This is a genomic window from Pedobacter sp. 22163, from assembly GCF_052045595.1.
Lineage (GTDB): Bacteria > Bacteroidota > Bacteroidia > Sphingobacteriales > Sphingobacteriaceae > Pedobacter.
Genome location: NZ_JBQEPM010000002.1, coordinates 346,028 through 403,698, shown reverse-complemented (window position 1 = coordinate 403,698; position 57,671 = coordinate 346,028). Strand labels below are relative to the sequence as shown.

Annotated in this window: 47 protein-coding genes and 2 tRNA genes (2 of these 49 running past the window's edge); 16 read left to right on the top strand and 33 right to left on the bottom strand. The window is 37.1% G+C overall.

Going from position 1 to position 57,671, the window contains the following annotated elements:
* The 4 genes from ACTJKN_RS06175 to murA all read left to right on the top strand — a co-directional run.
* Positions 1–615 carry the 3' portion of a glycosyltransferase family 9 protein gene (locus ACTJKN_RS06175; protein WP_440823475.1) on the top strand. It extends 417 nt beyond the left edge of the window, so 615 of the gene's 1,032 nt are visible here — the last part of the coding sequence; its start codon lies beyond the left edge, outside the window; its stop codon occupies positions 613–615.
* Positions 608–1,105: a SixA phosphatase family protein gene (locus tag ACTJKN_RS06170; protein ID WP_440823474.1), complete on the top strand. Its 498-nt coding sequence runs from the start codon at positions 608–610 to the stop codon at positions 1,103–1,105. The genes ACTJKN_RS06175 and ACTJKN_RS06170 overlap by 8 nt, the downstream gene beginning before the upstream one ends.
* 482 nt (positions 1,106–1,587) lie before the next feature.
* Positions 1,588–2,277, top strand: coding sequence for a DUF4290 domain-containing protein (locus tag ACTJKN_RS06165; protein ID WP_230143972.1), 690 nt, complete (start codon positions 1,588–1,590; stop codon positions 2,275–2,277).
* Positions 2,278–2,355: 78 nt separating this feature from the next.
* A complete protein-coding gene (gene murA, locus ACTJKN_RS06160; protein WP_440823473.1) occupies positions 2,356–3,681 on the top strand; it encodes a UDP-N-acetylglucosamine 1-carboxyvinyltransferase in 1,326 nt (441 codons plus the stop codon).
* 231 nt (positions 3,682–3,912) lie between these two features.
* Here the strand turns inward: murA and ACTJKN_RS06155 are convergent, their stop codons facing one another.
* The 7 genes from ACTJKN_RS06155 to ACTJKN_RS06125 form a co-directional block, all read right to left on the bottom strand.
* Entirely contained in the window at positions 3,913–5,274 is a 1,362-nt protein-coding gene (locus ACTJKN_RS06155) for a pyridoxal-phosphate dependent enzyme (RefSeq protein WP_029277167.1), read from the bottom strand.
* Positions 5,275–5,488: 214 nt separating this feature from the next.
* Positions 5,489–6,583, bottom strand: a complete 1,095-nt coding sequence (gene dprA, locus ACTJKN_RS06150) for a DNA-processing protein DprA (protein ID WP_440823472.1) — start codon at positions 6,581–6,583, stop codon at positions 5,489–5,491.
* Positions 6,584–6,634: 51 nt separating this feature from the next.
* Positions 6,635–6,901 carry a hypothetical protein gene (locus ACTJKN_RS06145; protein ID WP_057932904.1) on the bottom strand — a complete coding sequence of 89 codons (267 nt, stop codon included), beginning with the start codon at positions 6,899–6,901 and terminating at the stop codon, positions 6,635–6,637.
* Between the two features lie 148 nt (positions 6,902–7,049).
* Positions 7,050–8,540 carry a S41 family peptidase gene (locus ACTJKN_RS06140; RefSeq protein ID WP_440823471.1) on the bottom strand — a complete coding sequence of 497 codons (1,491 nt, stop codon included), beginning with the start codon at positions 8,538–8,540 and terminating at the stop codon, positions 7,050–7,052.
* A gap of 2 nt (positions 8,541–8,542) precedes the next feature.
* Entirely contained in the window at positions 8,543–9,151 is a 609-nt protein-coding gene (locus ACTJKN_RS06135; RefSeq protein WP_440823470.1) for an HAD family hydrolase, read from the bottom strand.
* A gap of 1 nt (position 9,152) precedes the next feature.
* Positions 9,153–9,635 carry a hypothetical protein gene (locus tag ACTJKN_RS06130; protein WP_440823469.1) on the bottom strand — a complete coding sequence of 161 codons (483 nt, stop codon included), beginning with the start codon at positions 9,633–9,635 and terminating at the stop codon, positions 9,153–9,155.
* Positions 9,636–9,698: 63 nt separating this feature from the next.
* Positions 9,699–10,349 carry an ABC transporter ATP-binding protein gene (locus ACTJKN_RS06125; protein WP_440823468.1) on the bottom strand — a complete coding sequence of 217 codons (651 nt, stop codon included), beginning with the start codon at positions 10,347–10,349 and terminating at the stop codon, positions 9,699–9,701.
* 168 nt (positions 10,350–10,517) lie between these two features.
* On the opposite strand from ACTJKN_RS06125, the gene ACTJKN_RS06120 reads away from it, so the two are divergent.
* The 6 genes from ACTJKN_RS06120 to sucC all read left to right on the top strand — a co-directional run bounded on the left by ACTJKN_RS06120 (position 10,518) and on the right by sucC (position 15,967).
* Complete coding sequence (locus ACTJKN_RS06120) at positions 10,518–11,153, top strand: hypothetical protein (protein WP_057932899.1); 636 nt, start codon at positions 10,518–10,520, stop codon at positions 11,151–11,153.
* 2 nt (positions 11,154–11,155) lie between these two features.
* Positions 11,156–11,452, top strand: coding sequence for a winged helix-turn-helix domain-containing protein (locus tag ACTJKN_RS06115; RefSeq protein ID WP_057932898.1), 297 nt, complete (start codon positions 11,156–11,158; stop codon positions 11,450–11,452).
* Positions 11,453–11,827: 375 nt separating this feature from the next.
* Entirely contained in the window at positions 11,828–13,387 is a 1,560-nt protein-coding gene (locus ACTJKN_RS06110) for a DUF4153 domain-containing protein (protein ID WP_440823467.1), read from the top strand.
* A gap of 4 nt (positions 13,388–13,391) precedes the next feature.
* A complete protein-coding gene (locus ACTJKN_RS06105; RefSeq protein WP_440823466.1) occupies positions 13,392–13,985 on the top strand; it encodes a hypothetical protein in 594 nt (197 codons plus the stop codon).
* Between the two features lie 112 nt (positions 13,986–14,097).
* Entirely contained in the window at positions 14,098–14,406 is a 309-nt protein-coding gene (locus tag ACTJKN_RS06100; RefSeq protein WP_440823465.1) for a hypothetical protein, read from the top strand.
* A gap of 361 nt (positions 14,407–14,767) precedes the next feature.
* Positions 14,768–15,967, top strand: a complete 1,200-nt coding sequence (sucC, locus tag ACTJKN_RS06095; protein WP_025142947.1) for an ADP-forming succinate--CoA ligase subunit beta — start codon at positions 14,768–14,770, stop codon at positions 15,965–15,967.
* Between the two features lie 437 nt (positions 15,968–16,404).
* Here sucC and ACTJKN_RS06090 read toward each other — a convergent pair whose 3' ends face one another.
* The 3 genes from ACTJKN_RS06090 to ACTJKN_RS06080 are packed head-to-tail and all read right to left on the bottom strand — an operon-like array spanning position 16,405 to position 17,763.
* Positions 16,405–16,611: a helix-turn-helix domain-containing protein gene (locus ACTJKN_RS06090; protein WP_108200565.1), complete on the bottom strand. Its 207-nt coding sequence runs from the start codon at positions 16,609–16,611 to the stop codon at positions 16,405–16,407.
* Positions 16,612–16,615: 4 nt separating this feature from the next.
* On the bottom strand, positions 16,616–17,203 hold the full coding sequence (locus tag ACTJKN_RS06085) for a hypothetical protein (RefSeq protein ID WP_440823464.1): 588 nt from the start codon (positions 17,201–17,203) through the stop codon (positions 16,616–16,618).
* A 2-nt stretch (positions 17,204–17,205) separates the two neighbouring features.
* Entirely contained in the window at positions 17,206–17,763 is a 558-nt protein-coding gene (locus tag ACTJKN_RS06080) for a hypothetical protein (protein WP_440823463.1), read from the bottom strand.
* 451 nt (positions 17,764–18,214) lie between these two features.
* Here ACTJKN_RS06080 and ACTJKN_RS06075 point away from each other — a divergent pair, with 451 nt between their 5' ends.
* Positions 18,215–19,075 (top strand): sigma-70 family RNA polymerase sigma factor, encoded by an 861-nt coding sequence (locus ACTJKN_RS06075; protein WP_010601359.1) that lies wholly within the window; start codon positions 18,215–18,217, stop codon positions 19,073–19,075.
* A 405-nt stretch (positions 19,076–19,480) separates the two neighbouring features.
* Positions 19,481–20,140, top strand: a complete 660-nt coding sequence (locus ACTJKN_RS06070; RefSeq protein ID WP_440823462.1) for an ATP-binding cassette domain-containing protein — start codon at positions 19,481–19,483, stop codon at positions 20,138–20,140.
* A 92-nt stretch (positions 20,141–20,232) separates the two neighbouring features.
* Here ACTJKN_RS06070 and ACTJKN_RS06065 read toward each other — a convergent pair whose 3' ends face one another.
* The 19 genes from ACTJKN_RS06065 to ACTJKN_RS05975 all read right to left on the bottom strand — a co-directional run bounded on the left by ACTJKN_RS06065 (position 20,233) and on the right by ACTJKN_RS05975 (position 47,671).
* Positions 20,233–21,096 (bottom strand): AMP nucleosidase, encoded by an 864-nt coding sequence (locus ACTJKN_RS06065; protein ID WP_230143951.1) that lies wholly within the window; start codon positions 21,094–21,096, stop codon positions 20,233–20,235.
* Between the two features lie 94 nt (positions 21,097–21,190).
* On the bottom strand, positions 21,191–22,429 hold the full coding sequence (gene clpX, locus ACTJKN_RS06060) for an ATP-dependent Clp protease ATP-binding subunit ClpX (protein WP_440823461.1): 1,239 nt from the start codon (positions 22,427–22,429) through the stop codon (positions 21,191–21,193).
* Positions 22,413–23,120 (bottom strand): ATP-dependent Clp endopeptidase proteolytic subunit ClpP, encoded by a 708-nt coding sequence (gene clpP / locus ACTJKN_RS06055; RefSeq protein WP_029280325.1) that lies wholly within the window; start codon positions 23,118–23,120, stop codon positions 22,413–22,415. Before clpP ends, clpX begins: the two co-directional genes overlap by 17 nt.
* A 57-nt stretch (positions 23,121–23,177) precedes the next feature.
* Positions 23,178–23,537, bottom strand: coding sequence for a four helix bundle protein (locus ACTJKN_RS06050; protein WP_440823460.1), 360 nt, complete (start codon positions 23,535–23,537; stop codon positions 23,178–23,180).
* A gap of 52 nt (positions 23,538–23,589) precedes the next feature.
* Positions 23,590–24,939, bottom strand: a complete 1,350-nt coding sequence (gene tig, locus ACTJKN_RS06045) for a trigger factor (protein ID WP_440823459.1) — start codon at positions 24,937–24,939, stop codon at positions 23,590–23,592.
* A 160-nt stretch (positions 24,940–25,099) separates the two neighbouring features.
* A tRNA-Leu gene (locus tag ACTJKN_RS06040) sits at positions 25,100–25,181 on the bottom strand.
* Between the two features lie 474 nt (positions 25,182–25,655).
* Positions 25,656–25,737, bottom strand: a tRNA-Leu gene (locus ACTJKN_RS06035).
* Between the two features lie 248 nt (positions 25,738–25,985).
* On the bottom strand, positions 25,986–26,288 hold the full coding sequence (locus ACTJKN_RS06030) for a hypothetical protein (RefSeq protein WP_440823458.1): 303 nt from the start codon (positions 26,286–26,288) through the stop codon (positions 25,986–25,988).
* A gap of 77 nt (positions 26,289–26,365) precedes the next feature.
* Complete coding sequence (locus ACTJKN_RS06025; RefSeq protein WP_440823457.1) at positions 26,366–27,169, bottom strand: helical backbone metal receptor; 804 nt, start codon at positions 27,167–27,169, stop codon at positions 26,366–26,368.
* A 108-nt stretch (positions 27,170–27,277) separates the two neighbouring features.
* Positions 27,278–27,961 carry an ABC transporter ATP-binding protein gene (locus tag ACTJKN_RS06020; protein ID WP_131028980.1) on the bottom strand — a complete coding sequence of 228 codons (684 nt, stop codon included), beginning with the start codon at positions 27,959–27,961 and terminating at the stop codon, positions 27,278–27,280.
* 77 nt (positions 27,962–28,038) lie between these two features.
* A complete protein-coding gene (locus ACTJKN_RS06015; protein ID WP_440823456.1) occupies positions 28,039–30,462 on the bottom strand; it encodes an ABC transporter permease in 2,424 nt (807 codons plus the stop codon).
* A 76-nt stretch (positions 30,463–30,538) separates the two neighbouring features.
* Positions 30,539–32,935, bottom strand: coding sequence for an ABC transporter permease (locus ACTJKN_RS06010; protein WP_440823455.1), 2,397 nt, complete (start codon positions 32,933–32,935; stop codon positions 30,539–30,541).
* Between the two features lie 215 nt (positions 32,936–33,150).
* Positions 33,151–35,523, bottom strand: a complete 2,373-nt coding sequence (locus tag ACTJKN_RS06005) for an ABC transporter permease (protein WP_440823454.1) — start codon at positions 35,521–35,523, stop codon at positions 33,151–33,153.
* A gap of 76 nt (positions 35,524–35,599) precedes the next feature.
* Complete coding sequence (locus ACTJKN_RS06000; RefSeq protein WP_440823453.1) at positions 35,600–37,981, bottom strand: ABC transporter permease; 2,382 nt, start codon at positions 37,979–37,981, stop codon at positions 35,600–35,602.
* A 156-nt stretch (positions 37,982–38,137) separates the two neighbouring features.
* Positions 38,138–40,510 (bottom strand): ABC transporter permease, encoded by a 2,373-nt coding sequence (locus tag ACTJKN_RS05995; RefSeq protein ID WP_440823452.1) that lies wholly within the window; start codon positions 40,508–40,510, stop codon positions 38,138–38,140.
* A gap of 77 nt (positions 40,511–40,587) precedes the next feature.
* Positions 40,588–42,948 (bottom strand): ABC transporter permease, encoded by a 2,361-nt coding sequence (locus ACTJKN_RS05990; protein ID WP_440823451.1) that lies wholly within the window; start codon positions 42,946–42,948, stop codon positions 40,588–40,590.
* Positions 42,949–43,025: 77 nt separating this feature from the next.
* Positions 43,026–45,395: an ABC transporter permease gene (locus ACTJKN_RS05985; RefSeq protein WP_440823450.1), complete on the bottom strand. Its 2,370-nt coding sequence runs from the start codon at positions 45,393–45,395 to the stop codon at positions 43,026–43,028.
* A gap of 229 nt (positions 45,396–45,624) precedes the next feature.
* Positions 45,625–46,323 (bottom strand): ABC transporter ATP-binding protein, encoded by a 699-nt coding sequence (locus ACTJKN_RS05980; RefSeq protein ID WP_055903687.1) that lies wholly within the window; start codon positions 46,321–46,323, stop codon positions 45,625–45,627.
* Positions 46,324–46,426: 103 nt separating this feature from the next.
* On the bottom strand, positions 46,427–47,671 hold the full coding sequence (locus tag ACTJKN_RS05975) for an efflux RND transporter periplasmic adaptor subunit (RefSeq protein ID WP_440823449.1): 1,245 nt from the start codon (positions 47,669–47,671) through the stop codon (positions 46,427–46,429).
* A 319-nt stretch (positions 47,672–47,990) separates the two neighbouring features.
* Here ACTJKN_RS05975 and ACTJKN_RS05970 point away from each other — a divergent pair, with 319 nt between their 5' ends.
* The 4 genes from ACTJKN_RS05970 (at position 47,991) to ACTJKN_RS05955 (ending at position 53,594) form a co-directional block, all read left to right on the top strand.
* Entirely contained in the window at positions 47,991–48,368 is a 378-nt protein-coding gene (locus tag ACTJKN_RS05970; protein WP_440823448.1) for an endonuclease domain-containing protein, read from the top strand.
* A gap of 137 nt (positions 48,369–48,505) precedes the next feature.
* On the top strand, positions 48,506–49,876 hold the full coding sequence (locus ACTJKN_RS05965; protein ID WP_440823447.1) for a sigma-54-dependent transcriptional regulator: 1,371 nt from the start codon (positions 48,506–48,508) through the stop codon (positions 49,874–49,876).
* An 87-nt stretch (positions 49,877–49,963) separates the two neighbouring features.
* Positions 49,964–51,319, top strand: coding sequence for a sensor histidine kinase (locus ACTJKN_RS05960; protein ID WP_440823446.1), 1,356 nt, complete (start codon positions 49,964–49,966; stop codon positions 51,317–51,319).
* A gap of 85 nt (positions 51,320–51,404) precedes the next feature.
* On the top strand, positions 51,405–53,594 hold the full coding sequence (locus ACTJKN_RS05955; protein WP_440823445.1) for a bifunctional alpha,alpha-trehalose-phosphate synthase (UDP-forming)/trehalose-phosphatase: 2,190 nt from the start codon (positions 51,405–51,407) through the stop codon (positions 53,592–53,594).
* Here the strand turns inward: ACTJKN_RS05955 and ACTJKN_RS05950 are convergent.
* From ACTJKN_RS05950 to ACTJKN_RS05935, 4 genes are all read right to left on the bottom strand, one after another.
* Positions 53,591–53,755 carry a hypothetical protein gene (locus ACTJKN_RS05950; protein ID WP_440823444.1) on the bottom strand — a complete coding sequence of 55 codons (165 nt, stop codon included), beginning with the start codon at positions 53,753–53,755 and terminating at the stop codon, positions 53,591–53,593. The two genes, ACTJKN_RS05955 and ACTJKN_RS05950, sit on opposite strands and share 4 nt — an antisense overlap.
* Before the next feature lie 81 nt (positions 53,756–53,836).
* Positions 53,837–55,621 carry a glycoside hydrolase family 15 protein gene (locus tag ACTJKN_RS05945; RefSeq protein WP_440823443.1) on the bottom strand — a complete coding sequence of 595 codons (1,785 nt, stop codon included), beginning with the start codon at positions 55,619–55,621 and terminating at the stop codon, positions 53,837–53,839.
* A gap of 517 nt (positions 55,622–56,138) precedes the next feature.
* Positions 56,139–57,407 (bottom strand): glucose-1-phosphate adenylyltransferase, encoded by a 1,269-nt coding sequence (locus tag ACTJKN_RS05940; protein WP_440823442.1) that lies wholly within the window; start codon positions 57,405–57,407, stop codon positions 56,139–56,141.
* Positions 57,408–57,415: 8 nt separating this feature from the next.
* Positions 57,416–57,671, bottom strand: partial view of a glycogen synthase gene (locus tag ACTJKN_RS05935; RefSeq protein WP_440823441.1) — the final stretch only. The gene runs 1,157 nt beyond the window's last position; only the last 256 of its 1,413 coding nucleotides appear in the window; its start codon lies beyond the right edge, outside the window — the gene reads right to left on this strand; the stop codon is at positions 57,416–57,418.

Here is a 57,671-nt window from a genome sequence, read left to right as displayed (position 1 = left end):
CGTTATGCTGATGTTTTCCGCGAATTGGGATTTAGTATTAAGCTGAGTTATAAACTAGATAAATCTCAGCAGGAAATTCCAGTAAATGCACAAAACTTATTTATCAATAAAACCACAAAAAAAATAGGCATCTCCCCTTTTGCGCAACATGTTTATAAAGTATATGCTTTAGAAAAAATGGAAGCCGTAATTGCCTCGTTAAGCGGATTGGGTTACGAGCTTTTCATATTTGGTGGTGGTAAAACAGAACAGGCAACTGCCGAAAACTGGGCGAAAAGGTATAAAAACGCCTATAATTTAATTGGTAATTTTAATTTAACGGAAGAGCTTGCCATTATCTCAAACTTGGATTTAATGTTAAGTATGGATTCTTCTGGCATGCACATGGCATCGCTTGTTGGTGTGTCTGTTGTATCTATTTGGGGGCCAACACATCCATATGCTGGCTTTTTGGGTTACGGGCAATTGGAAAGCGACTGTATCCAGATTGATCACCCTAACCGGCCAAATTCTATTTATGGAAACAAACCCTGCCTTTGCGGTGTTGAAAACTGTATAGACTTAATTAGGCCTGAAACAATAGTAGATAAAATTAAAGAGAAATTAAATGGCTAAGCAATTACTTTTGGTCCGTCACGGTAAATCGGATTGGGGAAATTTAGATTTAAAAGATTTCGACCGACCGCTAAACAAACGTGGCAAAGAAAATGCGCCGGAAATGGCTGAAAGATTAATTAATAAAGGCTTCAAATTAGATCTGATTGTAAGTAGTCCGGCAAAAAGAGCCAAATCTACAGCTAAATACTTTGCAGAAGCTTACAATATAGACCATATCCAATTTGAAGAATCTATTTACGAAGCCAATACAACAGCCCTACTTAAAGTGGTTAACGGGTTAAATAATGGTGCAGACCATGTAGTGATGTTTGGTCATAACCCCGGTTTTACAGATTTTGCGAACGAGTTGTGCGGTGCCGATATTTACAACATTCCAACTGCAGGTATGGTGTTAATTTCTTTCCCTTTTGATTCGTGGCAAATGGTAAGCAAAGGAACAGGAGAATTGGTATTTTTTGATTACCCAAAGAATAGTGACGAGGTTTAAAGCTTTTTACCATTAAGGGATTAAGAACATTAAGGCAAGTCGTCAGTTAATTACTTGCCACGGAAACACAGATTACACGGAAATTATTGGGCGTGTGCATTAACCCATTACAGATTGACTTCAGTCAACTGCATAAATACTTAAAGCGGCTTTACTCATTGGCGCTGGAAAGGTTTTTCCCGATAAGCACAACCCACAGTTAAATAAACCCGATGGGAACGGATGCCGATTTTTTCTTCGGCAGTAGAGACAGCGGGACTGAATGGTCCAAGAACTACTGAACGAACATTTCCAAAAAATATCGCATCAATTTAAAATATCTCAAATCAGGTATGAATATCACAAATCAAATAATTTTATTACCTTTGAATATATAAAACGAAAATCTGGCAATAGACATTTCGGTGAATTCATAACCTAAACTCCTCTGGTTATTTCATAATTCGTATCGCCAGAAAATTTATCCATTAATTTATCTGTACATGAATTTTGACTATAATACTACGCGTAGCCATTTAATTTTATCGGAATATGGCCGTAACGTACAAAATATGGTGAAGTATATCTGCGAATTACCCACCATTGAAGAACGTAATAAATATGCCCAGGCGGTTATCGACCTGATGGGTTTTTTGCAACCACATTTACGTGATGTTGCCGATTTTAAGCATAAACTTTGGGATCACCTGCACATTATTTCTGGCTACCAGATTGATGTAGACAGTCCTTATCCTAAACCATTAATTGAGAATGCTTACATTAAACCAGAGCCTCTGGCCTATCCTCAACAAAGAATTACCTATAAACACTATGGTAAAACCGTTGAGAATTTGATTGAAAAAGCCATGCGTGAAGAAAATGCCGAAATTAAAAAGGCAATGGTTCAAAGCATCGCAAATTTCATGAAAATGGCTTATGTTACCTGGAATAAAGATAATGTGAGTGATGATACCATTATTAAGGACTTAAAATACCTTTCTGGCGGATTGTTATCTCTTGATGAAGGTGTTAACCTGGCCAAAGTAGAATTTAGAGCGCAAAACCCTCGCCAAAGCAATAACAACAATAATAACCGGGGCAGAAGCAACAATAATAACAACAACGGAAAAAACCGTCAAAATAACAACAATAATAACCGTCAACGCAACAACAACAATAAACCTAAATATTAAAGGTGAAGGGTAAAAGGCATAAGGTGGAAGGTTAAGGCCGACACTATTACTTGATACCTGATACTAAATACAAAAAATATGAACGCATTTGAAATAACAGGCGGAATTAAATTAAAAGGCGAAATTACCCCTCAGGGAGCCAAGAATGAGGCTTTACAGATTTTATCGGCTGTATTGCTTACCGAAGAGAAAGTAACCATCAGCAATATCCCCGACATTAAGGATGTTAACAAACTGATTGAATTGCTTGGCGATTTAGGTGTTACCGTTGAGCGCATCAATAAAGACACCTATACCTTTGAAGCTAAAAATATTGATTTGAATTTCTTTGAATCTGATACTTTTAAAGCTAAAGGTGGTGGTTTACGTGGTTCGATTATGATTGTTGGGCCATTGTTGGCACGTTTTGGTAAAGCAGCAATCCCAAAACCAGGTGGTGATAAAATCGGTCGTAGAAGACTGGACACACACTTTATAGGTTTCGAAAAATTAGGTGCAAAATTCGTTTACGACAGCAAAAAAGCTTTCTTTAATGTAGATGCAACCAATTTAAAGGGTGCATATATTTTATTAGACGAAGCATCGGTAACCGGAACGGCAAATATTGTAATGGCGGCTGTTTTAGCAAAAGGCACCACTACGATATACAATGCTGCCTGCGAACCTTATTTACAGCAACTCTGCAAAATGCTTAACCGCATGGGTGCAAAAATATCGGGCATTGGCTCTAACTTGTTAACCATTGAAGGGGTTAGCGTTTTAGGTGGAACTGAACACAGAATGTTGCCGGATATGATCGAAATTGGCTCTTTTATTGGTATGGCTGCAATGACAGAGTCGGAAATTACCATTAAAGATGTTTGTTATGATGAACTGGGTGTAATACCAGAGGTTTTCAGAAAACTGGGCATTAAATTAGAGCGCCGTGGCGATGATATTTATGTTCCTTCTCAAAAACATTACGAAATTGATACTTTTATTGATGGTTCGATTTTAACCATTGCGGATTCTCCATGGCCAGGTTTTACGCCTGATTTATTGAGCATTGTTCTGGTTGTGGCTACACAGGCAAAAGGAAATGTTTTAATCCACCAAAAAATGTTCGAAAGCCGTTTATTCTTCGTGGATAAATTGATTGATATGGGTGCTCAAATCATCTTATGCGACCCACACCGCGCAACCGTTAATGGTATTGATAAAAAATATAAACTTCGTGGAATCAGCATGACTTCTCCTGACATTAGAGCTGGAGTTTCATTATTAATTGCAGCTTTATCTGCGGAAGGCAAATCGACCATTTACAACATCGAACAGATTGAACGTGGCTATCAGGATATCGACACCCGTTTGCGTGCCCTGGGTGCGCAGATTAAGCGTGTAAATGCTGATGCGCCGAGTCATTAAGGTAGAAGGTTAAAGGTATAGGGTTTAAGGTAAAACCCAAAGCGAAAATAGCATAAACCAAAAACGCCCGAGTAAAAATTTTACTTGGGCGTTTTTTATAGTTTTTCGTTATCTCGACTGAAGCGCAGTCCCGAACTTTCGGGAGAGAGATCTTTAAGCTATATTTCGCGAATAGATTTCTCGACTACGCTCGAAATGACGATCTATTTACTCCATTTCATTTTTACATCATTACCCCGATATCGCATTAATGATATCGTATTGTGTGATAATTTCGATCTTTCCAGATTCATCTTCTACTAAAACGGCCGAATTTTCTTTATTGATCAATGAAGATATTTTATCAATTGAGGTATTCAAATCAACAAATGGGAAAGTAGCGGTCATAATTTCTGAAATCGGAGCCGATTTTAAGCCTGGATTTTCAAGTAATGCACTTAAAATATCACTCTCTGCGATTTTACCTACAATCATTCCTTGTTGCGTTACCGGAATTTGAGAGATATTCATCGATTTAATGGTATTGATGGCCTCAAGTACCGATTTTTGTGCATCAAGTGTTACAATTTCTGTGCTCTCTTTTTTAGCCAGGATAGATTTAGCAGTTAATTTTTCATCCTGTAAAAATCCGCGTTCGCGCAACCAATCTTCATTATACATTTTACCCATGTATCTGCTGCCATGATCGTGAAAAATAACGACTACAACATCTTCTGGCTTAAGCTTATCTTTAAGCTGAATTAATCCGCCAATAGCAGCACCGGCAGAGTTACCTACAAAAATACCTTCTTTACGTGCAATATCGCGGGTCATTAAAGCAGCATCTTTATCTGTAACTTTTTCGAATAGATCGATTACATCGAAATTTACGTTTGCCGGAAGAAAATCTTCGCCGATACCCTCTGTGATGTAAGGATATATTTCATCTTTATCAAATATGCCTGTTTCTTTATATTTCTTGAAAACTGAGCCGTAGGTATCGATTCCCCAGACTTTAATATTCGGATTCTTTTCTTTCAAATATTTTCCTGTTCCAGAAATGGTTCCACCGGTACCCACACCAACCACTAAGTGTGTAATTTTACCTTCTGTCTGCTCCCATATCTCAGGACCAGTTTGCTCATAATGCGCCTGTGAGTTGGCTAAGTTATCATACTGATTAGGTTTCCATGAATTTGGAACCTCGCGCTCTAAACGCGAAGAAACAGAATAATAAGAACGGGGGTCTTCAGGCTCAACATTTGTCGGACAAACGATTACTTCGGCACCAAAGGCACGTAAAGCATCAACTTTTTCTTTCGATTGCTTATCTGTAGTGGTGAAAATACATTTATAACCTTTAATAATGGCTGCCATAGCCAGGCCCATACCTGTATTTCCGGATGTTCCTTCTATAATTGTTCCACCTGGTTTTAGTTTACCGCTTTTCTCGGCATCTTCAATCATTTTAACCGCCATACGGTCTTTAATTGAATTGCCTGGATTAGTAGTCTCTATTTTCGCCAGAATTGTTCCCGGAACTCCTTTTGTTATCGTATTTAATTTTACCAATGGCGTGTTGCCAATGGTTTCTAAAATATTATTGTACCACATATTGCAAAATTAAGCAATGGCATTAAGTATTTTATAAACTATATTTTATTTGAAACATAATTTCGAAAACAACAAATTAAAAGAATTTAATTGCATAATCTATAATTATGATAGGCATTATAGATTGATTATTGGGCAAAACGCAATTTCGAAAGTAGGTTCGTCATTTCGACTGTGGTGAAACGGAATGGAGAAATCTAATATCCAGTTCTCATTACACCAACTTATATATCTTTCCTGGTAGCGAAACAATAATCCCCTGCATCTCTAATGTAAGGATTACGATTGCCAGCTTACTTTGCTGAATATTCAATTGAATGCAAAGCTCATCTATAGAAAGCTGGCCGTTTTGTAATGCATCGACAACCCGCTGTTCGTTAGGGGTAAGGCTAAGGCGTAGCGTAGTTTGCGCTTCCTTTTTCTTTTCGCTCACCTCATCATCCCAACCCAGGTAATAAATCAGGTCATGAGCATTATTTATTAATCCGGCTCTGTTGGTCTTAATCAGGAAATTACAGCCTTCCGAAAAAACATCATTTGTTCTACCGGGAAAAGCATATACATCTTTATTGTAAGAATTTGCGATTTCGGCGGTAATTAAGGCGCCTCCCTTTTTTGATGCTTCAACTACAATGGTAGCATCTGCAATGCCTGCAATTATCCGGTTTCTTTGTGGAAAATTAGGCCGATCCGGATTGGTTAAGATTGGGAATTCGGTGAGCAGGCTTCCATTCAAAACCATTTTTTGAGCAATCGTTTTATGAATTTTTGGATACATTCGATCTAAGCCATGACCAAGCACACCAACTGTAGGAATATTATTTACCAAGCATTCTTTATGGGCCGTTACATCAATACCATAAGCCAAGCCACTTACTATCAAAACATTGTACGGCGCTAAAACTTCGCACAATTCTTTACAGAGATTTTTTCCGTAGCTTGTTGCATTACGGGTTCCAACGATGCTGATGATTCGCTGATGGTTAAAATCAACTGTGCCTTTGGCATAAAGCAGTATGGGCGAATCGATGCAATTCTTTAACCTTTTAGGAAATTTTTCATCAGCGAAAAACAATACTTCTATTCCATGTTTTTCAATAAAATCCAATTCTTGCCTGGCCCTTACCAAAGCATCGGTACTACGAATGGCTTCAATTGTTTTCTCTCCAATACCCGGAATCTGCAAAAGCTGCTTTTTGTTTGCAGAAAATACATTTTCGGCGCTTCCACAATAGGCAAGAAGGTTTTTGGCCGTTACCGGGCCAATGGATTTAATAAATGTTAAGGCAATTTTATGCAGCATGCTCATGATCTGATAAGGTTAAATAAATGCGGGATGATTTATTTCCTTAAAGCAAGCTTAAAAATCAATATCGATTAAACTTTTTAACGGAATATGAATATTATTCTTTAGCTGTATATATTTTTCTGTAACAGCCCAAACTGTAGTATCAACACGTTTCGGACCAATGGTAGTATTAAAAGTAATAACGGCTTTTGCTTTAAACTCATTACCCAGCCGTTGTGCTTCATCAAGTTTTGTTTTTAATTCAGTAGTATGATCTTCTTTTGCATTGATGATGTTTAAATAACTGATATGTTCCTTTTCTACAATTTCTATTGGCATGGTATCTCTTTAACGATTAATGTTAAACAAGCTTATCAATTTTTTATAAAAAAAACAACACCTATTTTCTCAAATAATGCAATAATCACATAAAAAAGGCCAGATTTGAAATACAAAACCGGCCTTTTTAGTATAATGTTTAAGTTAATTATTTAAACCTCAGCTTTCTAGTTTCAATCATGCCCTTAAATTCATGATCCATCTTGCCTGAAAGATCTTCAACCTGTGTTTTAGATAGCGGTGAGGTACTGCTAATGGCATTATCTTTAAGGAAAGAAGAGAAACCTCCATTGGCTGAATAGTATAAAGCCTGTGCCAATAGCTTTTCCGTTGGATCTCCAAAATCTTTGGTTACGTCATCCAAAATATCTTTATCAACTGCCATTCCATCAAAGTAACCGCCTTGATTTAATTGATTTTTGGTTTCAAACTGGGGAATATATAAGTCGTTTTTATCTATACGGATGGAGAAAAAACCAACTGGTTTGCCATAAGTTTTCTTGCCAATTAGTTTAACATCGATTACAGGTTTTAAGTTGTTAATTAACAACTCGCTTGCCGATGCTGTACTACCTGTTACAATAAAGTAAACCCTGGTTAGACTATTTAATATGCCACGTTTGGCAAAAACCTCCTGGTTTCCTGCTGCAACTGTAGGTTTATAAGAATAATCAAAATAAGAGTACATCCGCGTTACACCATCATTACCTTTAGCGTAAAACTTCTGATTTTGAAGAATAGTGGCTTGATTATCCTGCATCGTCTGTGTCCAGTAAGTGGTATACATCACTTTACCATTTTGAGCGGTTGGTGCAATCAAATTGGTAAAGGCTTCTGATGTAGCAACCGAACCTCCTCCATTATAACGTAAATCGACAACAAGTTCAGTAATTCCATCTGTCGAAAAATTTTTAAATGCTGCATCCAGAAATTCAGTTGAATTGGTGGTAAAACTATTAAAAACAATATATCCCACTTTTTTCGCTCCTACAGTGTAAGTGTTGGTAAAAAGTACAGGATTGATATTATAACTTGCTCTGGTTACCGTTACATCCTGACTAGTCCCATCTGGTTTTAAAACCGTCATTGAAACCGTTGGGTTCGTACCAAAAATCGCATTCACTACATAATCAATCCTTGCATCAGTAGTATTAATATCTGTGCTACCATTAATTTTAGTGATCTGATAACCTCTTTTTAAGCCTTGAACACCAGCAGGTGATGTTGCATATACATATTTAATCCTTAGATCATTCGCGCCGGCAAAAAATACCGAGAAACCAAAATCTCCAGCTACGCCACCTAATTCTCCAGCTACAGTACCATCATCGATAAATGAATATTTATCTTTTCCTCCGGTACTTGGCAATGCTTTTAAAGCTGCTAAAACCGCGTTGTTTGAGTTATACTGTCTTGGATTAAAGGTAGAATAACCTGGCATCCCAACATTCCAATAATAGGTTTGCTGTGCATACAGGTAAATCGAATCTTTAGTTAGCTCTGCCCGGGTTCCCGGAGTGCCTTGTGGTGCACCATCTCCATCCGGGGCATTATTTGATTTTTTACATGATGCTGTAATCCCAACCATGATGATCAACGCCCACAACAATGTATTTTGCGAAATAAATTTTCTAAGCATATTTATTTGTAAATTTCTAGTGACACAATATACGGCAAATTAATTAATTTAGATTGTTGCTCATCAAATTTATTTGCACCAACAACTAACGCTTGGTTAGGCGATAAATTACTGTTGTTTAATATGTTCTGAAAAATTTCAGCTTTAGTTAAGCCTAGCTCCTCAACAAAATATACAGTAAGATATTGCTCTAGTCCATTCCACTCTGTTTGCCTGATTTTATTAAGTTGTTGTTCGGGGTTGCCGGCAGTTACAATAAATATTTGTTTGCGGTCTACCACGAGTTCCTGCATAAACTCAAGCATATTTTTATAAAGCAAAAGTTTTAAAGGTAAACGGGCATTCTGATGTAGAAGATCAAAATTATGTTTGTACTTCAGATCAATGGCAAACTGCTCTGCTGTTTTCTCAAAAAGTTTTTCAGTACCATTATTTTCGTATGTTGCACGCATAAATTCAATAATAGGCTGCGCACTTTTCTGCTCGGTATATTCTATAAACTGTGCAAACAAATAATAAACCTGTAGCAAATAATCCTTTTCTGGAAATAGCACATCATCCAGTTCAAAAATTACGATCTGCTTGTCCTTAACGTATTGATATGCATCCATATTAAATTGTAAAAATTTTTAAATCATCTGTTTCGTCGTTATAACCAAATACCCCATTTAATTTAGGAGATACATTTGTTGGTAGAGAACCCTCCCTGGTTGAAAAAATCTGATCGCCGTGAATAAACACTGCAAAATTTTGATAAGTAAGCTTTTCTTCCGTTAGATAGTCAGCAATTATAGCTGCATCAGGCAATAGTACCTGGATTCCATACTCGCCAAAAAGTACAGCAGATTTAGCCAGTGGCTCAAGCTCATAATGGTGCAAAGGGATAATACAATCTATGGCCTCAGTGATACAAAAATTTAATAGAATATGGGCGATACTGTCTTTATTTAATACACCTAACGATGAAAAGGCATAATTTTCAGTTACAATCCCCGGTACATCACCATAATCGGCAAGTAAAACAAAATGACTGGGAAATGCTTTCATCAGCTTCAAAGCTTTGGCATTGTTCCCCCCTGTTATCAGTATTTTCAAGATATAATTATTGAATGAATAAATTAGTGATTGATAGAATAAATTAATTAGCAGATCATGATCTTATACAATTAAGCCATCCTTCATACTGACCACACGGTCGCTGGTTTTTGCAAGGTGTTCATTGTGCGTAACAATCACAAAGGTTTGATGGAAATTATCGCGCAAACTTACAAACAACTGGTGTAATCCGGCTGCATTTTCGGAGTCTAAATTCCCTGATGGTTCATCAGCCAATATAATTGAAGGATTATTGATCAGCGCTCTTGCAATGGCTACACGCTGCTGCTCACCGCCAGACAGCTGATTGGGCTTATGCTGAGCCCTGTCTTTTAGTCCAAACAGATCTAACAGTTCTAATGCCCTGCTTTCGGCCTGTTTTTTATTGGTTTTGGCTATAAATGCCGGAATGCAAATATTTTCAATGGCACTAAATTCTGGCAACAAATGATGAAACTGAAATACAAAACCGATGTTCTGATTGCGGAAAGTACTCAGCAGATCGCCATTCAATCTATTAACAACAGTGCCTTTTAGCTCTACAGACCCGACATCAGGTTTATCCAATGTGCCTAAAATATGCAATAACGTACTTTTACCCGCACCAGATGGCCCAATAATACTTACAATCTCCCCTTTTTGCACTTCAAAATTTACGCCTTTTAAAATTTGTAGATTTCCGTACGATTTTCTTATTCCCGTGGCTTTTAGCATGCTTCAAATTTAATAAAAAAGAGTAAAGGCCAAAGCACAAAGACTAAAGACCAAAGCTAAAATTAGAATCTTTGTAATCTCTTGATCTGTATAATCATCCCGAAAGAAAAAAATAATTTTGGAAATATCAATATCTTGTTTAACTTTGAAAAACAAAGCACTTTTAAAATGAGCACTCAGGAAGAACAATTAAATGCCTTAAAAGATATCAGACAAATGATGGACAGGTCGTCGAGATTTATTTCTTTGAGCGGTTTATCTGGTGTTTTTGCAGGTGTTATCGCTTTAATTGGGGCTTATTTTGCAAACGATGAAATTAACAAATTCATCGGCAAACGCGGTTACGGTTATGGCGTTGATGGAGAAATGGACCTGGAGTTTAACTTAATAAAACTTGGTATTTTTGTTTTGGTGATTGCGCTGGCCGGAGGAGTTTTATTTACCTATAGAAAAAGTCAGAAAAACAATCTTCCAATCTGGGATAAAACCTCTAAAGCACTTTTAATTAATTTATTTGTCCCGTTGGTTGCCGGAGGTTTGTTTATTATTGCTTTATTGATTAACCACCCGAACACTTATGCTATTGTTGCACCAAGCTGTTTAATTTTTTATGGTTTGGCGCTTATTAATGCCAGTAAATATACTTACAGCGACATTCGCTACCTGGGGCTTTGCGAAGTGATACTTGGTTTGATCTGCATGTTTTATGTAGGTTATGGCTTAATTTTTTGGGCTTTTGGCTTTGGTGTATTGCACATTGTTTATGGTCTTTTAATGTATTTTAAATATGAGAGAGGTCAGTAAGGATGAAAAACCCGATAGCAGATTTAAATAAAATATTCGATAGCCGGATCAGGTTAGGTGTAATGTCTATTCTGGTGGTAAACGATGAAATTGGCTTTAACGACCTGAAACAGATGCTTGAATTAACAGATGGAAACCTGGCCTCACACCTGAATACTTTAGAGCAGGCAGAATTTATCAAGGTACACAAAGGTTTTATCGGCAGAAAAACCAGCACCACCTACTCTATTACAGCTTTGGGCAAACAGGCCTTTAAAGCACACTTAGATGCACTTGAAAAAATGATCAAAAAGCTATAGACCATTTTTTTTAACCACTTACTTTGAAATTCAAAGCGCTTTTAAATCACAAAAAGAATGGAAGAAATATTAGAACCTCAAATGAATTACTTAGGCAAAAGGCTGGCTTACTATTCTGCACTTATCGGCACGTTAATTCTGATAGCAAACTTAATATCAGACTCTTTTTTTCTCATGATAGTAGGAGCTGTTTTTACGCTTGGTACTGCAATTGTAAATCTCTTTGTGTTAGCTATAGTTCTAATTGAGCTCATTTGTGATCAAACTTCCTGGAGGAACACTGTCGCTACCATCATCTGCATGCTATTAAATATTCCCTTAGTCATTATCTACATACTTATTATAAGTTATTTCAATTCTTAAACCTTAAACAAAATGAAAAATAGATCCAACCTCTTATCACTCTCTGTTCTGCTGGGTGGCCTCCTGTTTACTTTTCTCTTCTGGCAGGAAAGGTTAGCGCTCAATCTGCTTATTTATAGCATCTATTTATTGGCTATCACCTTTATTAACCCCGACGTAGTTAAAAGTACCAAACTAAAAATTTATGGTTCAGCACACCTTTTGGCCGCAGTACTGGTGGTGGTTAATAATTCTGATTTATCCGTTGCCACTTATTACATCAGTTTGCTGTTATTTATCGGTTTTAGTCATAACCAGCAGATCAGAACGATTTTTACTGCTTTTCTTGCCAGTATGTTACAGATGATCACCGTTCCTTTTAATGCAGTAAAACATTTAAGTAAAATAAGCATAGGCAATTTTAACCTGAAACCTTTTTTCAAATTAATCAAGTACATTTTTATACCTGTTATTGCCGTAATCTTTTTTACATGTTTGTATTCTGCAGCCAATAATGTTTTTGCGCATTATGCCGAAAGTGTATTAACTAACATTGGACTGTTTTTTGAAGATATCCTCCATTTCTTTTTCAAAGATTTAAGTATCGAACGCATCATACATTTCTGTTTCGGATTAGTTTTAACAGGAGGTTTATTATTCGCATTTTTTGATAAAAGTTTAGAAAAAGCAGAACTGACATGCAAGGAACAATTGATAAGGATCAGAAGAGCAGCAGGTCAAAAAACGATTTGGTACCACATTGTCGAAACATTTAGTGGTAACCTCTTAACAAGGAAAATGGCATTAAAAACCGAATATATTATTGGGGTAATTTCCTTTGTTGCACTTAACCTCTTATTGTTGTTACTAAATGCCATCGACATTACCACGCTGTGGTTCGGCTATAAACCTTCAGGAAATTTTTCTGGAGAGCTGCACCAGGGTACCAATACACTAATATTTAGTATTGTAATGGCCATGGCCGTAATCCTTTACTTTTTTAGGGGAAATCTAAATTTTTATCGCAAAAGCAAAACATTAAGGGCGCTTGCCTTTACCTGGATGATTCAGAACTTTATCCTGATTATCTCGGTATTTATCCGCGATGGCTATTATATCGAATTTCATGGTTTAACGCACAAAAGAATCGGTGTATTGGTATTTGCCGTTCTTTGTATCATTGGTTTGGCCACCGTTTATTTAAAGGTAGCCAAGCAGAAAACCATATTTTATCTCTTTAAAGTAAACGGGAACGTCTGGTTTGCATTACTACTTGCTTTTAGCACCATTAACTGGGATGTTTTAATTGTAAAATACAACCTCAACCATGTTGATGCCGTTGCTATCGATCCTTATTATTTGACCTCTTTATCAGAAAAAACACTTCCATTCTTAGATAAAAACCGGTCAAAAATCCATCCTTCAATCAATAACGATTCGGAAGTTGCCAAAGTAGATCGGCCAGAAGAAGCATTGATGAGAAAATTAGATGAGCGAATTGGTTATTTCAAAGAACGTTACGAGAAATCGGGCTGGTTATCGTGGAATTTACAGGATTGGAATACGGCGGAATATTTTGGGTTAAATAAATAAAATCATGTCAAAGAATCTGCTAGCGCTACTAATAATTTTTCTATCCATTTTGCAGGGTCCATTTATATATTATTATGGAGGGGGTTTTATGTCCTTTGTATTTATACTACCGTACCTTTTTCTTGGACTTATTCTGTCATCATTTTTACTATACAGTATTATAGCTAAAAAAGGTATAACCACAAAATTCCATATAACCGCATTAATTTTCGGCGTTTGCCTAGGTACTATTTCACTTTTTAGTGAAGACTATTTTGAAAAAATTGATTGGCATTTCAGAAAAGGACAAAGAGAGGAAATCATATCACGGATTAAAAGTGGCAGCATAATATACGATGCTAACAAATCAGTTCATCATCTGGACGAATTTAAGTACGCACTAATATCAAATGGAGGAAATGACATTTCAATATCCACAAATGAAAAAAATCAGGCAACGGTAGCGTTTTTCATTAACCGTGGTTTTTTAAGTCATTATTCAGCATTTGTATATACAGATGATCCTAATGAAATTGAGCGTTTAGAAAAAGAAATTCAATCTTCTTTTAAGGAAAATAATTTTAAAATCACAAAAAACTGGTATCGCTTAAATTATTAATAAACTAAATTATAATTAACCGCTCACCCCTTAGCTCCCTGATGCAAACCGCATCAGGGAAGCTAAAAATTATTTAATTATCCATTTAAAACGTATATTAAAATATAAAATCATGAAAAATCAAGAAACATTAAATTCAGGTAAATTAAGAATTACCATCATTTTAAGTGTAATAGCGTCAATATTGGCTATTCCATTAATAGCCATGCAGTTTACTAATGAAGTGAATTGGACACTATCCGATTTTGTAATCGCAGGCATATTATTATTCAGCACAGGTTTAGCTATTGAACTTGTAATCAGAAATTTAAAAACGGGTACCCTAAGAACAGTAATACTTGTTGCTATTTTACTGGCCTTATTCCTTATCTGGGCAGAATTAGCTGTTGGTATCTTCGGAACACCATTTGCAGGAAGTTAAAGAACACTATTAACCGTTTTGTTCCCGCAGATTTAAGATAATTAGCGTAGAGGGAATATATTTTTTTTTGCATTTGTTAGAAACCAACTTTGTTTTTAAGCCTGATTACAGCGGTAAGCCCGGAGCATAGTGAGGACTTATAGCGGAAAGCAGGGCCGCCAGCCGCCACGAAGAACCGCCCTCTCACTTTCAAATAAAAAATCTCTGCGCATAACTGCGAAATCAGCGGACACCATAAACTAATGCACATTACAGGCACTAATTTCCCGATTAACATAAAACGTTCATTTTCTGAAAAAATCGGCAATTGCTATTTGTTTAAAGGGTTTGAAATTGTAGCTTTGGGCAAATTTTGTAGCAAATGAATATTCACGAATACCAGGGTAAACAAATATTAAAAAGTTTCGGTGTTAACGTTCAAGAAGGAATAGTTGCCGATACTCCCGAGCAAGCTGTTGAGGCTGCTAAGCAACTGAAAATAGATTACAATTCTGACTGGGTTGTAATTAAAGCGCAAATCCACGCTGGTGGTCGCGGTAAAGGTGGCGGTGTTAAATTAGCCAAAAACCTTGAAGAAGTTAAACAACGTGCAACCGATATTATTGGTATGCAATTGGTTACTCCTCAAACCGGCCCCGAAGGTAAATTAGTGAGTAAAATTTTAGTTGCTCAGGATGTTTATTATCCAGGTGCTTCTGAAACCAAAGAATTCTACATTTCGGTATTGTTAGACCGTGCAAAAGGCCGTAACATTATCATGTACAGTACGGAAGGTGGTATGGATATCGAAGAAGTTGCCGAGCACACACCACACTTAATTTTCAAAGAAGAAATCGATCCTAAAGTTGGCTTACAAGGTTTCCAGGCGCGTAAAGTAGCTTTTAACTTAGGCGTTAGTGGTGCTGCACATAAAGAAATGGTTAAATTTGTAACTGCTTTATACAAAGCTTACGAAGCAACTGATTCTTCAATGTTCGAAATCAATCCGGTATTAAAAACTTCAGATGATAAAGTAATTGCAGTTGATGCTAAAGTGAATCTGGATGAAAACGCTTTGTTCCGTCACCCTGATTACGCAGCAATGCGCGATGTTACGGAAGAAGATCCGATGGAAGTTGAAGCAAGTGCTTCTAATCTAAACTTTGTTAACCTTGATGGCAACGTAGGCTGTATGGTTAATGGCGCTGGTTTAGCTATGGCTACCATGGATATTATTAAATTGGCCGGTGGTGAGCCTGCTAACTTCTTAGACGTTGGCGGAACTGCTAATGCACAAACAGTTAAAGCGGCTTTCAACATCATTTTGAAAGACCCTAACGTTAAAGCAATTTTGATCAACATTTTCGGTGGTATTGTTCGTTGCGACCGTGTTGCACAAGGTGTAATCGATGCTTATAAAGAAATCGGCAACATTCCAGTGCCAATTATCTGCCGTTTACAAGGCACAAATGCCGAAGAAGCTAAAAAATTAATTGATGAGTCTGGCCTTCAGGTTTACTCAGCAATCGCTTTAAAAGAAGCTGCAGATTTAGTTACTAAAGTATTGGCTGAACAAGCGTAGGCTTAAGCTAAAAGTCGAAAGACCAAAGCTTAAAGTAATACATATTTTAAAACCTTTCAGTGAAAACTGGAAGGTTTTTTTGTTTATTTAAACCTCACAGGTTTTGAAAACCTGTGAGGTTTGTTATCTATACTTACAACTGTCGAAAGAAATCAAACTTATTTGAAAATCAAGGGCCTGTTCTTTTCGTTACGTAAGCCCTGCTATTACTTCAATCTTTTTAAACAATAACTGTCATGCTGAGGCACGAAGCATCTGTTTAATCGGGTGCAGATGCTTCGTACCCCAGCACGACAACAAAATTTATGGGCACTACAGTTAAAAAGTATTTCGCTCTATCAGGTTTATTTAACATGGGTCCGTCGTACTCCGGCAAAAAACCTATCGCTAAACTTACGAAGTCTTTCCTGCGCTCGATCCCTTCTAGACTTCGGAAGTTAATCTGCGCGGAATTCTAAAATATCTCCTGGCTGGCAATCTAAAGCCTTACAAATCGCCTCTAAAGTTTCCAAACGGACAGCCTTTGCTTTACCTGTTTTGAGTATCGATAAATTAGACATCGTTATCCCTACACGTTCACTTAATTCGGTTAACGACATTTTACGCCTGGCTAACATTACATCTAAATTTACAATTATGGGCATGGGCTTATATCGTTAAATCGTTTTCCAGCTTGAGTTTTCTGGTATACACAATAAACTGATAGGTTGCAACTGCAAGTATAATCAGTCCCATAGGATAAAGATTAGAAAAACCATGTGTACGGTCGTGTTTAAATGCACCACCTGTAAGGTCGCCAACATACTTATCCATCAGTGTCGTCCCTGCAATACTGATCGCTAAAAACAGAAACATAATTATAACCAATAGCTGATAAATATTCTGCTCTTCCAATTTGTAGATATTGATCAATTTAAACTTTATGGCTAATAAAATTGAGCAACCTAGTGCGAGATAAAAAACAACACTTATACCGCCATCGTTGAACATTTGATTTTCTAATATCATTGAATCCATAAGGCTAGGTTTTATCTGTATTATCCCTATTTCACTATTTGTAAAATCAAACCCGTTAACATTAACTTTGTTTGCTGGTAAATGTCTGACAACATTAATTTTTAAAATACCGTTATTGTAATCTATTGCAGCATAAACAAAATGTGTTAGGGCTGAAATCAGCGCGTAAGCAATCAGGCTATAAGCCGAGTTTCTTAAAATTTTCACTGCACTACTCATGATTATATCGTTAAATCGTTTTCTTGTTGAATTTCTATTCCTCTGTTTACAACCTGTACAATTATAAAAAGCACAACAGCCATAAAGAACCACACATCAGCTCCATCTATATTTAACAATTGGGGGTTAGCGGCCATAACGCCTTGTTCTGCAAGCCAAACCGTATACTTATAGCCTAAATGGGCAAAAAACCCTATCCCAAGAGCTAAAAAAACCTGTATCAAAATAAAATGCTTCAATTCTATGCTGAAAGGCTGAGAAATACTGAGTTTTTTATCGATAAACAATTTCACAATTAGATAGAACATGATTGCTTTTAGCACAGCAACAATAATCATAACGAGCGTAATAACCAGGAAATACCCCTGATCAAATTTGTAAACACTTGACAAATAATCTTCACCATCCCAAAAGTTCCTCACACCCTGCGGGTTTATAAATGTGGTAATAACTGTATTAACAATTACCCCACCGGCTTCGACACATAGGCCTATAAAAATTACCCACGAAAGTACCTGTAATACTTTCAAAATCTGATTGGTTGTTATTTTAATTTCCATAATTACATACCAGTTTAAAATGTAATGCCTGAGATTTAACTTACTGTTTATAATTTAGCCGATTTCTTGTTTTGATTTTTATTCGTGCAATCTGACAAAAACTACATGCTGAAAAACACTCCATAATAAAGACTTTGGTTGCTTGCTTTAAATAATTTAAAAATTAACAAAAGTCATATTTATTCAATCATTTAAGTACAAACATAAATAATAAATTATTATAATTCAAAATATATTTATTGATTTACAATAAATAATATTCGATAAGCAATTATAATGCAATTATTCAGACACACAATGTCAGGATTTTATTTGGAATGGTTTTTGCTGTAAGTAAAACTGTAAAAAACTTGTGCAAACAGTAACATTTTCAGCATTTTATCCTTTCGGATTGCTATACAATTTCGTAACTTTGCACACTCAATAATTAAAGAGCACACAATTCGTATAAATGAGACAACTCAAGATAACGCAATCCATTACCAACCGTGAAAGTCAGTCATTAGATAAATACCTACACGAAATTGGCAAAGTAGATTTAATAACAGCAGAAGAGGAAGTAATTTTAGCAAGGAAGATTCGTGAGGGCGATCAGGCTGCATTAGAGCGATTGACTAAGACCAACTTGCGTTTCGTTGTATCTGTTGCAAAACAATATCAAAATCAGGGCTTAACCTTAGGCGATTTAATCAATGAAGGTAACTTAGGTTTAATTAAAGCGGCAAAACGTTTTGATGAGACTAAAGGTTTCAAATTCATTTCTTATGCCGTTTGGTGGATTCGTCAATCTATTTTGCAGGCAATTGCCGAGCAAAGCCGTATTGTACGTTTACCTTTAAACCAGGTAGGTTCATTAAGCAAGATCAGTAAAGCTTTCTCTAAATTAGAGCAAGAATACGAACGTGAGCCTTCTCCTGAAGAACTTGCCGATATTTTAGAAACTACAGTGGATAAAATTTCGGACACACTTAGTAATTCAGGCCGCCACGTATCAATGGATGCTCCTTTTGTTCAAGGTGAAGAAAATACATTATTAGATGTATTGGAAAACCACGAACCAAATACGGATAGCTCATTGATTAATGAATCTTTATCAGAAGAAATTAAACGTTCTTTATCTACTTTAACTGAAAGAGAAAGAGAAATTATCGTTTTATTCTTCGGCTTAGGCTCTAACCATCCCCTTTCTCTGGAAGAAATTGGCGAAAAGTTTAATTTAACCCGCGAACGTGTTCGTCAGATTAAGGATAAAGCGTTACAGCGTTTACGTCATACCTCAAGAAGTAAAATCTTAAAATCTTATTTAGGATAAGAGACTAAGTTCATATAAACAAAAAAAGATCGGCAAGTAGCCGATCTTTTTTTGTTTAGTTACAACTAAGTTTATCGTTATGATTTTATATCTTTAAGTCATGTCGATTGCCCTACTCAAAAAATCCTTAACTATATACAAGCCCATTTTCTTATGGAATGTACTGGTCAGCTTGCTCACATCGGTATTTTTCATTTTAAATGGCTTTAAGGAGCCAGGGATTTACTCCTTTGCCTTATTCATTAAATTTATCGGTTGGCTATTTTCTTTTGCCATATATTTCATGTTTTATCAATCTACTGCATACTTTTTCAAAAATCAGGGCATAGCCTTTAGAAAAATCATGACAAACCTTGTGTTATATGATACACTTATTTTTATTATCATACTAATCGTTATCTTTTTATGCCAGAGCTTTTTGTAGATAGTGTTAACCATTGGTTTGGCGACAAAGAAATTTTGAGCAGCGTTTACATCAACTGCCAAATTGGTGAAGTTGTAGGCCTATTGGGCAGAAATGGGTGTGGAAAGTCTACTTTATTAAAGATTATTTTCGGGAGTGTAAAAGCCAACTTTAAATATCTCAATATAAATAATAGGGTGTATACTAAAGGTTACTTATCAAAAAACCTTTCTTATTTACCGCAGGATAATTTCATTCCAGATCAGATTAATGTTTTGCAGGCCATTGATATCTTTTGTAAAAAACAAGGAGCAGAACTTCATCAGATCGAATTTGTCAAAAATCATTTGAACTCAAAATTTTACAACTTATCGGGCGGAGAACGCCGTTTTTTGGAATGCCTGTTGATGATTTATAGCAATGCCGAATACGTATTACTTGATGAGCCTTTTTCTCAATTATCACCATTGTGGGTAGAAGAGCTAAAGAACCACATTGATGGTGCAAAAGCATATAAAGGTTTCATCATCACTGATCATTACTATAAATCAATTTTAGATGTTTCTGATCGGATTGTACTGCTGCATAACAGGTGTAATTACACCATTCCGAATGAGGCTGATCTGATATTACATGGCTACTTGCCGGGACGTATAACTTAAGCATAGCGATTTACCACTAAGACACGAAGGACACAAGGATTAAATCATCTTGGTGTGCTTTGAGTCTTTGTGGTCTGCTTAATTATTACGCATTAAAATAACAAATGTTTTACTGTCAACCCGTTATTGATTAACTGTTTCAAGGAATCAATACCAATTCTTAAGTGCGTTTCTACGTATTTCTCAGTTACAGTACTATCGCTTTCGGCAGTTTTAACACCTTCTGGTATCATCGGCTGATCGGAAACCAAGAGTAATGCGCCCGCTGGGATTTTATTGGCAAAGGCCGTAGTAAAAATCGTAGCTGTTTCCATATCTACAGCCATTGCCCTTAAAGTTTTCAAATATTTCTTAAATTCTTTATCGTGCTCCCAAACCCTGCGGTTGGTGGTATAACAGGTTCCGGTCCAGTAATCTCTACCATGATCGCGTATGGTTGTAGAAATCGCTTTCTGCAAGGCGAATGCTGGCAACGCAGGTACTTCTGCCGGCAGGTAATCATTCGATGTACCTTCACCCCTGATTGCGGCAATAGGCAAAATTAAATCGCCCAATTGGTTTTTCTTCTTCAAACCACCACATTTACCCAAAAACAAAACAGCTTTAGGTTTAATAGCCGTCAGTAAATCCATCATGGTTGCTGCCAATGGGCTTCCCATACCAAAGTTGATAATCGTAATGCCATTTGCGGTAACGCTTTGCATAGGCTTATCTAAACCCATAACCGGAGCATTATCGTTCCATTCGGAAAACATGGTTACATACTTACTGAAATTGGTTAACAGGATATAATCGCCAAATTGATCTAAGGGCCTACCGGTATAACGTGGCAACCAGTTTTTAACAATTTCATCTTTCGATTTTAATCCTGATTTAACGGGAGTTTCTACTTCTTTTACTTTTTTCGATTTCTCTACTATTTCATCGTCTTTTTTTACGTCTTTTTCTTCGTTCATATTCTTTTAGTTTTGAGCATAGCGCCTGGCGCTTAGCGTTAACAAATATTGTATTAAAAAAAAATCCCCCCGCCTTAGCGAGAGGATTGAATTTTTAAGCGGCCTGCAACTTTTTAAAGTCGGCCTTTTCAAATTTCTCTATCGCGTAATCGAGATTGATGTGCAATTCCTTGACATCCGTCTGCGTTGGCGTATCAAACATCGCATCCAACATAATCGCTTCACAGATCGATCTTAAACCACGTGCCCCCAATTTATATTCCATTGCTTTATCTACAATAAAATTTAAAACATCTTCATCAAAAACAAGCTTTACGTCTTCATAAGCAAAAAGCTTCACATACTGCTTGATCAATGAATTTTTAGGTGCGATTAAAATGTTTCTTAAAGATTCTTTATCCAATGGGTTTAAGTGGGAAAGAACCGGTATACGACCAATTAATTCCGGAATTAATCCAAAAGATTTCAAATCCTGAGGTGTAATATACTTATAAAGATTTTTAAGATCTAAAACTGTCTCATCTTTCTTAACTTTATAACCTACAGCCTGGGTGCGTAAACGGTTGGCAATTTTACGTTCAATGCCATCAAATGCCCCCCCACAGATAAACAGAATGTTATTCGTATTTACCGGGATCATTTTCTGATCCGGGTGCTTACGTCCGCCCTGAGGTGGAACGTTTACAACTGTACCTTCTAAAATTTTCAATAAAGCCTGCTGAACACCTTCTCCCGATACATCACGTGTAATGGATGGGTTATCACTTTTACGCGCTACTTTATCTACCTCATCAATGTAAACGATACCGCGTTCTGCAGCCGTTACATCATAATCAGCAGCTTGAAGCAAGCGCGTTAAAATACTTTCAACATCTTCACCTACATAACCTGCTTCGGTTAAAACAGTTGCATCGCAGATACAGAATGGCACATGCAAAATTTTCGCAATGGTTTTAGCCAAAAGTGTTTTACCGGTACCGGTTTCACCCACCAACATGATATTTGATTTTTCGATCTCTATCTCGTCTTTATCAACTTTTTGATTTAAACGTTTGTAGTGATTGTAAACGGCAACGGATAATACCTTTTTAGCATCATCCTGACCAATAACATACTGATCAAGATGTTGTTTAATTTCAAGAGGCTTTAATAAGTTTATCGCCTCCTGAATATTTTTTGTCCCTTTGGTCCCTAATTCTTGCGCAAGCAACTGATTGGCCTGGGTTACACATTTATCGCAGATAAATGCATCCATGCCTTCAATCAACATTAACGTTTCATGCTTGCCAGAATGGCAGAATGAACAACGGGATTCTTTATTTTGTTTCGCCATCTTTTTTTGCGTTTCTCGATAACACTTCATCAACCATACCAAATCCTTTTGCCTCGTCAGCTGTCATCCAGTAATCGCGATCTGAAGCTTTCTCTACCCAATCATAAGTTTGACCAGAGTGCTCTGAAATAATATCGTATAATTCTTTTTTCAATTTTAACATCTCTCTCAAGTTGATCTCCATATCAGATGCTACACCTTGTGCGCCTCCTGATGGTTGGTGAATCATTACTCTTGAGTGAGGTAATGCAGCACGTTTTCCTTTTGCACCTGCTACCAATAAAACTGCTCCCATTGAAGCTGCCATACCTGTACAGATTGTAGCAACATCTGGCTGTATATATTGCATGGTATCATAAATACCTAAACCTGCATATACCGAACCACCTGGAGAGTTAATGTAGATCTGAATATCCCTATCGGCATCTGTTGATTGCAAAAACAACAACTGAGCCTGAATGATATTGGCATTCTGATCGTAAATCGCATCACCTAAAAAGATAATACGGTCCATCATTAACCTAGAAAAAACATCCATTTGAGCTACATTCAACTGGCGTTCTTCAATGATATATGGTGTCATGCTCTTAGGGTCCAGATTAGCCTGAGCAATAAATTTATCTACGTGTAAACCGCCAATTCCCTGATGTTTAACGGCAAATTTTCTGAATTCTTGTGAATCTATGTTCATGGTTATAGAGTTTGGCGTTTTGCGATAAGCGGGTTAAGCCTAAACCAAATACGCAAGTTATTTTAATAAATATTTTCTGAAGTTGGTTAATTTCCGTGCCAATTTATCTAATTCTTCAAGATAATCATTCAGTTCTATGTCAGAAATATATTTTCTTCGTTCTAAAACTACTAAAATATTCGCATTCTCAAATGCAGAACGGTGCGCAATATTCAGATAATGAGCAAATTCCTTATTGGAAACCGAGCCTGAGCCTTCGGCAATATTATTAGATATGCTAAGAGCAGCCCCATTGAGCTGCTCTGCAAATCTGTATCTTTTATCAACTGACAATCGGTCAGCTATATCAAGTAATTTATCAGTTATTGCGATTGATAACTGCCAAACTTCGAGCGATTGAAATTTAAATTGAGCCATAACTAAATATAGCAATAGCACAATCATTTTCAAAGCGCCTTACGCCAAACGCTTACTTTTTATCCAGTGCAATAAACTTATCGTAATCAATATCTTTTTGCTCTAAAGTAACAACAGATTTGATTTGTTCGAAAGTTTTTAATGCTTTTACCTCTTCGAAAACACGGTTTGCATTTTCTTTTTCTTGTAAAAACTGAACGGCATATTGAGCCAATTGATCTTCAGGAAGCGGACTTGGGCTATACATTCTGAATTGTGCGTCTAATTTAGCTTTAGCTGCCTGAACTACATCCTCATATTTAATTTCGATACTGTTATCTTTAATGATTTTGTTTTCGATTAAAGTCCATTTAAGGTTTTTAGCGAAATCATCATAACCTTCTGCTAACTCTTCGTCTGTTAATTTTTCGTTTGTAGCCTTTAACCAGCGACGTAAAAATTCATCAGGCAATTCGAAATTGTGTTTAGTTAAAAGTGCTTCATAAATATCGTTAGATAATTTACGCTCAGCATCTTGTTTAAACATACCTTCTACTTCTTCAGTAATTTTTGCTCTGAAACCAGCTTCGTCAGTTACAGTACCTTCACCAAATAATTTATCAAAAAACTCCTGGTTTAAATCTGACTCTTCTAAGCGGTTAACGTTTTTAACGTGAAGTTTAAAGTTTGCTTTTAACTCAGCAGCTTCTTCTTCCGAAATATTTAAAGCTTTTGCGATTACTGCAGCATCTTCTAATGCTTTTTGGATATCGATGGTTACTTCATCATCTTTCTTTAAACCAATTAGCGATTTAAGGATTTTTTTATCTTTAACCTGATCTAAACGAATAGTTGCAGTACTGGTAATACCGCCTTCAACAGCAGTGCCATCTGCAGCTACCTGAGTTAATTCAGAGTAAAGTACATCATCATCAGCCGAAACCTCAGGATTAGTCATTTTACCATAGCTACGACGGATATTCTTGATGCGGCTTTCTAAAGTTTCTTTATCAGCTTTAATTACGTATTCTGTAAATTTATCTTTAGATGAAAGATTTACGTCAAAAGCTGGTGCTAAACCTAACTCATAATCAAATTCGAAATCATCTGTATTATCCCATTTAAATTCGCGTTCATCATCCATTTTAGGAAGTGGCTGACCTAAAATTTCTAATTTTTGCTCTGCGATATAGTTAGATAAAGTATCGTTCAACAAATTGTTAACCTCTTCTACCAAGATACTTTTGCCATACATTTTTTTAATGTGGGCTGCAGGAACCATTCCTTTACGGAAACCAGGTAATTGTGCTTTTTTAGCTTGATCTTTAATGGCTTTCTCTACTTTTCCAGTGTAATCAGCAGGTGCGATTTTGATTTTTACAACAGCATTTAAGTTGCCGGTTTTTTCCTGTGTAATATTCATTTTTTCTGAGATATAGTAAGATGTGCTTTAGACGGGGGATATGAGATTTGAGAAGAAACCATATCGCCATAACCGGCACAGCACATCAATTTTTATTAATCAATGTTTTTAAAAACAAAACCGTTCCGATTTTTAAATCGGAACGGCCTTTATCTTGTTGTGCGGAAGAAGGGACTCGAACCCCCACGCCGTGAAGCGCCAGATCCTAAGTCTGGTGCGGCTACCAATTACGCCACTTCCGCAGTTAGGATGTTGTAAGGACTGCAAAGATAGAAACAAGATTGAATAATCAAAAGGCATCAGCAATATTTTATTGATTATTTTGGTAAAAAGCGGCTAACTATTTAGTTTTTAAGGAGAAAAAATTACTCAGAAGGCTTGCTGGGTGCTTTTGTGATGATGTATGCAGGCAAAGACTATAAAGAATTTGTAAATTAAAGCAGGTCTATTGCTGAAACAAAATATTGGTTTTGTTTCAAATAAATTTAAGCCTTTATTCTTTTTGGAAAGCAAGTTTGGTGGCATTTAGGATAATGCAGTCCTGCTCTCCGTTCTTTCCGATGAAAAATCGGAACCACTGCGATCAGGTTTAGATGGCAAGGATAGGCGAAGTATCAATGGTTGAGTAACAGACCGATGATACTGTTTATAAGATCAAGAAGCTGTGAAATAAAAAAACCGTTCTGATGTTTAAATCGGAACGGTTGATCTTGTTGTGCGGAAGAAGGGACTCGAACCCCCACGCCGTGAAGCGCCAGATCCTAAGTCTGGTGCGGCTACCAATTACGCCACTTCCGCAGTTAGGATGTTTTTAAGGATTGCAAAGATAGAAACTAAATTGAATAATCAAATCTTTGCAAGACTTTGTGAAGAAACAAAATTTAATTTCAATGGTCGCGCGTACATCTTTACAGTCCCCTAAGCACTGCCCGTCATTGCCAGCTTGACTGGCAATCTTAATGCATCAGAAAGTTAATGAACCATGGCTGAAGCTTTAGGATTCCTGTTTTCACGGGAATAACGCCATTATCTTAATCAGATAGGTATCAAAATTTCACCAGAGTTACATCAACCAACTCAGGTCCGCCTTCTAATGGATAGCCGGAAACCTTTTTGCCTTTTATGGTAACCTTCTTATCTAAATAGGTATCTAGATTTATGCTAGCACTTTTTAAAGCATAAGTTTTATTGTCGGCTTTTAATAAATGTGTACCGTATTGAAACGTAGTCATGCCTAATTTTTCAATTGTTCCACTTGCGGTAACTGTACTGGAGTTCCCGCCGTTTTTCATTGAACTGCAACTGGAAATTAGGGCTACGAACAGGGATAGTATTAATATTTTTTTCATCGGATTATGATTTTTAATTGTAATGGTATGATAACGGGATGATTTAACCGTACGCTACAAATTATAAAAATTTGCCTTTAAAAACTAATAATTTGCTTCTGAAACTCAAAAAAGTATTGAACAGCTTTAACCAATCTGCTTCCATACCAACTGAACATTTCTCCATCTACCAATATAATTTTTGCTTCAGGAATGACAGCTTGTATTTCTTCAATATGTTTTTCGCCAAAAGGATATGGCTCTGACGACAATAGGATCAGTTCGCAATTTAAAGTTTTCAGTTCCTCAAGTGTAACCGATGGATAACGTTCTTGTATAATCACATTCGTCATGCCATTAATCAGCAGAATATCATCAATAAATGTATTTTTTCCAGCAGCCATGTAGGGCTTGCGCCAGATGAGATAGGCAACCTTTTTATCGATATGCTGTTGAAGTGCAAGTATTTTCAGATCATTAAATCCAGCAGAAATTAAATGGTTAAGGTAACTAGCTTCGGGGTCTCGATCTACAAGCTCCCCTATCTGGCCAATGGTCTTCATAGCATCATCCAAAGTGAAAATATCGCTCATCCAAACCGGAAAGTCTGCTGCAAGCTCTTCTATATCACTTTGCGTATTTTCTTCTTTGTTGCCAATAATCAAATCGGGTTTTAAATCTTTGATTAAATCGATGTTGAGCTTTTTTGTTCCGCCAACCTTGGTTCTTTCTGCAAATTTTTCTATAGGATGGATACAAAATTTGGTCAATCCTATAATTTCCTTATCTAATCCCAAATCAAATAACAATTCTGTTTGTGAGGGCACAACAGAAATAATCCGTTTAGGTGGAAAAATGATGGAAATTTCCCTGCCCATTTGATCGATAAAGGATTTTTTCATGTTGCAAAGTTAATTTAACCAAAGATAAAAAGGATAAATACAGATAGAAATAGTTACCATTCCAAATCCATACTTATCCTCAACCTCTTGCTTGATAATAATTTGGTTCTAACTTAATATTGCCACGTCCTCCTTTACTACACCATCGGCAATGTGCAAAATCCTGTTTCCGTATTGCGCATTTTTTTCGGAGTGTGTAACCTGGATAATGGTAATTCCATCTTCCTGATTTAGTTTTTTAAACAATGTCATAATTTCTTCTGCCTGAGCCGACTGCAAGTTGCCCGTTGGCTCATCGGCCAGAATTATAGATGGTTGAGCGGCCAATGCCCTTGCTATACCAACCAATTGTTGCTGCCCGCCTGAAAGTTGATTCGGGAATAAATCTTTTTTGGCCACAATATTAAAACGGTCTAACAGATCTGCAATTCTACTTGCCCGCTCGGAGCTACCTACTTTTTTGTACAGCAATGGGGCTTCAATATTTTCGTAAACGGTCATTTCATCAATTAAGTGGTAGGCCTGAAAAACAAATCCGATGTGATTTCGATAAAGTTCAATGCGTTTACGTTCATTCAAAGAGGTTACATCCTCACCCAGAAACTCATACGAACCATAAGTTGGTTCTTCAAGCATGCCAATAATATTGAGCAAAGTAGATTTCCCTGCGCCTGATGGGCCCATAATGGAAACAAATTCTCCTTGTTTAATTGTTGTGGTAACCAAACGCAACACGTAGTTTTTAATGCCTTTGTTTGCGTAATATTTTTCGATGTTATTAAGTTGTATCATATTTTTATGGGTTTGGCGCAAAGCGCTTGGCGGTTAGCTTGAATTTATCGCTAAACGCCAAACGCTACACGCAGTTCTTATTCATATTTAAGTGCGTGTACAGGGTCGCCATTGGCTGCTTTTCTGGCTTGAATACTAACCGTTAATGCCGAAATCACTAGTGAAACTATTGTAGCAATCAAAAATGGGTAGACAGGCATATCAATTCTATAAGCAAAACCATCGAGCCATTTTTTAACTAGGATATAAGCAATGGGCCAGCTAATTAAATTGGCAATTAACACCAGTAGTAAAAACGATCTATTTAGCAAGTTTATAATCTGCAGGTTAGAAGCGCCGAGCACTTTCCTTACAGCTACCTCCTTAGTTCTACGTTTGGCTACAAAAGTAGAAAGTGCAAAAAGGCCTAACAACGAAAGAGATACCGACAAGATACTGAATAGCACGATCATATTTATAAACCGATTGTTTTCTTTTAAAACATCAGCAAAAACGTCATCCATTGCTTTGTATTCCATCGGATAATCGGGGTAGGCCCGCTTCCATTCTGACTGAACTTTTTTCATAATTCCGCCAGTGTTGGAAGTATTTAAACGTAACAGTAAATTATTGGTAGAAGATGTTCCTCCTAAATGTGTAACCTTGTAAATGGTAGGCAAAACGGCTTTATCAAACCCTTCATTGTGGTAATTTTTGATTACACCGACAATCTGGAAAACATAACTTTTATCTCCATCCTTAATGCTATAAGACTTTCCGACCGGTTTTTTATCTATCAGATTAGCTGCAGCCTCGTTTAAAATAACGGTGTTAATGGTATCTTGTTTATAGGTTTTAGCAAATAACCTACCCTGAAGAACCCTTACACCCAAGCTTGGCAAGGCATCCATACTAACGGTAACGGTATTCATATTAAGTTGTTTGCCTTTGTATATGATTTCTTCTGGCACATTAAATGCATTTCCCATTACCTGAGTGGTTGTTGCAACATACTGTACACCTGGAATTTTTCTAAGTTTTTCTGCAAAGCTTTCATCATAATTAGTCTTAATGTTTACCAGCTCCCCTCTTTCAAAACCTAAATCTTTATTGCTAATAAACTGGGTTTGCTTATGCATAATGCCAATGGCTATAATAAAGGTTATAGAAATCACAAATTGAAAAACAACCAGCCCGTTCCTTAGCAAAACACCTTTTAATCCGCTTTCATAACTTCCTTTTAACACTGCAACCGGATTATAGTTCGATAATACCCACGAAGGATAAAAACCAGCAAGCAGAGTGACTGCACTAAAAAGGCCAAATAATTGAATCAACATCGTATTGAGCTGTGGATTGAGCCAAAAACTGAGCTGAACATTAAAATGATGGTTAAAAGTCGGAAGCACAACTTCGATCAACACTACGCATAAGAATAGAGAAATCATACTCTGCAAGGCCGATTCGACTAAAAATTGAGCAATAAGTTCACGTTTATACACGCCTAAAACCTTTTTAACTCCTACTTCTTTAGCTCTTTGGACCGATTGGGCTGTAGCAAGATTTACAAAATTTATGATCGAAACAACAAGCAAAAAGATGGAAATACCAATTACTGGCCTTAACTTTTCTATCCAACTTAGTTTAAAAGGCGGATTTAAATGAACATCCTTTAAAGGGATAACTTTTAAACCCGGTGTTTTACCATTTTTATAGATCTCATTGTACTGTAACTTGCGCTGCACCAATGATTTCTTTTGGTAATCGGTATAGATTTTCAACAAACTTTGATTTAACGCGTTTGTATCTGCTACCTGGTTTAATTTGGCGTAAATCTGGCAATAATGAAAGTTACCGGCAGATTCGGGAACTTTGTCTTCCTCACCGGTACGCATTAAAGCATTAAAGCCAACGCTTTGGGGCGTTTCAGGATCAGCAACCACTCCTGTAATCGTTAAATCTGTACCTGGATCGTTCCGCCACATCAATACCTTTAACGTTTTCCCCAATACTTTTTCCGTTCCAAATAATTTTCTGGCTAAACTTTCTTTCAATACCACCGATTTCGGAACGTTTAAAGCCGATTCGCTATCGCCCTGTAAAAACTTATACGGAAATACCTGAAAGAAACTACTGTCTGCATCTTTCATCCCCATAACCATAACAGGATCGGCATGAGCAATTTTAACTGAATAACCACTGCTAAAATCCCAATCTGCCGTTACGCGGGTAACAGCAAGGGCTTGTTGAATATTTTCCCTTACAAGGTTTGCCATCCGGCTATCGTTTATCTCCTGCCAATGATCTTCGTTATCGGGCGAAAAAAAACTGTGTTTCTCTCGCACCTGATACACGTCTTTTAATTGTGGCGACCAGGTATCGTAGCTTTCTTCGTGGTTGATGTATAAAAGCATCAGTACAAATGCTGTTAAGCCAATAGCCAAACCGCCAATATTAATGGCCGCATAAACTTTGTTTTTAAATAAGCTCCGCAGTGCGATTTTTAAGTTGAGTTTGAACATAAGGCCTAAGGTTTAAGGTGTAAGGTTTAGGGTGTTGGCGCATTAACCTTACGCCTTTTCACCTTAAACCTTACCTTTATTCATATTTAAGTGCATCAATGGTGTTTGCATTCGCGGCTTTATAAGATCGAAAGCTTACTGTTATTAAAGTAACCAGCATTGATATCACCATAGCCATAACAAATGGCCAAACGCTCAGATCTACCCTATAGGCAAAACCCGAAAGCCATTTTGAAACGAATAAATACGCAAGCGGCCATGCTACCATGTTTGCGACAAATACCATCAACAAAAAAGATCCGTTAAGCATTTTCACCAATTGTAAGGTAGATGCACCCAAAACTTTACGGATAGCCACTTCTTTCGTTCTTTGCATGGCCACAAAAGAGATTAGACCAAACAAACCTATAAAGGAAATAAAAATGATTACACTGGCAAATACTTTAAATAATATTCCCATAACCCGTTCACTTTCGTAGTAATTTTTTATCCTGTCATTAACAAAATCTGCATCGTAAATGTTGTTCGGAAAAGTATTAGTCCATAAGGCTTCTATTTGTTTCGTTGTAGCGATCAGATGGTTGCCTTCTAACTTTATCGCAGCCTGCCAATATTGATTTTTATCTGCAGAAATAGCCAGACCAGAAATGCTCTCTTTTAACGATTTATCATTATAATCTTTCACCACCCCTACAATAGGAATATTAATTCCACTGGTATTGATTGTTTTGCCCAAGGCATTTTCGGGCCTGGTTATACCGACCTTTTTAAGGAAAGTTTCATTCACCACATATCCATTGGCTGTATCGCTTTTCATAAAAATTTTACCGGCAATTATTTTTAGATCAAAAAGCTTAAAATAATCTTCGTCGGCCTTACAGGTTCGTACCTCGAAGTCTTTATTCATTACCCCATTAAAGGTAAAATTAGTAGAATTTACATTCTGAGATAAAGGTGGTGCCTGGCAATAGCTTAACAACTGTACACCAGGGATTTTCAAAACCCTTTCTTTAAAATTATCACGCTTGCCTCTGCTTATATTGTCTCCGGGCATTCCCACCATTACTACCGCAGCAGAATTAAAACCTAATGGTTTTTGTTGCAGGTAATCCATTTGATTTACAATTACAATGGTTCCGATGATAAGTATAACAGTAATTGCAAACTGAACCACAACCAGGATTTTACGCAGGCTTAAACCGTTATTATTAAGGTTAACTTTATTTTTTATGGCCAAAGCAGGATTGAAGCCTGATATAATCATAGCCGGATAAAAGCCAGCCAAAAAGCTAACAAATGCAACCAGCAAAATCATAAACAAGAAAATGACCGGATGACCGAACAAACTGAAGGTAATTCGATTTTTGAAAAGGTTCTGCATGGACGGTATGGCCAACTCGCTAATAATGCAGGCAACCAATAAGGCAATTAATACCAATACAACCGTTTCGGTTAAAAACTGTACAATAAGCTGTTTACGTTTGCCTCCCATTACTTTACGTACGCCAACCTCTTTAGATCGGTTAATGGCCTGTGCCGTATTTAAATTAATAAAGTTGATACAAGCAGTACAGATTAAAAACAATCCGATAATGGCAAGACCATAAATCTGGCTTTTGGCGATTGTTGCATCTGCAAAATTATCATAACGCTCATCAAAATGGATCTCTTTTAAAGCCTGAAGTCTGTTGACCTGGTTGCCTTCAATTTTCCTATCTGCATAATATTTTTTATTAAATTTTGCCATTGCGCCATCAAGATCTGATTTGCTCAGTCCTTCTTTAAGCAATACATAACTACTTAAGCTTGAGTTTATGCAATCCCAGCAATCCCTATTACCATAATAATTATATAAATTTTGGTAAGCGATTACTATTTTTAGTGGAAAACTTGAGTTTTGTGGCATATCCTGAAATACCCCAGTAACCCTTAATTGTGTCTTTGTACCCAGCGTAATACTTTTGCCTACTGCATTGTTTATGCTACCAAAATATTTAATGGCCATCGCTTCAGATAGGGTTACACTGTTAGGTGCTTTTAAGGCTTCCGCGGGTTTGCCATATTTCCAATTGATGTGGAGTACATCAAAAAATTCGGGTTCAGCGAAGTAAATGCTCTCGTTGCTCTTTAAAATTTCCTTACCGCTATCATCCTTAACATGTACTATGTCGCCCATTTTAGCTATGGCACCAATTTTTTCTATACCGACTATTTCATTTCTCGCTGCCGCGGTAAAAGGTATGGGCACGCCAGCAGAAAAATCATCAAAAGCATTGTATTTCCAATCGGTAACTACCCGATATATCCGGTCTTCATTTTTATAACCTTCATCAAAACTGAGTTGAAAACGGATAAAAATAAAAATGAGGATGCAACTGGCCATCCCGATTGACAGTCCAAGAATATTGATAAGCGTGTAGCCTTTATTCTTCCAAAGGTTTCGCCAAGCGATTCTCAAATTTAATTTAAACATATCAAATAATTAGTAAAATGAAATCTGCAAGCATTTATGCCAATTTTATACCAGGAGTAAAATAAATCATAAATATCTAAAAATCAACAATATACAAACAAATAAAAAGATAAAATGTCCGTTTATGAACAGTACCTGTACGGTACCGAACGGAGAACAGCGTTTGAAGTTAGGCGATAAATTTGCGCTGATCGCCTAACTCCCTCACGCAAGTCTTATTCATATTTAAGTGCATCAACAGGGTTTGCTTTTACGGCACTGTTTGCCTGGACACTTACGGTTACAATGGTTAACAAAATGGTTAGGGCTGCACTGATTAAAAAAGGAAAAAGTGGCAGATCGATTCGATATGCAAAGGTTTCGAGCCACTTTTTGGTTAATATGTACGCCAATGGCCAAGAAACAATATTGGCTATAAGCACCATTACAAAGAATGAGCTGTTAATGAGTTTGAAAATCTGTAAATGACTTGCACCAAGAATTTTCCTTACTGCAATTTCCTTAATTCTACCAGTGGTAATGTATTTTGCAAAGGCAAACAGGCCTAGTATGGCAATAAAAACGGTGAGTATAGCCGCTGCAAAAAATACCGATTGTAATTGTTCTTGTTTTTTGAACAGTTTACCATAAAGCTCATCCAAGAATTCGTATCTAAAATCTTCACCATCCTGAGGATTTATTTGTGGCCATTGTGCTTTCAAAGCAGCTAATGCATCTGCCATTTTGTTTTCGGAAATTTTAAGCATAATTTGCAGCTTGTACCCCCCGCAAGGATTTTTAATCGTATAAATTGTTGGCTGAACAGGACTTTCAAATCCTTGCGTTTTAAAATCTTTAATTACACCAACTATTTTGTAATCGATATCGCAACCTCGAATGGTTTCTCCGATAGGATGTTTAATACCATATTTAGCTACAGCACTTTCATTTATAACCGCAGCATTTACAGTATCCATTTTAAATTCATTCGAGAAAAAACGTCCTTCTTTTAATTTTAAGTCTAAAGTTTTCAAATAATCGAAATCTACATCAACGAAATCAATATTTGCCTTTAAGCCCTTAGCGGTGTAACTATTCACTCCGTTCGTACCACCTGGTATAAACGTGGCCACTGTAGCTGATTTAATTCCCGGTATTTTCAGAATTTTATCTCTAACAGGTTCAAATTTATCCGGCTTGTTAAAAATGGTAATGTTTTTAATGTAAACCACCTGGTTGGCGGTAAACCCTAAATCCTGATTATGCATGTATTTTAATTGCGCATTGATAATAAACAGACCAATCATGAAAATCACTGCAATGCTGAATTGGAAAACCAATAGCCCATTCCGTAACCATGAGCTTTGTTTGCTGGTAGAAAAATTTCCTTTAAGCACCAATGCCGGTTTAAAACCTGATAATACCAATGCAGGATAGATACCTGCAATAATTGTAATCAGGCATAATATCGATGGCAATTGCCAAAACAAATCATTATCGATATGCCAGATCAATAAATTAACTTGAAAGAGATTGTTAAAACTCGGAAGCACCAACTCGGCTATAATTAACCCAAATATGGTAGCAACAAAACATTGTATAAATATTTCTGTTAGAAACTGAACAGTAAGTTGTGAACGAAAGGCACCCATCACTTTTTTAATCCCAACTTCCTTAGCTCGTTTTGCAGCCTGTGCAATACTTAAATTGGTGAAGTTGATACAAGCAATAACAAGAATCAAAATTCCAAGCACAGAGAGGGCGATCAATATTTTGTATGGCGCATCATTACCTGCCTTTGGCCTTAAATGCTGATTTGATAGTGGGTCTAAAAATGTAGAAATATCTTTTAGTTCATTAGTTGTTTTTTTGTTGGTTTTATCCTTTAATAATTCTGTTCTATACAAACTAGTAATTTTTTGCTCAAGATTCGCCACGTCCGTTCCGGGTTTTACCTGTAGGTAAATGGTATAATCATTCATATCATAATTATCCCCCGTACCTAACTCGTTAGCGATAGAAACACCGTCGAAAGTAAAGTTTGAATGCAAATTGTTCTTAATAGAACCAGCTATAATTCCCATGATCCCTGAATTGCTCGCCCCATAGCCAACCATTTCAGGCTTGTTATCCTTTTTATTCGGGAAAAGCGTTTTCAAACTTTCGGTACTTAGGTAATTAAGCCTTTCCGTATCTCCTGCTGGTTTTACAAGGCCACTTTCAGGTTTTATATTGAGGATCTTAGCTGCATTATAATCAACAGCCAGAATCCGTTTAGTAAAAAGCGTGTTTTTGCCATTTTTAATGGTCAATTCAAAAGAACTGTCTTTTATAAGACCAGCTGATTCAACTTCGGCAAAATTTTGCTTGATTGCTTTTGCAAATGGGGCCGCTGTATAATTGGTTTTAAATTCTGGATAGGTTATTCCAACTATGTATACGTTCTTATAATTGGGATTGGTTTTATCAAAACCTGTTTCATAAGTAAAATACATGGTTACCAAAATAAAAGCAGCCAAGGCAATAGCTAAGCCACCAATATTGATGGATGTAATTACCTTGTTTCTCCAGAGGTTGCGTAGTGCAATTTTTAAATTTAATCTAAACATAGGGCGTAGGGTTTGGCGTAAAGTGTTTGGCGTGTAGCGTTTAAACGCTTAGCACCAAACACCTCACGCGCAGGTCTTATTCATATTTAAGTGCATCAACAGCGTTTGCTTTGGCCACTTTAAAGGTTTGCAGGCTTACCGTTAAAATGGCAATAATTACCGAGGTTAAAAGGGCTAGCAAAAAAGGCCATGGATTAATGGTAATCTTATAATCATATTTCTCCAGCCATTTGGCAACAAGAATATAAGCTACCGGAATAGCAATCACATTGGATATGATTACCAGTTTCATAAAATCTTTGTTCAAAAGAACCAGGATATCAGAAAGATTGGCACCCAATACTTTACGGATACTGATTTCTTTACTGCGCTGTTCAGCGGTATATAGCGCTAAACCCAATAAACCCAAGCAGGAAATAAAAATGGCAAATCCTCCAAAAATATTGGAAAGTACACTAAGCAACCTTTCGCTCTTAAGTTTTTCGGCCATGCCCTGACTAACCAGTTTCACTTCAACTGGATAAGCAGGATTTAAACGTTGACTTACCGATTTAATCGCTTCGATTGAGTTAGTAAGCGATTGCTTAGGATTGAGTTTAAGCAGCAAAACCCGACTCGTTTTAACATTGTAATAATAAACTGTTGGCTGTATTTTGGAAGCAAGCGATTCGTTAGAATAATCTTGCACTACGCCTACCACTTTAAGTGGCGGATTATCGCCCCAATGGATAACAGTACCCACAGGGTTTTTTAACCCCATTATTTTAACGGCAGTTTGATTGAGGAGCAGAGATGTAGCTGTATCAGCCGAAAATTTAGGATCAAAATCTCGCCCTGCAAGAATTTTCACACCAGTTGTTTTGGCAAAATCGAAACCTGTACTTCTATAATTAATAATCGAGACATCATTTTTGGGCTTGCCTGGCCATTGAATGTCGCCAGTAATTGAGCCACCAGCTGTAAACGAGCCAGCATATTCTGTTGCAGCAATTGTAGCACCTGCCCGCTCTAATTCATTTTTAAACGTCTGCAATTTCTGTGGCTTTGTCCACTCTCCTTCTAAATCGATCTGTACCAGCGCAGATTGATCAAAGCCTAAGGGCTTGTTTTTAAGGTGCTGAATTTGGCTGTAAATTACAATAGCCGAAATAATCATGCAGATAGAAAGACTAAACTGCACTACCACCAGTATTTTGCGGATAGATAATGAGCCCGTTGAGCCTTTAAAGCCTTTTAATACCTTTACAGGAATAAATGATGAAAGGTAAAATGCAGGATAACTGCCGGCAAGCAAACCGGTCACCAGTACCATAACAAGTAATACGCTCCAAAACTGATAAGCGTTGTAATTAATTTTGATCGCGATATTGAGCAGATTATTAAAGTAAGGCAATGAGACTTCGAGCAGTGTAAAGGCAATTAACATTGCTAAAAAAGACAGTAGTATTGACTCTACCATAAACTGCCCCATTATTGTATTTCTGGTAGAACCCAAAGCCTTTCTAACACCTACCTCACGGGCACGTTTCTCTGACTTAGCAGTTGAAAGATTCATGTAATTGATGCAGGCGATAAATAATACACAAATGGCCAGAAAAACAAATAATCGCAACTGATCAATTTTGCCCCCCACCGATTTCCCATTGTCGAAGTCATCGTATAAATGAAATTTGCTTAAAGGAAAAAGAAAAGGTTCGTATGTCATTTCTTTTAAATCGGGTTCTTTGTTTACGATAAAGTGTTTTAGTGCTGCATTTGTTGCATCTAAAGAAGCATTATCTTTAAGCTGAAATAAGGTTAAACAGGTAATTGCTCCCCATCCATTTTCTTTTTCTGAAGGATTTTCCTGCTCAAAAAAAGCCCAGGGTTGCAAAACATCAAACTGCATGCTTTGATTTTTTGGCAAATCTTGTATTACAGCACTAACTTTTAGGCTTACCCTGTTATCGTATTTAATACTTTGTCCGATTGGATTCTGGCCACCAAATAATTTCTTCGCTGTTGATTCGCTTATAAGTACGTTATTAGGCTCGGATAAAGCAGTAACCGGATCGCCGTAGATAAATTTCTGTTCAAGGATTTTTAAAAAATCAGGATCTACGTTAAATCCTGTTAATTTAAAATTATTCCGGTTATGGCTATATAATTTCTGACCATTGTTCATCGAAATGCGGGCTGCACTTTTAATGCCTGGCAGTTCTGAAACCCCAGCTTTGGCCAGTTTATTCGGAACGGCCATTGTAGTAGCCAGTTTGCCGTTAAACTTTAAATTTAATGCGGCAAAATATACTTTATCGGCATTTTTATATTGCTTATCGAAACTCCATTCGTAGTTAACGTACAAGAGTAACATTAAACAACAGGCCATTCCGATAGCTAGGCCACCAACATTGATCAAAGTGAAGCCTTTGTTTTTCCAAAGGTTACGTAGTGCTATTTTTAGGTTTAGTCTTAACATAGGTTTAAGGTTTAGGGTGTAGGGTTTAAGGTTTGGGCGCATTAACCTTACGCCCTCCACCTGTTAGCCTTCTACCCTTATTCATATTTAAGTACATCGCTTTGGTTTAAGACCTTGGCGCATTAACCTTACGCCTTTTGCCTTAAACCTTAGGCCTTACTCGTATTTAAGTGCATCAACTGGATTGGCATTTGCAGTTTTATAAGCCTGAAAACTTACAGTGATTAATGCCATTAGCAAAGTCCCAACTCCTGCTATCGGCATAATCCACCACGAGATTTCGGTATGAAATTCGAACTTCATCAGCCATTTATTCATTAAATAATAACTCAAAGGAATAGCGATAACGATCGCAACCACAATCATTTTCACAAAAGAGAACGACAGCAACTGCATCAAATTAAATAATGAGGCACCTAATACTTTCCGTACACCAAATTCTTTTGTTCTCTGCTCGGCACTATAAGCTACCAGACCAAAGAGCCCTAAGCAGGAAACAAATATGGCCAGTCCGCCGAAAAGATTTGAAAGGATGCCCAAAGTTTTCTCTGCATTGTATTTTTCAGCATATACATTGTTTAGGAAATTAATTTCAAGAGGATAGGATGGATTTAATGCCTTTGTGATCCTGCTAATCGTTTCGATATTACTTTGAAGACTGTTATTTTCATTTAAACGCATGGTGATGTTTCCCGTTTGTTTCTTATCAAAAAATACCACCATCGGATTATTTGATTTATAAGGCGAATCCCAAACATAATCGTCGAAAACACCTACAATTTTAAATTTATCGCCAAAAATGGTGATTGGTTTACCTACCGGATTTTTATAGTTAAAAATTTTAACAGCCGAAGCACTTACCAGCACAGCACTGGTATCTGAAGCGAAATTTTCTGAAAAATCCCTTCCATTGGTTAATTTAATACCATTGGTTTTGATAAAATCGTAAGTGGTAATTACCTGGTTAAACATTTGGTTGTTTGTAGCTTTCAACATTCCTTCCCATTCTATGCCCGAAAAATTGCGACCATGATGGGATAAACTCACCGACGATTGGAACATTGAGGTAACCGCCCCAGATTTTAGCAGCTCAGTGCGCAGCAGTTCATATTTTGTTTTCAGTTCGCCATCCTGTGGCATTTCTACTAAAGCGTTCACATCAAAACCAACTGGCCTATTTTTAATGTACTGGATTTGCTTATAGATAACCAAAGTGGAAATAATGAGGATAATAGCAAAACAGAATTGTCCAACAACTAATATTTGCCTTAAACTAACCGATAAGAAACCGCCGGATTTAACTTTTCGTTTTAAGGTTTGTATCGGGTTAAAAGACGAGAGGTAAAATGCAGGATAACTACCTGCAATTAACCCTGTAGCTAAAACAATCCCAATAATACCCATCCAACTGGTGCTGGTGAAATAAGAGATATTCAATTTTATATTCAACAGGTTGTTAAAGGTGGGCAAAAAGATCTCGAGGATGGCAATTGAAAAAACCACTGCAATAAAAGTTAACACCATCGATTCTGTTAAGAACTGTACAATCAGCGAAGTCCGGTTGGCACCAATAGTCTTTTTTATGCCTACCTCTTTTGCACGTTTTTCTGATTTGGCTGTAGCCATGTTCATAAAATTAATGCAGGCAATTAAAAGAATTCCGAAAGCTAAACCAACGAATAAATAAATCTGTTCTATTGCGCCGCCGATACTTTTGCCATCTTCGAACTTGCTATATAAATGTAGCTTCGCTAATGGGTATAATACCTGCGATTGCTGATTATTTGTATTATTTCTTTTCTCAATCTGATTGATTTTTTGGTTAACCACATCTAAATTTGCTCCATCTTTTAACATCACCAGCGTTACAAAACTATAATTGCTCCAGTTTAAATCTTTGGCGCTCCGATCAATCGTCTCGTATAAAGACCAAGACATTAAATAATCAAATTTATTGGAACTATTATCAGGTTGATCTTTGATTACACCGGTAATATTCAAATCTAAACGGTCTTTAAAACGTACACTTTTATTCAGTACATCAGCTGTTCCGAACAACACTTTAGCAGTAGATTCCGTTAAAATAACAGAATTTGGATTACTTAAAGCTGTACTGGCATTGCCATAAATAAATTCATAATCGTACATTTTTAAGATATCAGGCTCGGCAAATTTAGATTGACGCTTAAATGCATTTTGCCCGTTAGCTATTAAATTCCTGCCCCCATAGTCCATCCTTGCCATGTACCTAAGTTCTGGCAAACTTTGTTTAATTACTGGGCCGAATGCTGTGGTAGAGCCCTCGAATGTTCCCGCAATTTTACCGTTATCACCTGGAATATTGGTCATCGTGGTAAAAACGTTAGCCGAATTTTTAGCCTGCTTATCAAAGTTCCATTCGTAGGTAACATACAAAAGCAATGTTAAACAGGCAGCCAAACCAATAGCCAACCCAATTACGTTAATAAAAGAGCTAACCTTGTTTCGCCAAAGGTTACGCAGTGCAATTTTTAAGTTTAATCTAAACATAAGGTGTAAGGTTTAGGGCATAAGGTTTAGGGTTTTGACGTATTAACCTTACGCCTTCTACCTTAAACCCTGCACCGTTATTCATATTTTAATGCATCAATAGGGTTTGCCTTTGCCACTTTAACCGATTGAATACTCACAGTGAGTATGGCAATGATTACTGAAAGACTAATGGCGGCTATAAATGGCAAAGCAGAAACCGAAATGCGGTATTCGTAGCCCGAAAGCCATTTATTAATAATAATGTAGGCCAACGGAAATGCAATTACGTTGGCTATTGCCACCAGTTTGATAAAATCTTTGTTCAATAAAGTAAGGATGTTGGCTGTACTGGCGCCCAAAACCTTGCGGATACTGATTTCTTTTTTGCGTTGCTCTGCCATAAATAAAGCTAAACCAAGTAAACCCAAGCAGGAGATAAAAATAGCAAAACCTCCAAACCAGTTTGATAGTGTACCCAGAAGTTTTTCGTTCCAAAATTTCTGTTCAAAATTATCGTCTACAAATCTGATTGTTGCTGGGTATGCAGGATTTAATCTCTTCGATGTTTCATTGATCTTGTTAACAGATGAGGTAATGTTATTTTTATCGTTCAATCGCATAACAATTGTAGTAACATAATTAGCGTTTTGTGCAATAAGCAATGGTTTTGCTTTTTGGTATGGAGATTCCATTACATAATCTTTCACCACACCGATGATTCTTATCGGTTGGCCCCATTCAATCATTTTACCTACTGGATTTTTCATACCCATCACTTTAACCATTGCCTCGTTAACCAGAACATTAGCGGTATCTACAAAATCTTTCGAAAAATCGCGTCCTTGCAAAATTTCCATTCCGGTAGTTTTGGTGAGATCGAGGTTAGTAAACCTAAAATTGACCAGAATTTTATCTTTTTCGTTTTTGCCCGGCCACTTAATTCCATAAGTATTGTTTCCGCCACCGGTTAAAGATGTGCTGTATTCGGTAAAACCTGTTATAGCGCCTGATTTGAGCAGCTCATTTTTTAATATTTCGCGCTTTTCTTTTTTAGAAAATTCGCCTTCGGTAGAGATCTGCACAAGATTGGCTTTATTGTAACCAATGGGTTTATTTTTGATGTAATTTAACTGCTGATAAATAACTGCTGTACAAACAATTAAACAGGCAGCAAAAACAAATTGAAAAACAACCAGAAATTTACGGATGGATAAAGATGAACCACCTGAAAGTTTAAAGCCTTTAAGCACTTTAACAGGATCGAAAGAGGAAAGGTAAAAGGCAGGGTAGCTTCCGGCTATAAAGGCCGTTAGCAAGGTTAATCCTAAAAATACCGACCAGAATTTATAGTCGTTATAATCTATTTCCAAAGTAATACCCAATAGGTTATTAAAGTAGGGTAAGCTTACTTCGATCAGCACAAAAGCTACCAACATACTCAATGTGGTTAATAGAACAGATTCCAACATGAACTGACCAACCAGGTTATTTCTGGATGAACCAATTGCCTTACGTACCCCTACTTCACGTGCTCTTTTCTCTGATTTGGCGGTCGAAAGGTTCATAAAATTAACGCAAGCAATTAAAAGAATACAAAAAGCAAGCAAGAAAAATATCCTTAACTGATCTATCCTTCCGCCCACATTCTGCCCATTTGCGAATTTATCGTACAAATGCCACTTCGAAAGCGGATGCATAAAAGGCTCTCCGTTTGCATCTTTCTCATGCGCTTTAATCATACCCTTTAACTGGTTATTGGCCTGATTAAAAAATGAATTATCCTGAAGTTGTGCGAACATCATACAATAGTTATTGCCCCACCCACTGGTTTTTGTCCATGGGTTTAATTTTTCATATAACTTCCACGACATGATATAATCCAGTTCCAAAGTCGAATTTTTAGGGCGATCTGCTATTACCCCTTCTACCTTTAAATTCTCTTTATTATCTAATTTCACCACTTTATTAAGCGGATCTTCGTTACCGAAAAGATTTTTAGCCAGTGTTTCTGTTAAAACTATGCCATCCACACTGTTCAGAAAGGTGTTGGGATTCCCCTTTAAAACTTTATAATCGAACATTTTAAGGAAATTGGGATCGCCAAAAGTAGCGTTCATTTTAAAATTGTTCTGATTATAAGAAAGGAGCATGGCTTCGGGATACGACAAACGGCTTACTCTTGACATACCAGGAACCTTCGCTTCGATTTCATCTTTCAATTGGCCAGGGAAAGCCATAAAACTAAAAGTCTCTGATGCAGTTTTCTGATTATTGTAAAGCACATACGTTTTATCATAATCGGTAAATTGCTTGTCGTAACCATACTCGTAAGCAACATACAGCAATAAAACCATACAACTAGCTAAGCCAATGGCCAATCCACCCAAATTAATCAGGGTAAATCCTTTATTTCTCCATAGGTTTCGCAAAGCGATTTTTAAGTTTAATTTGAACATAAGGTGTAAGGTTTAGGGCATAAGGTTTAGGGTTTTGACGTATTAACCTTACGCCTTCTACCTTAAACCCTACACCGTTATTCATATTTTAATGCATCAATAGGGTTTGCCTTTGCCACTTTAACTGACTGGACACTAACCGTAAGTATGGCAATGAGTACCGACAACACAATAGCCACAATAAACGGCAATGCAGATATAGAAATACGATACTCAAAAGCCGAAAGCCATTTATTGATAATAACATAGGCCAATGGGAATGCTATAAGATTTGCAATGGCCACCAATTTTATAAAATCTTTATTTAACAACACGAGGATGTTGCCAGTGCTGGCACCTAAAACCTTACGGATACTGATTTCCTTTTTGCGTTGCTCTGCCATAAAAAGCGCCAGACCTAATAATCCTAAACAAGAAATAAAAATGGCGAAACCACCAAACCAGTTTGAAAGTGAACCTAGAATTTTTTCATTTTTAAACTTCACTTCAAAAGATTCGTTCACAAATTTGCGGTTAACAGGATAATTAGGTTCCATTTGCTTTACTAAATCATCAATTTTAGCCAGTGATGAACTGATGTTCTGATTTGGATTTAACCGCGCAATTAGAACCCTCGCATCGTTCTTTCCATTTGCCCTAAAAATCATTGGAGACACTCTTTGGTAAACACTTTCTACCACAAAATCTTTTACAATACCAACTACAGTTAGTTTATTACCCCAGAAAGTAATCACCTTACCGATCGGATTCTTTAAGCCCATCATTCTCACAGCCGCCTCATTTAACAATATGCTAGTTGTATCATTTGGAAATTTTGCAGAAAACGCTCTGCCACTAACCATCTTGGTTCCAATAGTTTCAACAAAATCATATCCTATTGCTCTATGGTTAAAAGAAATTTTCTCATTCGGATTTTTACCTTCCCATTCTACACCCGTTGTATTATCCCCACCTTCAGTAAAATCTGTACTAAAAGAAGTAACATGTGTTGTTGCACCAGCTGCTATAAGTTGTGTTTTAAGCAATTCTAGCTTGCCTGCATCGTTCATTTTGCCAACTACCGCTATCTGAATTAAATTGGATTGATCATAACCGATAGGTTTGTTTTTAACATAATTAAGTTGCTGATAAATTACTGCTGTGCAGATAATTAAACTTGCAGCAAAAACGAATTGGCCAACCACTAGTACTTTCCTTACCGAAGTGGATGAATCTGTTTTAAGGGTGAAACCTTTTAACACTTTTATTGGCTCGAAAGAAGATAAATAAAGCGCCGGATAACTACCCGCAATTAATCCGGTTAAAATCATTAGTCCCACTAATGTTAACCAAAATAGGCTGTTATGATAATCTATTGTTAATTTAATATCTAACAAACTATTAAAATATGGCAAACTCACCTCAATTAAGATAAAAGCTAAAACTGTGGCAATAAATGTGAGGAGTAGGGATTCTAAAAAAAACTGATTAATTAACGATTTACGTGTTGATCCGATTGCTTTACGAACGCCAACTTCTTTTGCCCTACGTTCTGAGCGTGCTGTAGATAAATTCATAAAATTTACACAGGCAATTAACAAGATACAAAAGGCTAACAATAAGAATATTTTAAGCTGATCTATTTTTCCACCTACCGATTTACCGTTTACAAAATCATCGTATAAGTGCCATTTGTTTAAAGGATGTAATAAAGCTACTGCCGTATTATCTTTTTGATTGCGTTTGTAAATGCCATGCATCAAATCATTTGCAGCAGTAAAAAAGTTATTATCCTTTAACTGAACAAGGGTTAAACACATATTATTCCCCCAATTGCCTTCCTTCACCCAGTTTTCTCGTTTTTCGAACAATGCCCAAGGCATGATGCACTCAAAAGTTAGACTACTATTTGCTGGTGCATCTTCTATTACGGCTTCAACCTTTAATGCTTCCTGATTTTCCAGCTTTACCATTTTATTAATAGGATCTTCATTTCCAAATAATTTAGTTGCAAAAGATTTGGTGAGGATGATGGTATTTACATCTTTTAAAGCCTGTGCTGAATTACCTTCAAGAAATTTATAATCCAATATTTTAATAAAATTCTGATCGGCAAATATTGCGCTGCTATTTATTTTATTGTCACCAACAGTAATTAATTGTTTCCTCGGATAAGTAGTGTGAGAGGCATATTTAACGCCAGGAATTTTTTCCTGCACTTCTTTAGCCATCACATTGGGTGTCCACGCCCAGCTAAAAGTTTTACCACTTGCCTCCATGTTTTGATAAACTACATAAGTTTTATCGTGATTAGAGAATTGTTTATCATAGCTCCATTCGTAAGCAACATAAAGTAACAAAACCATACAACTGGCTAAACCAATGGCTAATCCCCCAATGTTAATCAAAGAGAATCCCTTGTTTTTCCAGAGGTTTCGCAAAGCGATTTTTAAGTTTAATTTGAACATTTTTTATGAGGTTGAAGGTTTGGGGTTTAGGGCTTAAGGTCAGGGCGCATAAATCATACGCTTTACCTCTTACCCCTTCTTTTGCCAATCCCAAATCTCCCTATCCAGGAAGATTATTGGGCGGCTATTATTAACTAAACTAAATTTTTACAAAATTTGAGACTCAGAGGTTAGGGGTCAAGGATTCGGGCGTTTTAACCTTTTGCCTTAAACCTGCTACCCCAAGCCTCTATATCAGCTCTTCGTTCCTGCTTTTATTGATCTTTTCAGAAATCACATGTCCATCTTTCAGGTTGATGATTCTATTCGAAAAACTGGCATCATGACTGGAGTGCGTAACCATTACAATAGTAGTTCCGGTTTCATTCAGTTCGCAAAGCAACTCCATCACTTCATTACCGTGTGAGCTATCCAGGTTTCCGGTAGGCTCATCGGCCAAAACCAACTTGGGTTTGGTAACCAAGGCTCTTGCTACAGCTACCCGTTGCTGCTGTCCTCCAGATAACTGTTGTGGAAAGTGACCGCTACGGTTTACAATATTCATTCTTTCGATAATTTCATTTACCAGTTTTTTGCGTTCTCCGGCAGGAATTTTATTATAAATCAGTGGTAGTTCGATGTTTTCGAAAACAGTTAATTCATCAATCAAATTGAAATTCTGGAAAACAAAACCCATATTCCGTTTACGGAAATTAGAACGTTCTCTATCGTTAAGCGTTAAAAGCTCGGTGTCGATAAACTTATAACTTCCACTTTCGGGCTTATCCAATAAACCCATTACATTTAATAGGGTAGATTTGCCACAGCCCGATGGCCCCATGATGGAAACAAATTCTCCCGCTGCAACATGGAGATTAATACCATTAAGTGCAGTAGTTTCTACCTCCTCAGTTTTGTAAACTTTTTCCAGATTTTCTATTTTAATCATAGCTTTTTAGTATCAAGTATATAGTATCAGGAATCAAGACCTGATTGTATTGTTAATTTTATTGTTTATTTGGTTAATTGACGCTAAACGCCTAGCGTTAACCCTATTTATTAATCTCCACCTGATCGTACTGGTTAAACTGATCGTAAGATGAAGTAATTACTTCGTCGCCTTTTTGCAAACCATCCAATATTTCATAGTACAGGTAATTTTTCCGCCCGATTTTAACGTTTTTCTTTGTGGCTTTACCATTATTTACTACAAATACCCAAGAGCCACCTGTACTCTGAAAAAACTGTCCCTGGGCAAGAAGCAACGATTTGCTATTGTCAGACAGGGTTAATTTTGTTTGCAACGATAATCCGCGACGTAAACCTTCAGGAGCAGCACCTTTAAATACCATTTCTACCTGAAACTGGCCGGCTGTAACCTCAGGAATTACCTTACTCACGGTTAAGTTATAAGTTTTACCATTAAAATCACAGTTAGCAGTTTGTCCTTCTTTCACCCGATTGATATAATATTCATCAACTCCTGCCTGAAGTTTATAACCTTGCAACACGTCGATCTTTCCAATCATTTCATTAGAATTATAGGATTTACCTATTACAGGATCATAAGATGACAATTTACCAGATACCGGAGCTTTGATGGTCATGTTTTCGATATTTTTACGGATCATTTCCAAACTTTCGTTCATTTGCCCCATCGATTGATCAATCTGAGCCAACTGCATCTTACGGCTTTGGTTTTCTTGTTTAATCGCTTGACGCACAATTTTCAGCTTGCCCTGGTAATATTCGTAATCCTGATTCGATTTATTAAATTCCTGAAGTGTGATTACTTTTTTAGAGAATAGTGAGCTATCTAATCTGTACTGACGGGTTGCTGTTCTTAAGCTATTTTCTACATCTAAAACATCCTGATTTAAAACCCGCTGATTCTGCTCTAAATCTAACCGCGATTTGCGCAACTGATTAATCTGCTCGGTAGCTGCTGTTTGACTTGAAGTATAACTCAACATGGCATTCGAGTTGGAGATTCTTAATAGTGGGGTTCCTTTAACTACCGAGGCACCATTTTCAGTAAAAATTTCGGCAACTGTTCCACCTTCTGATGAACTTACAATTACCGAGGTTAACGGAACAACACTGGCATTTAATAACACTACATCTTCAAAATCGCCATATTCTACTTTACTGATGGTTAATTTATCGGCATCTGCACTGTAAACTTTTTTGAGTGATAAAGTATAGCCATAAATTACAACTGCCACAAAAGCAATTGCTCCACCTATAATTAACAGGGTTTTAGTGCTAAATCTTTTTTTCTCTATTTTCTTATCCATGTGTTCGGTTGTACTGTTTGGTTTCACTAATAACCAAGCTTATGCCAAAAGCACAAAACACATTTAAAACACTAATAATCAACAAATTAATAGTTATCTTATTTTTTATATGTTCATTATCGGACAGTTGATGTGCGGGAGCGGACAGTTTTGGTATTTTTGCCTCACCCCTTCATCCCCTCTCCATGTGGAGAGGGGGCTGGGAGTAGATAGAAACATGCAGAAAAGAGAAGGTTAAAAAGGCCTCTTTTTAAAGAGAATTCATATCATAAAAAACAAAACCATTATATTTAATTAACTTGACATAAGTCTATTAGATATGGAGGAGTATAAGGATAAGTTATTTCATGGTGCCAATTTGAAGCTGTTTGAGTTTTCGAAAGCATTACGGAAAAATCAAACGGAGGCTGAAGAAATCATGTGGCAATGTTTGAGGAATAGAAAAATCCTCAATTTTAAATTTAGGAGGCAGCATCCAGTACATAAGTTTATTGCAGATTTTTACTGCCACGAGGCTAAATTAATTGTTGAAATTGATGGAGGAATACATAATCATCACGAAAATCAAGAATATGATCAAAACCGTACTGATGAACTTAAGGAGATTGGAATAACGATAATTCGATTTACGAATGAGGATGTAAATAATAATCTGAATGAGGTTATAAATGTTATTAAAAGATACCTTTCTCCTTGAGGATAGAGAGGCAGGCACAAAAAAAACCACACCATACAAGAACATTAGGTTCAAACCACTTTACCACAAATCCCTCTCTTGAAGGAGAGGGACAGCAAAAAAGAATAAATATATACTAACTTTAATAGGGAGAGGTTATGCTTGACGCCACAGTTTTAATTATCGACGATGACGACGATATCCTGCTTAGTGCCCGTTTGTTTTTAAAGCAGCAGGTAAAGCAGGTAATTACCTGTAAATCGCCTAAAGAGATCAATGTTTTATTGAGCAAAAATGAAATTGATATCATCTTGCTGGATATGAACTATCAAAAAGGAGCCAGTGATGGCCGCGAAGGTCTTTATTGGCTAGAACATATTTTATCTATTGATAAAGATTATGTAGTCATATTAATGACTGCTTTTGGCAATGTTGAACTGGCAGTAAAGGCGATTAAAAAAGGAGCTACCGATTTTATTCTTAAACCCTGGGAAAATGAGAAGCTGTTTGCCACCCTTTCTTCGGCATCTAAACTGCGCGAATCGACCAAAAAGGTAAAGAAACTAGAAAAAATACATTCATCGCTCCAAAAAGACCTTACGCGTGGTTTCGAGAATATTGTTGGACAGGCAGATGAAATAAAACAATTACAGAATACGCTCTTAAAAGTAGCACCTACTGATGCCAATGTGCTCATTCTGGGCGAAAACGGAACGGGAAAACAAGTTTTTGCTTATGAAATCCATGGTAATTCGCAAAGGAAAAACCAGGTGTTTATGCATGTTGATTTAGGCTCGTTAAACGAAAATTTATTTGAAAGCGAATTATTCGGTTATGCTAAAGGTGCTTTTACCGATGCCAAAGAAGATAAACCAGGTCGTTTTGAGCTGGCCGATGGAGGAACAATCTTTTTAGACGAGATTGGAAATTTGACATTACCGCTTCAGGCTAAACTTTTAAGCGTTTTGCAAAACCGTACAGTTACCCGTTTAGGTGAAAGCAAAGAACGCAAGGTGAATGTCCGTTTAATAACGGCAACCAATATGCCCTTGAATGAAATGGTAGCTAAAAATACATTTAGGCAGGATTTACTGTTCCGCATTAATACTGTTGAGCTTTTATTACCAGCCTTACGTAAACGTGGAACAGATATTCTACTTTTGGCCAATCATTTTATGCAGGTTTTTAGCTCGAAATACCATAAAGACATACGAAAACTAAGTAATAAGGCCCAAGAAGCACTTTTACAATATAAATGGCCAGGCAATGTCCGTGAGTTACAGCACGTTTTGGAAAGAGCCGTTATTATGAGCGATGGTGCCGATATTGCAGAAGAAGATTTGCAGTTAAGTCCACAGCGATACGCCCAGAACAACGCTATACCAGATGAAATGGCACTTGAGGATATGGAAAAAATGATGGTGCAGAAAGCAATTGATAAACACAAAGGAAATATATCAAAAGCCGCAGCAGAACTCGGTTTAACCAGAGCTGCGCTGTATAGAAGAATCGAGAAATTTGGAATCTAAGAGAGGTGAACGGTATAAGGTTTAAGGCGTAAGGTTAATCACCAAACAAAACCTTAAACCCTATACCTCAAACCCTAAACCTTAACTATGTTTTATCAACGTTTTACTTTCCGTTTAATATTTCGCCTGTTGATTATCAATCTGCTGGGCTATCTCCTATTTTACCTGATTAAAAATACCCAGCTCTGGTTTACCATCATTGGCGTAGCTTTAATTTTATTGGGTACGATTATTTCCCTTTATTACTATATCAATCAGATCCGATCAGATATCAACCGTTTCATTTTAGCTGTTAAAACGAGAGATCATACCCTAAATTTTAAAAACAAAGTAACTAAGGGCAGTTTCCCTGAATTATACGAATCGTTCAGCGATATTTTACAGGTCCATAAACAGATCAGATTGGAACAGGAAGCGATGTTTCAGCTGATTAAAACCATTCTAGAGCAGGTTCCCGTTGGTGTAATCGTGGTAAATAACACCAATCAGGAAGAGAATGAAGAGGTTGCATTTTTTAATCAGGCAGCCTCAAATCTTTTAGGCATCCCAGCATATAAGTATTGGCACCGGGTAAAGCAACACCTCCCCACCTTTGCAGCAGAAATAGAGCAGATCTTATCGGGTGGAAAAAGGTTTCTGGAATTGAAAATCCAGGATAAACTGATTCAATTATCAACCGAAGTTATTCCGTTAAATCTTTACGGAAACAATTATACCATTATCAGTTTCCAAAACATTAAAGACGAAATTGAACAAAAAGAAACGGAAGCATGGAATAGGTTAATTGGTGTAATCTCACACGAAATCTTAAACTCAATTACTCCTATAAGTTCATTATCGGATACGATCAACCGGATGGTAACCGATAAAAAGAACCTAACAGAAGATGAAATGGACGATCTGAAAACGGCTTTACAAACCATACAAAGAAGATCTTCTGGTCTATTAGATTTTGTAAAGGATTATCGCCTAATTGCCGAGCTGCCTACACCAAACCTCGAATCACATACCATTGGTGAAATACTGAAACACATTAAGGTATTGATGCAGCCATTTGCCAAAGTTAAAAATGTGGTACTGGATGTAGAACAAACCTCTTCAAAAATCACCATTCAGCTGGATCTGAAATTAATTGAACAAGTGCTGATCAACCTCATTACCAATAGTATTTATGCTGTAGAGGACAGAGAACACCCACACATCAACGTAAATTACCGGTTAGAAAACACCAAACTATATATTGATGTTACCGATAATGGAAAAGGCATCGATGCCAGTGATCTCGAAAAGATTTTTGTGCCATTTTACACCACCAGGAAAAATGGATCAGGAATAGGATTGACCATTAGCCGCAACATTATGAAAATGCACAGAGGCAGCATAGAAGTTGTTTCAATGCCAGATAATGGCACTACTTTTTCTCTGGTATTTAATTACGTTTAATCATTTGAATGTTTTTTTGACCTAAAAAATCAAACAAAACCAGTTTTGATATGCTTTTAATGATGTGGATACATCAAATACAAGCATGAAGACAGTTATAATATCGAACAGACTACCCGTTAAAATCATTGAAGAAAACAACGAATACACCCTTATTCCAAGTGAGGGCGGCCTTGCCACAGGATTAGGAGACGTTTATAAATCAGGCAATTCCATTTGGATCGGCTGGCCCGGCATAGAAGTACCTGAAGAACGACAGGAAGAAGTTACTCAAAAACTTGCCGCATTAAACCTATATCCAGTTTACCTTACCCAAAACGAAATCAATTTATATTACGAAGGCTTCTCGAACGAAGTATTATGGCCGGTTTTTCATTACCTTGTTACCTACGCGCATTACGAACAAAGTTATTGGGACTGCTACCAATCGGTTAATGAGAAATTTGCAAAAAGTGCCATGAAGGTATTGGGCAGAAAGGATAAAATCTGGGTTCAAGATTACCAATTACTCCTTTTACCAGGCATTTTAAGAGAAAAACTCTCAAATGCTACAATTGGGTTTTTCCAACATATCCCTTTTCCATCATACGAAATATTCCGTTTAATCCCCTGGCGTGAAGAACTATTGAACGGCTTAATTGGTGCCGATTTAATCGGTTTTCATACCTATGACGATGTTCGCCATTTTATTAGTACGGCAACACGTTTACTCCCTGTAAATTCATCATCAAACATACTCAGCAGCAACGAACGGCAAATTGTAGTGGAAGCTTTTCCAATGGGGATTGATTTCGATAAATTTTCGGGTTTAACGGCAACTGAGCGAGTGCAACAAGAGATCGACTATTTCAGGACAGGTAAAGAAGAAATGAAAGTAATCTTGTCTATAGATCGGCTCGATTACAGCAAAGGCATATTAGAAAGATTAAAGGCTTTGGAATTATTGCTCCAGCACCATCCTGAATATATCGGCAAAATTGAGCTTTTTATGATCGTTGTACCCTCTCGGGATACCGTACCAAAATATAGCGAACTCAGAGATCAGATTGATCAGTTCGTTGGAAATTTAAATGCGAGGTACCGTTCAATGAACTGGATTCCGGTAAATTATTTTTACCGCTCTTTCCCTATTGAAGTACTATCGGCCCTTTACTCCACAGCAGATATCTGTTTGGTTACGCCTATGCGCGATGGAATGAATTTGGTAAGTAAAGAATATGTGGCCAGCAGAAATAATAATGATGGTGTATTGATTTTAAGTGAAATGGCGGGAGCTTCCAAAGAATTAACTGATGCCATAATCGTAAATCCCAATAACATTGGTGATATTATGGAGGCCATTGTAACAGCGCTTAAAATGTCGCCATCAGAACAACAAATGCGTATGAAAGCCATGCGTGCAATTGTGCAAAAATTCAATGTTAAACATTGGGTTAACAATTTTATTTTAAGATTAAACGAAGTGAAAGATTCTCAAAAATCGTTATTAACAAAACATGCAGTAAATGCTATTAATGAAGTGATTGTAACTAAATATGCGCAAACGCAAAATCGTGTGCTATTTTTAGATTATGATGGTACCCTTGTAGATTTTACCGGAAATATTGATGACGCTTCTCCGGATGCCGAATTGTACGATTTGATTGAGAACCTAACCCTTGATAAGGCAAATAAAGTGGTTATTATCAGTGGCAGACGAAATGAAACCTTAGAACATTGGTTTGGTCATTTAAAAGTTGATCTGATTGCCGAGCATGGTGCATGGCAAAAATCGTACGGAGATAAATGGAACAGCCTGCCCTTACTTACGGACCAGTGGAAACAAGAAATAAAAACGCTACTGGAAACTTATACAGACCGTACCCCAGGATCGTTTATTGAAGAAAAAAGTTACTCATTAGTTTGGCACTATCGGAAGGCCGAAGAAGGACTTGGCGATTTAAGGGCCAATGAAATTATCAGCCACATGAAAATCTTGGCTGCAGATAAAGGACTGCAACTTATGCCGGGCAATAAGGTAATTGAGTTTAAAAATATGGAGGTTAACAAAGGCAAGGCTGCCTTAAACTGGTTATACGATAAAAAACCTGATTTTATTTTGGCCCTTGGCGATGACCATACCGATGAAGATATTTTCAGGGCATTACCAGATGATGCTTTTACCATTAAAGTTGGCAACAACATTTCGGAAGCAAAATACTACCTAAATGATTTTAATGAAGTGCGAAAACTGCTTTGGAGCTTAGTAAAAGAAGAATTTGTAGGGCGGAGTTAATACCAACCTACATTTTCACTAAATAAATCGTCATTGCGAGAAGGCTTTTTCAGCCGACGAAGCAATCTTACAACCATCGCTACCAGCGTGCGCATTAAGATTGCTTCATACTTCGCAATGACGACTTTATTATAAATTAATGCCAAAGTCTGTTTCCCCATAGACATTTAGCTTTGACAACTTTAACATGCAGTGTGCAGATAAAAGTTGTCAAAGCTTTTTTGTTGTAATCCACCCTATCCTTACAAAAATATCGGTCTATCCAGTTTAATTGCAATGCGATAAGCTGCATTCATTAAACCCACATGACTATATGCCTGGGGGAAATTACCCCATTGGCTACCCGTTTTAGCATCAACATCTTCACTGAACAAAAGAAGGTGATTACAATATTTAATAATATTTTCGAATTCTTTAATCGCTTCATCCGTCCGGCCAACACAGGCCAAAGCTTCCACATACCAAAAAGCACAGATTAAAAATGTTGTTTTTGGCTTACCGAAATCGTCAGCATGTAAGTAACGGTAAAATAGCCCATCTTCTGTTTTCAACTCCTTTTCTAAAGCGATTAAATGATCTTTCGCGCGATCTGAGGCCGGATCCAAATAATTCATCATAATCAACTGTAAAGTACTGGCATCTAAATGCGGGCTTCCTACTGCATTAGTATACACTTTTCTTTCCGGATCATAGCAGGCTTCTATATGTGCCGCAGCCTTACCAATCAAAATCTCTGCACGCTTCTCGAAATCCTCGTTCCCAATGGTTTTAGCCATTTTTAAAGCAGCCTGCGCTCCTGCCCATTGAAATAGGTTACTATAACAATGTACATTGGCGATATTCCTGAATTCCCAAATCCCGGCATCCTTTTCATCAATTGTCCGTTCAATTTTAGAAAGCACACTTTCAATCCACTTTACCGAATCGCTACGTTCTGAAAAAACAAAACGGTGGTCGGTATAAAGTGGTAACATAGAAATTAAAACCTGACCGTAAATATCATTCTGAATGTGTTCGTAGGCCTGGTTTCCTATTCTAATGGGCTGCTCGCCTTTATAACCTTCCAGATGGCTTAATGTATGCTCAGTAATTTCCCTTTCTCCTGCAATCCCATACAAGGGTTGATAACGTGTATCCTCAGCATGCGAAATATCAGAGAGGTAATTAAAATACTTCTCCATTTCTTCAAAATGGCCGATATGGTTAAGTGAGGTTAATACGTAGTGCGAATCTCTTAACCAGCAATACCTATAATCCCAGTTTCGGGTACTGCCGGGCGATTCGGGTAAACTAGTAGTACTGGCCGCTATAATTGCACCAGTATCTTCATATTGATGGATTTTCAGCACCAAGGCCGACCGGATTACAAAAGGTTGGTAAAAACCCGCTATTGACGAGTGTTTAATCCACAATCGCCAATAGGCTATGGTTTCCCGCAAAAAATTTTCGGCGGTACTTACTACAGGGGCCTCTAAATTTTGACCATAAGTCATAACGAGGTATTTGGCCTCATTCAGTACAAATGCCTTTTCGTCAAAAATATAAGTTAGCGATACATTGGTACTTAAGCGGATATTTTCATCACAACCCAAATAATCAATATGATTACTGCCCCTACTCGACTTCATTTTACCTTTCCCATAATCGCATACCGGCTCGCATTTGATGGTAATGCGCGGATTCCCTGACAAAGGTTCGATCTTTCTGATGAACATTAGCGGTTTAAAATAGCGATCGTATAAATGAAAACGCGGTGCAAAATCTGTAATCCGGTATTTCCCGTCTTCGGCAGTAATTTCCGTCCTTAAAACATTGGTATTTTCAATATAATATTGATTGGAGCTAAATTCACCTTGTGGTAAAATCGAAAACTCGCCTCCCTTTTTCTCATCCAATAAACTGCCAAATACAAAAGGGCTATCGAAACGTGGCCAGCAAAGCCAAGATATATCAGTATTTTTATTTACGTGTGCAATGAAAGCGCAATTTCCTATAATTCCTGTTTGATAAAGGTGCTGTTCGGCCATAGATTATAATTTTGTTTATTTACTAACAAGCCGATCGGAAAAATGTTAGCGAGAAATGTGAAAAAGCCGTTAAAACGATTAAGCTCTTTTTTTTGGAAAGCGGGGTCCTGTGCGTTTCGGTTGCAATAGTCCCTGCTATCGCTGCAAGTCCATCGCTGTGGGCTTTTCGCTATATCAGGTTTATTTAGCAAAGACTTCCGAAGTTTCAAAGGGCCTTAACGCAGGCTAAATCGGAAGTCTGATGATACGCCATAAATCCGCGTTAGGGATTGTAAGGGTTTAGTACCGATCCTTCTCGGTACCGGAGCAAAGCGCAGCCCTGAAAAATCCCGACCCTTGTGCAGCTTGGGTAACGCCCAAATCAGTTAGCAGTTAATAGTTTTTTAAAACGGCTTATTTTTTAAAACCTGAGCGGTCTGATAAAAGATTCTTCAGTGTGCTCAGCATGACAATCAGGCAATAAAAAAAGCCAGCCCCGAAAAATCGCGACTGGCCTAGTTAATGAATAATGATTATCTTAAATTACTGTTCCACTGGGTACAACAGCACCTTTTTTAATTACCACGATACCGTCTTTAACGGCATAAAGCTCAAAGTCTCCGTCTTCCAAATGATCGCCGCCATTAATTTTTACATCATTGCCAATGCGACAGTTTTTATCGATGATGGCATTATTGATAAAACAACGGTCGCCAATACCAATTAATGAATTCCCTTTATTGGTTTCTTCCTGAATTTCTTCAAGTGTCTGGTACCGGTCGCTACCCATAATATAGGCATTGGTAATTACCGTATCCTGTCCGATTCTCGACCTGATCCCTAAAACAGCATGCTCTACTCTGCTGGCCTGAACAATACAGCCTTCAGCGATAATGGTTTTATCCAAAGTGGTACCCGAAATTTTCGACGGCGGCAACATCCGTGCCCTGGTGAAAATAGCATGATTGCTATCGAACATATTAAATTTAGGAATTTCATCTGTTAAGCCTAGATTAGCTTCAAAGAAAGATGAAATATTTCCAATATCGGTCCAATAGCCTTCGTACTGAAAGCTTAAAACCCTGCTCTCAGAAATCGCCCTTGGCAAAATCTCTTTACCAAAATCCTTTTCTTCTTCGTTCTCATTTAAGATATTGATCAGGTACTCGCGGTTGAAAACGTAAATACCCATTGAAGCCAAGAAATTACGTCCTTCGCTCTGCATTTCTGCACCAGTATCCGAAACCCAGTCTTCTAAACCGGTTTTAGGCTTTTCGATAAAAGAGGTAATCATGTTTTCTTCATCGGCCTTTAAAATACCAAAATCTGTTGCATCTTTTGCCGTTACCGGAATAGTGGCAATGGTAATTTCTGCATTGGCTTCGATATGTTTTTCGATCATATCCTTAAAGTCCATTTGGTACAGCTGATCGCCTGACAAAATCAAAATATAATCGAACTCGTGCGAAACAATGTGATGCATACACTGACGAACAGCATCTGCTGTCCCCTGGAACCAACCTGAGTTTTGTACAGTTTGTTCAGCCGCCAGAATATCAACAAAAGCCGTACTAAAATGGCTAAAGTGATACGTATTTTTAATGTGTTTGTTTAGGGATGCTGAATTAAACTGGGTTAACACAAACATTCGATGAATTCCAGAATTTAGGCAATTCGAAATCGGAATATCTACCAATCGGTATTTACCAGCAATTGGAACTGCCGGTTTAGAACGTGTTTGTGTTAGCGGCGATAATCTAGAGCCCTGGCCACCGCCAAGGATAACGCCTAAAACTTTGTCAGTCATGTTTAAGCTTATTTTAATATTTGGTATAATTCTATATAATTTAATGCTGCGTTATCCCACGAATGGTCTATCTTCATCATTGTTTTTCTCACTGCTTTAAAAGCTTTCTTATCGTTATATAACTCAACAGCACGGTTAATGGCATGGGTAACATCCCAAATACTCGTTTGATCATGGCAAATCCCAAAACCTCCGTCGCCTATATCAATTACTGTATCCTTTAATCCACCAATCCGACGCACAATGGGAACAGTTCCATACCTT

Coding starts and splice junctions, on each gene's coding strand:
- ACTJKN_RS06170 (WP_440823474.1), top strand. CDS start 608: ATGGCTAAGCAATTACTTTTGGTCCGTCACGGTAAATCGGATTGGGGA.
- ACTJKN_RS06165 (WP_230143972.1), top strand. CDS start 1,588: ATGAATTTTGACTATAATACTACGCGTAGCCATTTAATTTTATCGGAA.
- murA (WP_440823473.1), top strand. CDS start 2,356: ATGAACGCATTTGAAATAACAGGCGGAATTAAATTAAAAGGCGAAATT.
- ACTJKN_RS06155 (WP_029277167.1), bottom strand. CDS start 5,274: ATGTGGTACAATAATATTTTAGAAACCATTGGCAACACGCCATTGGTA.
- dprA (WP_440823472.1), bottom strand. CDS start 6,583: ATGAGCATGCTGCATAAAATTGCCTTAACATTTATTAAATCCATTGGC.
- ACTJKN_RS06145 (WP_057932904.1), bottom strand. CDS start 6,901: ATGCCAATAGAAATTGTAGAAAAGGAACATATCAGTTATTTAAACATC.
- ACTJKN_RS06140 (WP_440823471.1), bottom strand. CDS start 8,540: ATGCTTAGAAAATTTATTTCGCAAAATACATTGTTGTGGGCGTTGATC.
- ACTJKN_RS06135 (WP_440823470.1), bottom strand. CDS start 9,151: ATGGATGCATATCAATACGTTAAGGACAAGCAGATCGTAATTTTTGAA.
- ACTJKN_RS06125 (WP_440823468.1), bottom strand. CDS start 10,349: ATGCTAAAAGCCACGGGAATAAGAAAATCGTACGGAAATCTACAAATT.
- ACTJKN_RS06120 (WP_057932899.1), top strand. CDS start 10,518: ATGAGCACTCAGGAAGAACAATTAAATGCCTTAAAAGATATCAGACAA.
- ACTJKN_RS06115 (WP_057932898.1), top strand. CDS start 11,156: ATGAAAAACCCGATAGCAGATTTAAATAAAATATTCGATAGCCGGATC.
- ACTJKN_RS06110 (WP_440823467.1), top strand. CDS start 11,828: ATGAAAAATAGATCCAACCTCTTATCACTCTCTGTTCTGCTGGGTGGC.
- ACTJKN_RS06105 (WP_440823466.1), top strand. CDS start 13,392: ATGTCAAAGAATCTGCTAGCGCTACTAATAATTTTTCTATCCATTTTG.
- ACTJKN_RS06100 (WP_440823465.1), top strand. CDS start 14,098: ATGAAAAATCAAGAAACATTAAATTCAGGTAAATTAAGAATTACCATC.
- sucC (WP_025142947.1), top strand. CDS start 14,768: ATGAATATTCACGAATACCAGGGTAAACAAATATTAAAAAGTTTCGGT.
- ACTJKN_RS06090 (WP_108200565.1), bottom strand. CDS start 16,611: ATGCCCATAATTGTAAATTTAGATGTAATGTTAGCCAGGCGTAAAATG.
- ACTJKN_RS06085 (WP_440823464.1), bottom strand. CDS start 17,203: ATGAGTAGTGCAGTGAAAATTTTAAGAAACTCGGCTTATAGCCTGATT.
- ACTJKN_RS06080 (WP_440823463.1), bottom strand. CDS start 17,763: ATGGAAATTAAAATAACAACCAATCAGATTTTGAAAGTATTACAGGTA.
- ACTJKN_RS06075 (WP_010601359.1), top strand. CDS start 18,215: ATGAGACAACTCAAGATAACGCAATCCATTACCAACCGTGAAAGTCAG.
- ACTJKN_RS06070 (WP_440823462.1), top strand. CDS start 19,481: ATGCCAGAGCTTTTTGTAGATAGTGTTAACCATTGGTTTGGCGACAAA.
- ACTJKN_RS06065 (WP_230143951.1), bottom strand. CDS start 21,096: ATGAACGAAGAAAAAGACGTAAAAAAAGACGATGAAATAGTAGAGAAA.
- clpX (WP_440823461.1), bottom strand. CDS start 22,429: ATGGCGAAACAAAATAAAGAATCCCGTTGTTCATTCTGCCATTCTGGC.
- clpP (WP_029280325.1), bottom strand. CDS start 23,120: ATGAACATAGATTCACAAGAATTCAGAAAATTTGCCGTTAAACATCAG.
- ACTJKN_RS06050 (WP_440823460.1), bottom strand. CDS start 23,537: ATGGCTCAATTTAAATTTCAATCGCTCGAAGTTTGGCAGTTATCAATC.
- tig (WP_440823459.1), bottom strand. CDS start 24,939: ATGAATATTACACAGGAAAAAACCGGCAACTTAAATGCTGTTGTAAAA.
- ACTJKN_RS06030 (WP_440823458.1), bottom strand. CDS start 26,288: ATGAAAAAAATATTAATACTATCCCTGTTCGTAGCCCTAATTTCCAGT.
- ACTJKN_RS06025 (WP_440823457.1), bottom strand. CDS start 27,169: ATGAAAAAATCCTTTATCGATCAAATGGGCAGGGAAATTTCCATCATT.
- ACTJKN_RS06020 (WP_131028980.1), bottom strand. CDS start 27,961: ATGATACAACTTAATAACATCGAAAAATATTACGCAAACAAAGGCATT.
- ACTJKN_RS06015 (WP_440823456.1), bottom strand. CDS start 30,462: ATGTTCAAACTCAACTTAAAAATCGCACTGCGGAGCTTATTTAAAAAC.
- ACTJKN_RS06010 (WP_440823455.1), bottom strand. CDS start 32,935: ATGTTTAAATTAAATTTGAGAATCGCTTGGCGAAACCTTTGGAAGAAT.
- ACTJKN_RS06005 (WP_440823454.1), bottom strand. CDS start 35,523: ATGTTTAGATTAAATTTAAAAATTGCACTACGCAACCTCTGGAGAAAC.
- ACTJKN_RS06000 (WP_440823453.1), bottom strand. CDS start 37,981: ATGTTAAGACTAAACCTAAAAATAGCACTACGTAACCTTTGGAAAAAC.
- ACTJKN_RS05995 (WP_440823452.1), bottom strand. CDS start 40,510: ATGTTTAGATTAAACTTAAAAATTGCACTGCGTAACCTTTGGCGAAAC.
- ACTJKN_RS05990 (WP_440823451.1), bottom strand. CDS start 42,948: ATGTTCAAATTAAACTTAAAAATCGCTTTGCGAAACCTATGGAGAAAT.
- ACTJKN_RS05985 (WP_440823450.1), bottom strand. CDS start 45,395: ATGTTCAAATTAAACTTAAAAATCGCTTTGCGAAACCTCTGGAAAAAC.
- ACTJKN_RS05980 (WP_055903687.1), bottom strand. CDS start 46,323: ATGATTAAAATAGAAAATCTGGAAAAAGTTTACAAAACTGAGGAGGTA.
- ACTJKN_RS05975 (WP_440823449.1), bottom strand. CDS start 47,671: ATGGATAAGAAAATAGAGAAAAAAAGATTTAGCACTAAAACCCTGTTA.
- ACTJKN_RS05970 (WP_440823448.1), top strand. CDS start 47,991: ATGGAGGAGTATAAGGATAAGTTATTTCATGGTGCCAATTTGAAGCTG.
- ACTJKN_RS05965 (WP_440823447.1), top strand. CDS start 48,506: ATGCTTGACGCCACAGTTTTAATTATCGACGATGACGACGATATCCTG.
- ACTJKN_RS05960 (WP_440823446.1), top strand. CDS start 49,964: ATGTTTTATCAACGTTTTACTTTCCGTTTAATATTTCGCCTGTTGATT.
- ACTJKN_RS05955 (WP_440823445.1), top strand. CDS start 51,405: ATGAAGACAGTTATAATATCGAACAGACTACCCGTTAAAATCATTGAA.
- ACTJKN_RS05950 (WP_440823444.1), bottom strand. CDS start 53,755: ATGGGGAAACAGACTTTGGCATTAATTTATAATAAAGTCGTCATTGCG.
- ACTJKN_RS05945 (WP_440823443.1), bottom strand. CDS start 55,621: ATGGCCGAACAGCACCTTTATCAAACAGGAATTATAGGAAATTGCGCT.
- ACTJKN_RS05940 (WP_440823442.1), bottom strand. CDS start 57,407: ATGACTGACAAAGTTTTAGGCGTTATCCTTGGCGGTGGCCAGGGCTCT.